52 protein-coding genes and 1 pseudogene (2 of these 53 only partly in view) are annotated in these 56090 nt (G+C 71.6%); 33 read left to right on the top strand and 20 right to left on the bottom strand.

All coding sequences use genetic code 11. From position 1 onward, the window contains the following. Window positions 1-726, bottom strand: the 5' portion of a protein-coding gene (locus ACIQ8J_RS02065) for an SDR family NAD(P)-dependent oxidoreductase (RefSeq protein ID WP_403263862.1). The gene continues 78 nt to the left of window position 1, outside the view; the window shows 726 of its 804 coding nt (coding positions 1-726); its start codon is at window positions 724-726; the stop codon falls past the left edge of the window. A 155-nt stretch (window positions 727-881) separates the two neighbouring features. On the opposite strand from ACIQ8J_RS02065, the gene ACIQ8J_RS02070 reads away from it, so the two are divergent. Further along, window positions 882-1514, top strand: coding sequence for a TetR/AcrR family transcriptional regulator (locus tag ACIQ8J_RS02070; protein WP_403263863.1), 633 nt, complete (start codon window positions 882-884; stop codon window positions 1512-1514). Between the two features lie 19 nt (window positions 1515-1533). Here ACIQ8J_RS02070 and ACIQ8J_RS02075 read toward each other — a convergent pair whose 3' ends face one another. Together ACIQ8J_RS02075 and ACIQ8J_RS02080 are read right to left on the bottom strand one after the other, a co-directional pair. Next, on the bottom strand, window positions 1534-2796 hold the full coding sequence (locus ACIQ8J_RS02075; protein ID WP_403263865.1) for an amidohydrolase: 1263 nt from the start codon (window positions 2794-2796) through the stop codon (window positions 1534-1536). Between the two features lie 46 nt (window positions 2797-2842). After that, complete coding sequence (locus ACIQ8J_RS02080) at window positions 2843-3370, bottom strand: GNAT family N-acetyltransferase (RefSeq protein WP_403263866.1); 528 nt, start codon at window positions 3368-3370, stop codon at window positions 2843-2845. A 36-nt stretch (window positions 3371-3406) separates the two neighbouring features. On the opposite strand from ACIQ8J_RS02080, the gene ACIQ8J_RS02085 reads away from it, so the two are divergent. After that, window positions 3407-4306, top strand: coding sequence for a TIGR01777 family oxidoreductase (locus ACIQ8J_RS02085; protein ID WP_403263868.1), 900 nt, complete (start codon window positions 3407-3409; stop codon window positions 4304-4306). Between the two features lie 503 nt (window positions 4307-4809). Beyond that, window positions 4810-6126 (top strand): NAD(P)/FAD-dependent oxidoreductase, encoded by a 1317-nt coding sequence (locus tag ACIQ8J_RS02090; protein ID WP_403263869.1) that lies wholly within the window; start codon window positions 4810-4812, stop codon window positions 6124-6126. A 13-nt stretch (window positions 6127-6139) separates the two neighbouring features. On the opposite strand, the gene ACIQ8J_RS02095 is transcribed toward ACIQ8J_RS02090, so the two are convergent. Beyond that, window positions 6140-7588 carry a regulator gene (locus ACIQ8J_RS02095; protein WP_403263871.1) on the bottom strand — a complete coding sequence of 483 codons (1449 nt, stop codon included), beginning with the start codon at window positions 7586-7588 and terminating at the stop codon, window positions 6140-6142. Window positions 7589-7818: 230 nt separating this feature from the next. Here ACIQ8J_RS02095 and lipB point away from each other — a divergent pair, with 230 nt between their 5' ends. The 4 genes from lipB to ACIQ8J_RS02115 all read left to right on the top strand — a co-directional run bounded on the left by lipB (window position 7819) and on the right by ACIQ8J_RS02115 (window position 10913). Beyond that, complete coding sequence (gene lipB / locus ACIQ8J_RS02100; protein WP_403263873.1) at window positions 7819-8616, top strand: lipoyl(octanoyl) transferase LipB; 798 nt, start codon at window positions 7819-7821, stop codon at window positions 8614-8616. Window positions 8617-8748: 132 nt separating this feature from the next. Continuing rightward, a complete protein-coding gene (gene lipA, locus ACIQ8J_RS02105; RefSeq protein ID WP_399049968.1) occupies window positions 8749-9702 on the top strand; it encodes a lipoyl synthase in 954 nt (317 codons plus the stop codon). A 271-nt stretch (window positions 9703-9973) separates the two neighbouring features. Continuing rightward, window positions 9974-10186 (top strand): hypothetical protein, encoded by a 213-nt coding sequence (locus ACIQ8J_RS02110; protein WP_403263875.1) that lies wholly within the window; start codon window positions 9974-9976, stop codon window positions 10184-10186. A gap of 19 nt (window positions 10187-10205) precedes the next feature. Beyond that, window positions 10206-10913: a DUF4191 domain-containing protein gene (locus tag ACIQ8J_RS02115; RefSeq protein WP_403263877.1), complete on the top strand. Its 708-nt coding sequence runs from the start codon at window positions 10206-10208 to the stop codon at window positions 10911-10913. Window positions 10914-10997: 84 nt separating this feature from the next. Here ACIQ8J_RS02115 and ACIQ8J_RS02120 read toward each other — a convergent pair whose 3' ends face one another. Beyond that, complete coding sequence (locus ACIQ8J_RS02120) at window positions 10998-11465, bottom strand: RDD family protein (protein WP_403263878.1); 468 nt, start codon at window positions 11463-11465, stop codon at window positions 10998-11000. 210 nt (window positions 11466-11675) lie between these two features. Between ACIQ8J_RS02120 and glnA the strand changes: the two genes are divergently transcribed. Together glnA and ACIQ8J_RS02130 are read left to right on the top strand one after the other, a co-directional pair. Beyond that, entirely contained in the window at window positions 11676-13085 is a 1410-nt protein-coding gene (gene glnA / locus ACIQ8J_RS02125; RefSeq protein WP_403263879.1) for a type I glutamate--ammonia ligase, read from the top strand. A gap of 157 nt (window positions 13086-13242) precedes the next feature. Further along, window positions 13243-15138 carry an ABC transporter ATP-binding protein gene (locus tag ACIQ8J_RS02130; RefSeq protein ID WP_403263880.1) on the top strand — a complete coding sequence of 632 codons (1896 nt, stop codon included), beginning with the start codon at window positions 13243-13245 and terminating at the stop codon, window positions 15136-15138. 10 nt (window positions 15139-15148) lie between these two features. Here the strand turns inward: ACIQ8J_RS02130 and ACIQ8J_RS02135 are convergent, their stop codons facing one another. Continuing rightward, entirely contained in the window at window positions 15149-16261 is a 1113-nt protein-coding gene (locus tag ACIQ8J_RS02135; protein WP_403265169.1) for a HoxN/HupN/NixA family nickel/cobalt transporter, read from the bottom strand. 474 nt (window positions 16262-16735) lie between these two features. Here ACIQ8J_RS02135 and ACIQ8J_RS02140 point away from each other — a divergent pair, with 474 nt between their 5' ends. Continuing rightward, complete coding sequence (locus ACIQ8J_RS02140; protein ID WP_403263882.1) at window positions 16736-17107, top strand: ArsR/SmtB family transcription factor; 372 nt, start codon at window positions 16736-16738, stop codon at window positions 17105-17107. An 84-nt stretch (window positions 17108-17191) separates the two neighbouring features. Here the strand turns inward: ACIQ8J_RS02140 and ACIQ8J_RS02145 are convergent, their stop codons facing one another. Next, on the bottom strand, window positions 17192-17473 hold the full coding sequence (locus tag ACIQ8J_RS02145; protein ID WP_403263884.1) for a hypothetical protein: 282 nt from the start codon (window positions 17471-17473) through the stop codon (window positions 17192-17194). 117 nt (window positions 17474-17590) lie between these two features. Here ACIQ8J_RS02145 and ACIQ8J_RS02150 point away from each other — a divergent pair, with 117 nt between their 5' ends. Continuing rightward, entirely contained in the window at window positions 17591-17950 is a 360-nt protein-coding gene (locus ACIQ8J_RS02150; protein ID WP_403263886.1) for an arsenate reductase family protein, read from the top strand. A 145-nt stretch (window positions 17951-18095) separates the two neighbouring features. On the opposite strand, the gene ACIQ8J_RS02155 is transcribed toward ACIQ8J_RS02150, so the two are convergent. Then, window positions 18096-19001, bottom strand: a complete 906-nt coding sequence (locus ACIQ8J_RS02155) for a Gfo/Idh/MocA family protein (protein ID WP_403263887.1) — start codon at window positions 18999-19001, stop codon at window positions 18096-18098. Window positions 19002-19224: 223 nt separating this feature from the next. Here ACIQ8J_RS02155 and glnII point away from each other — a divergent pair, with 223 nt between their 5' ends. Beyond that, on the top strand, window positions 19225-20244 hold the full coding sequence (glnII, locus tag ACIQ8J_RS02160; protein WP_403263888.1) for a glutamine synthetase: 1020 nt from the start codon (window positions 19225-19227) through the stop codon (window positions 20242-20244). 387 nt (window positions 20245-20631) lie between these two features. After that, on the top strand, window positions 20632-21210 hold the full coding sequence (locus ACIQ8J_RS02165) for a winged helix-turn-helix domain-containing protein (RefSeq protein ID WP_403263890.1): 579 nt from the start codon (window positions 20632-20634) through the stop codon (window positions 21208-21210). On the opposite strand, the gene ACIQ8J_RS02170 is transcribed toward ACIQ8J_RS02165, so the two are convergent. Beyond that, on the bottom strand, window positions 21192-21341 hold the full coding sequence (locus ACIQ8J_RS02170; RefSeq protein WP_403263892.1) for a hypothetical protein: 150 nt from the start codon (window positions 21339-21341) through the stop codon (window positions 21192-21194). The genes ACIQ8J_RS02165 and ACIQ8J_RS02170 overlap by 19 nt on opposite strands. Window positions 21342-21418: 77 nt before the next feature. After that, the gene (locus ACIQ8J_RS02175; protein ID WP_403265172.1) at window positions 21419-22633 is read right to left on the bottom strand and encodes an RNA-guided endonuclease InsQ/TnpB family protein; all 1215 of its coding nucleotides are present in this window, start codon (window positions 22631-22633) and stop codon (window positions 21419-21421) included. Between the two features lie 50 nt (window positions 22634-22683). On the opposite strand from ACIQ8J_RS02175, the gene tnpA reads away from it, so the two are divergent. The 5 genes from tnpA (at window position 22684) to ACIQ8J_RS02200 (ending at window position 28133) form a co-directional block, all read left to right on the top strand. Then, window positions 22684-23112 carry an IS200/IS605 family transposase gene (gene tnpA / locus ACIQ8J_RS02180; protein ID WP_403263894.1) on the top strand — a complete coding sequence of 143 codons (429 nt, stop codon included), beginning with the start codon at window positions 22684-22686 and terminating at the stop codon, window positions 23110-23112. Between the two features lie 342 nt (window positions 23113-23454). Further along, window positions 23455-24720 carry a sensor histidine kinase gene (locus ACIQ8J_RS02185; protein WP_403263896.1) on the top strand — a complete coding sequence of 422 codons (1266 nt, stop codon included), beginning with the start codon at window positions 23455-23457 and terminating at the stop codon, window positions 24718-24720. After that, window positions 24705-25352, top strand: a complete 648-nt coding sequence (locus ACIQ8J_RS02190; RefSeq protein ID WP_403263898.1) for a LuxR C-terminal-related transcriptional regulator — start codon at window positions 24705-24707, stop codon at window positions 25350-25352. The genes ACIQ8J_RS02185 and ACIQ8J_RS02190 overlap by 16 nt, the downstream gene beginning before the upstream one ends. Before the next feature lie 53 nt (window positions 25353-25405). Further along, window positions 25406-26542: a methyltransferase gene (locus tag ACIQ8J_RS02195; protein WP_403263900.1), complete on the top strand. Its 1137-nt coding sequence runs from the start codon at window positions 25406-25408 to the stop codon at window positions 26540-26542. Between the two features lie 97 nt (window positions 26543-26639). Continuing rightward, a complete protein-coding gene (locus ACIQ8J_RS02200) occupies window positions 26640-28133 on the top strand; it encodes a DUF1996 domain-containing protein (protein ID WP_403263901.1) in 1494 nt (497 codons plus the stop codon). 84 nt (window positions 28134-28217) lie between these two features. Here ACIQ8J_RS02200 and ACIQ8J_RS02205 read toward each other — a convergent pair whose 3' ends face one another. Next, window positions 28218-28625, bottom strand: a complete 408-nt coding sequence (locus tag ACIQ8J_RS02205; protein ID WP_403263903.1) for a hypothetical protein — start codon at window positions 28623-28625, stop codon at window positions 28218-28220. Window positions 28626-28723: 98 nt separating this feature from the next. Between ACIQ8J_RS02205 and ACIQ8J_RS02210 the strand changes: the two genes are divergently transcribed. The 6 genes from ACIQ8J_RS02210 to ACIQ8J_RS02235 all read left to right on the top strand — a co-directional run bounded on the left by ACIQ8J_RS02210 (window position 28724) and on the right by ACIQ8J_RS02235 (window position 34939). Beyond that, on the top strand, window positions 28724-29305 hold the full coding sequence (locus tag ACIQ8J_RS02210; protein WP_403263905.1) for a rhomboid-like protein: 582 nt from the start codon (window positions 28724-28726) through the stop codon (window positions 29303-29305). A 29-nt stretch (window positions 29306-29334) separates the two neighbouring features. Further along, window positions 29335-30129 (top strand): tyrosine-protein phosphatase, encoded by a 795-nt coding sequence (locus tag ACIQ8J_RS02215; protein WP_403263907.1) that lies wholly within the window; start codon window positions 29335-29337, stop codon window positions 30127-30129. A 74-nt stretch (window positions 30130-30203) separates the two neighbouring features. Further along, window positions 30204-32147: a hypothetical protein gene (locus tag ACIQ8J_RS02220; protein WP_403263909.1), complete on the top strand. Its 1944-nt coding sequence runs from the start codon at window positions 30204-30206 to the stop codon at window positions 32145-32147. A gap of 78 nt (window positions 32148-32225) precedes the next feature. Then, complete coding sequence (locus ACIQ8J_RS02225) at window positions 32226-33113, top strand: metal-dependent hydrolase (protein ID WP_403263911.1); 888 nt, start codon at window positions 32226-32228, stop codon at window positions 33111-33113. A gap of 1 nt (window position 33114) precedes the next feature. After that, a complete protein-coding gene (locus ACIQ8J_RS02230; RefSeq protein WP_403263912.1) occupies window positions 33115-34182 on the top strand; it encodes a PDR/VanB family oxidoreductase in 1068 nt (355 codons plus the stop codon). Window positions 34183-34225: 43 nt separating this feature from the next. After that, a complete protein-coding gene (locus ACIQ8J_RS02235) occupies window positions 34226-34939 on the top strand; it encodes a TetR/AcrR family transcriptional regulator (RefSeq protein WP_403263914.1) in 714 nt (237 codons plus the stop codon). 52 nt (window positions 34940-34991) lie between these two features. Here the strand turns inward: ACIQ8J_RS02235 and ACIQ8J_RS02240 are convergent, their stop codons facing one another. The 3 genes and pseudogenes from ACIQ8J_RS02240 to cynR all read right to left on the bottom strand — a co-directional run bounded on the left by ACIQ8J_RS02240 (window position 34992) and on the right by cynR (window position 38398). Beyond that, window positions 34992-37046, bottom strand: coding sequence for an ATP-binding protein (locus ACIQ8J_RS02240; RefSeq protein ID WP_403263916.1), 2055 nt, complete (start codon window positions 37044-37046; stop codon window positions 34992-34994). Window positions 37047-37115: 69 nt separating this feature from the next. Further along, window positions 37116-37430 (bottom strand): annotated as a pseudogene (locus ACIQ8J_RS02245) (alpha-1,6-glucosidase domain-containing protein); the annotation flags it as partial. A gap of 71 nt (window positions 37431-37501) precedes the next feature. After that, window positions 37502-38398: a transcriptional regulator CynR gene (gene cynR / locus ACIQ8J_RS02250; RefSeq protein ID WP_403263918.1), complete on the bottom strand. Its 897-nt coding sequence runs from the start codon at window positions 38396-38398 to the stop codon at window positions 37502-37504. 138 nt (window positions 38399-38536) lie between these two features. Here cynR and ACIQ8J_RS02255 point away from each other — a divergent pair, with 138 nt between their 5' ends. The 5 genes from ACIQ8J_RS02255 (at window position 38537) to ACIQ8J_RS02275 (ending at window position 41820) form a co-directional block, all read left to right on the top strand. Continuing rightward, window positions 38537-39124 carry a carbonic anhydrase gene (locus ACIQ8J_RS02255; RefSeq protein ID WP_403263920.1) on the top strand — a complete coding sequence of 196 codons (588 nt, stop codon included), beginning with the start codon at window positions 38537-38539 and terminating at the stop codon, window positions 39122-39124. 35 nt (window positions 39125-39159) lie between these two features. Then, window positions 39160-39630, top strand: coding sequence for a cyanase (gene cynS, locus ACIQ8J_RS02260; RefSeq protein WP_403263922.1), 471 nt, complete (start codon window positions 39160-39162; stop codon window positions 39628-39630). Between the two features lie 329 nt (window positions 39631-39959). Further along, complete coding sequence (locus ACIQ8J_RS02265) at window positions 39960-41174, top strand: helix-turn-helix domain-containing protein (protein ID WP_403263924.1); 1215 nt, start codon at window positions 39960-39962, stop codon at window positions 41172-41174. A 91-nt stretch (window positions 41175-41265) separates the two neighbouring features. After that, window positions 41266-41472: a hypothetical protein gene (locus ACIQ8J_RS02270; protein WP_403263926.1), complete on the top strand. Its 207-nt coding sequence runs from the start codon at window positions 41266-41268 to the stop codon at window positions 41470-41472. 138 nt (window positions 41473-41610) lie between these two features. Then, entirely contained in the window at window positions 41611-41820 is a 210-nt protein-coding gene (locus ACIQ8J_RS02275; RefSeq protein ID WP_403263928.1) for a DUF397 domain-containing protein, read from the top strand. A gap of 292 nt (window positions 41821-42112) precedes the next feature. Here the strand turns inward: ACIQ8J_RS02275 and ACIQ8J_RS02280 are convergent, their stop codons facing one another. The 5 genes from ACIQ8J_RS02280 to ACIQ8J_RS02300 form a co-directional block, all read right to left on the bottom strand. Continuing rightward, window positions 42113-43162, bottom strand: coding sequence for a LacI family DNA-binding transcriptional regulator (locus ACIQ8J_RS02280; protein ID WP_403263930.1), 1050 nt, complete (start codon window positions 43160-43162; stop codon window positions 42113-42115). Next, window positions 43147-44790, bottom strand: a complete 1644-nt coding sequence (locus tag ACIQ8J_RS02285; protein WP_403263932.1) for a glycoside hydrolase family 13 protein — start codon at window positions 44788-44790, stop codon at window positions 43147-43149. Before ACIQ8J_RS02285 ends, ACIQ8J_RS02280 begins: the two co-directional genes overlap by 16 nt. A 76-nt stretch (window positions 44791-44866) precedes the next feature. Continuing rightward, window positions 44867-45718, bottom strand: coding sequence for a sugar ABC transporter permease (locus ACIQ8J_RS02290; RefSeq protein ID WP_403263934.1), 852 nt, complete (start codon window positions 45716-45718; stop codon window positions 44867-44869). A 7-nt stretch (window positions 45719-45725) separates the two neighbouring features. After that, the gene (locus ACIQ8J_RS02295; protein WP_403263936.1) at window positions 45726-46718 is read right to left on the bottom strand and encodes a carbohydrate ABC transporter permease; all 993 of its coding nucleotides are present in this window, start codon (window positions 46716-46718) and stop codon (window positions 45726-45728) included. 76 nt (window positions 46719-46794) lie between these two features. Then, window positions 46795-48066, bottom strand: coding sequence for an extracellular solute-binding protein (locus tag ACIQ8J_RS02300; RefSeq protein ID WP_403263938.1), 1272 nt, complete (start codon window positions 48064-48066; stop codon window positions 46795-46797). Window positions 48067-48370: 304 nt separating this feature from the next. Between ACIQ8J_RS02300 and ACIQ8J_RS02305 the strand changes: the two genes are divergently transcribed. From ACIQ8J_RS02305 to ACIQ8J_RS02315, 3 genes are all read left to right on the top strand, one after another. Further along, the gene (locus ACIQ8J_RS02305; RefSeq protein ID WP_403263940.1) at window positions 48371-49975 is read left to right on the top strand and encodes a glycoside hydrolase family 13 protein; all 1605 of its coding nucleotides are present in this window, start codon (window positions 48371-48373) and stop codon (window positions 49973-49975) included. A gap of 25 nt (window positions 49976-50000) precedes the next feature. Continuing rightward, complete coding sequence (locus tag ACIQ8J_RS02310) at window positions 50001-51029, top strand: LacI family DNA-binding transcriptional regulator (RefSeq protein ID WP_403263942.1); 1029 nt, start codon at window positions 50001-50003, stop codon at window positions 51027-51029. Window positions 51030-51133: 104 nt separating this feature from the next. Then, on the top strand, window positions 51134-52045 hold the full coding sequence (locus tag ACIQ8J_RS02315) for a phosphatase PAP2 family protein (RefSeq protein WP_403263944.1): 912 nt from the start codon (window positions 51134-51136) through the stop codon (window positions 52043-52045). A 61-nt stretch (window positions 52046-52106) separates the two neighbouring features. Here ACIQ8J_RS02315 and ACIQ8J_RS02320 read toward each other — a convergent pair whose 3' ends face one another. Continuing rightward, window positions 52107-55109: a bifunctional [glutamine synthetase] adenylyltransferase/[glutamine synthetase]-adenylyl-L-tyrosine phosphorylase gene (locus ACIQ8J_RS02320; RefSeq protein ID WP_403263946.1), complete on the bottom strand. Its 3003-nt coding sequence runs from the start codon at window positions 55107-55109 to the stop codon at window positions 52107-52109. A 339-nt stretch (window positions 55110-55448) separates the two neighbouring features. On the opposite strand from ACIQ8J_RS02320, the gene ACIQ8J_RS02325 reads away from it, so the two are divergent. Then, on the top strand, window positions 55449-56090 hold the start of the coding sequence (locus ACIQ8J_RS02325; RefSeq protein WP_403263948.1) for a PIG-L family deacetylase. The gene runs 1458 nt beyond the window's last position; the window shows 642 of its 2100 coding nt (coding positions 1-642); it begins with the start codon at window positions 55449-55451; its stop codon lies off the right edge, out of view.

Consider the following 56090-nt stretch of genomic DNA (forward strand, 5'->3'; position numbering starts at 1 on the left):
CACCGACGCCACCGTCTCCGGACCCGCGAAGCCCTGGCCGATGGCCGGGGCCAGCTTCTTGAAGAGCGACATGTCGGCGTCCGCGGGCAGGCCGGGGCCGATGCTCGACCGGGAGGCGCCGCTGCCGTCGGTCATGCCGGAGGAGATCGAGCCGGGCTGCACGGCGGTGAAGCGGATGCCCTGCTTGGCGTACTCGGCGGCGAGCGCGTGCGTCATCGACTGGATGCCGCCCTTGCTGGCCGCGTACGCCGCCATGTACGGGTGGGCGAACGCCGCCGAGGTCGAGCTGAAGTTGACGACGGCCGCGCCGTCGCCTTCGAGCAGCGCCGGGATCGCCTCGCGGATCATCAGGAAGGTGCCGGTCAGATTGACCGCGACGATCTTGTTGAAGTCGGCCAGGCTCGTCTCGTGGGTGTGCGAGGAGCGCAGGATGCCGGCCGCGTTGACCAGCACGTCCAGGCCGCCGAGCGCGGAGACGGCGGCGCCGACGCCCGCGCGTACCGAGTCCTCGTCCGCTATGTCGACCACGAGGGTGGTGAGGCGGTCGGCGGCGGCCCCGGCCTGCTGCGCGGTGTCCTTCAGGCCCGCCTCGCTCACGTCCGCGGCGACGACCCGGCCGCCCTCGGCGAGCAGGCGCAGCACGGTGGCCTGCCCGATGCCCGAGCCGCCGCCGGTGATCAGTGCCCGGCGGCCTTCGTAGCGGTCGGGGACGGTGTTCGCGCTCATCGCGTTCCAGCTTTCCTTGATGCCGGGACGGATCCCGGGGTGCCCGAATGGGTGGCACAGGGGGCCACAGCGACAACCACCGTACGCCCAAGTGGCACGTTTTGCCATGCTGTCAGTCCGTGCAGGCATGGAGGTCGCGGGCGTACGCTTGCGAGGTGACCCAGCCCGCGACCCCGCCCTCTCTGACCGAGCGCCGCAAAGCGGCGACCCAGCTCGACATCGCCCGCGCCGCCGCCGCGCTCTTCGCCGAGCACGGGCCCGACGGCACCACCGCCGAGGCGATCGCCCGGCACGCCGGGGTCGCGCTGCGCACCTTCTACCGCTATTTCCGCTCCAAGCAGGACGCGGTGGGCCCGCTGCTCTCGGGCGGCGCCGAACGCTGGCGGGCGCTGCTCGAAGCCGCCGAACCGGGCGCGCTGCCCAAGACCCTGGAAACCGCCGTCACCCAGGCGCTCTCGGTGCCCGACGCGCACGCCGCCGAGCAGTTCAGGTGGACCCGGGGTTTGTTGCGCGCGGCGGAGCACGACCCGGCGCTGCGCGCGGTCTGGTACCGGGTGAACCAGGACTCCGAGGAGCGCCTGCTGCCGGTGCTCACCCGCCTGGCCGGGCCGGGCGCCGACCCCCTGGAGGTACGCCTCGCGGCGGCCGCGGCCACCGACGCGATCCGGGTCGCGCTGGAGGCGTGGGCCGGCACCGACGCGCCCGCCTCGGGTCCGGGCTCCCCCGCCGAACTCGCCGTGCGCTGTCTGCGCGAACTCACCGGCGGCATGCGCCTGTTGACCCGCTGACGCGGCCGGCCGTGCGCGCCTACGCGTCGAGCCAGGCCAGCGCCGCCGTGGTCAGGGCCGTGACCCCGGTGGTCAGGGTGGGTTCGATCAGCGGGGCGAAGAACGGCGAGTGGTTGGACGGGATGTCCCGGTCGTGGGTGCCCGCGGCGAACGCGGCGCCGAACTCCTCGGCGTCCACTCCCCCGAACAGCCAGTAGCAGACCGGGACTTGGGCCTCCGTCCCGAACAGGCCGACGTCCTCGCTGCCGGTCACCGGCCCCGGGTCGAGCACCTTGTCGGCACCGAGCACGGCCCCGACGGCGGCCATCGTCCGCGCCACCGCGTCCGCGTCGTTGACGAGTACCGGGAAGGAGTCGATCTCGGTGATGTCGGGCTCGCTGTCGGCCCCCGCGACGACCGCCTCGCCGCGCACGATCCGCTCGACGGCGCCGAGCACCTTGGCCCGCACATCGTCCTTGTACGTACGGATGTTGAGCTTCAGCTCGGCCTCGTCCGGGATGATGTTGTCCTTGGTCCCCGCGTTCAGCGCGCCGACGGTGACCACGGCCGTCTCACCTGCCGGGACCTCGCGCGAGACGACCGTCTGGAGCCGCAGCACGGTCGACGCGGCCATCACCACCGGGTCGACGGAGGCCTCGGGCCGCGAACCGTGCGCGCCCTTCCCGTACATGACGACCTTGAGCGCGTCGGTGGCGGCGAAGGCGGGGCCCGCGTGCGCGCCGACCATCCCGGCGGGGAAGGGGGCCACGTGCTGGCCGAGCACGACGTCCGGGGTGCCGAACCGCTCGTAGAGCCCGTCGTCGACCATGGCCCGCGCGCCCTGCCCGAGCTCCTCGGCCGGCTGGAACACGCCGAGGATCGTGCCGCTCCACAGCGAGCGGGCGTCGGCGAGCAGCTTGAGGGCGCCCAGGAGGCAGGTGACGTGCATGTCGTGCCCGCAGGCGTGCATGACCCCCTCGACGGTCGAGGCGTAGTCGAGCCCGGTCCGCTCGCGCACCGGCAGCGCGTCGAAGTCGGCACGCAGCAGCACGGTGGGTCCGGGCCCGTTGGCGAGGACGGCGACGACGCCGGTACGCCCGACCCCGCAGGTCACCTCGTACCCGAACTCCCTTGCCCTGCGGGCGACTTCGGCGGCCGTGCGGTGCTCGGCGAAGGAGAGCTCGGGGTGCGCGTGCAGATCGCGGTAGAGCCCGGCGAGATCGTCGCGGATGGCGTCGAGCCCCCGCAGGGCGGTCGTCGCGGCCTCCGCGGCCGCCTTGGCCTGTGCCGTGCAGTCGGGCACGCTGCCCACCTTTCGGGAGTGTCGGGGCAGTGTTCCTGACCAGCCGTCAGTCGGCGAGAAGCGACCGGCCCATCAGGACGTCGTCGACGTACGTGCCGTCCAGGAGGAACTCACCGGGCAGTACGCCCTCGACGGCGAAGCCCTCCGCTTCGTACAGCGCCCGCGCCGGGGCGTTGTGGCCGAGGACGCGCAGGGTGATGCGGGTCGCGCCCTGGCGGCGGCAGGCCTCGTACGCGCCGCGCAGCAGCGCCCGCCCGACGCCCCGGCCGCGCGCGGACTCGGCGACTTCGAGCCCCTGGATCTGCCGGACGTGCCGGTTGCAGGCGAGCGGAGTTGGCGGGACGAGCCGTATGAACCCGGCGACCGCTCCGTCCACCTCGGCCACGAGGAAGTCCGCGGGCAGGTGCCGGTCGTCGAAGAAGGGCTCGTACGGCGGCACCGGGCGCGGCGCGACGGCGTGCAGCGGGGACCAGACCTCGCGGGTGAGCACACCGAGCGCGTCGCCGTCGCCGGACAGGGCGGTCCGTATGAGAAGTGCGGGCGCGGTACTCGGCTGGGCGTACGACTCGGGCATGGGCTCACTGTGCCATGCGGGGCGCGGGGCGCAAGGATGGTTTTCATGAAGATCGCGGTGACGGGCTCGACAGGACTGATCGGTACGGAGCTGGTGCGCTCGCTGCGGGCGGACGGGCACGAGGTGGTACGTCTCGTACGGCGCCGGCCGGCCGCGCCGGACGAGATCGAATGGGATCCGGTACGCCAGTACGTGGACACGGCGGGTCTGGCCGGCTGCGAGGCGGTGGTGCATCTGGCCGGGGCCGGCGTGGCCGATCACCGCTGGACCCCGGCGTACAAGAAGGAGCTGCGGGACAGCAGGGTGCTGGGCACGGCCGCCATCGCCGAGGCGGTGGCCTCGCTCGGCACCCCGCCGCGGGTGCTGGTGTCGGGCTCGGCGATCGGCTACTACGGCGACACCGGTGACCGCGCGGTGGACGAATCGGCGCCGCCGGGCGACGGCTTCCTCGCCTCGCTGTGCGTGGAGTGGGAGCGGGCGGCGGCACCGGCGGCCGAGGCGGGCATCCGCACGGCGTTCGCGCGCACGGGTCTGGTGGTGGCCCGCCAGGGCGGGGCCTGGGCAAGACTGTTCCCGCTGTTCCGGGCGGGCCTGGGAGGCCGGCTCGGCAGCGGCGCCCAGTACTGGTCGTACATCGCCCTGCACGACGAGGTGGCCGCGCTGCGGTTCATGATCGACACGGAGTCGGTCTCGGGCCCGGTCAACCTCACCGCCCCCGAGCCGGTGACCAACCGCGAGGTGACGGCGGCGATGTCCCGGGCCCTGCACCGCCCGGCCCTCCTCCCCGTCCCGGCCCCCGCGATCCGGCTGGCCCTCGGCGAGTTCGCGCAGGACGTCCTGTCCAGCCAACGCGTTGTGCCCGGCCGGCTGCTTGCGGCGGGGTTCAGGTTTGCGTTCCCGGGGGTGGACGAGGCGATTGGGGCGGCGGCGGATTAGCGGGGTTTCCCACCCGCCCGCCCGCAACTGGGGGGGGCGGGAAAGGGTGGGCTCGGCCAAATCCAGCGCTGGCTCGCGAATCCAGCGCTGGGGGGCAATAATCCAGCCCCTCATGGGGGTCCCCCTGGCCCTTAAGGCCTTGGGGGAGTTTGAGGAGCGGGGTTCGGGGCGGAGCCCCGAGGGGGTCTGGGGCGCAGCCCCGGGGCTCAACTCTTCCAACCCCGCGTAACGGGCGGGTGGGCGGGAAACCCCCGGGGCCTGGGGCGCAGCCCCGGGAGGGCCGGGGGGCTCCCCGAGCCCCCGTACGGGTGGGCGGGTGGGAAAACCCCCTCCTCCGCCCACCCCCGGAGGGCCACCGTGCGCCCGCATGCCCCCGCACCCACCCCCACGCGCGAGGGCCCGCCCCGCGGAACATCCCTACTCTCTCCTCGAACTGCGGCATTCCGTGGGCCAGTTGGGGGCATGAGGCCTCCACCTACCGCGCCTACCTCGGGGAGGGCCACGTGCTCAGCACCGCACATCATGCGGACGTACTCATCGTGGGGGCCGGGCTCGCGGGCCTGTCAGCGGCTCATCAGCTGACCGGCGCGGGAGTCACGGTCAGCGTTCTGGAAGCCGCCCCGACCGTGGGCGGCCGCATGTCGACCGGCTCCGTCGACGGCTTCCGGCTCGACCGGATCGGGCAGTTGCTGTCGACCTCGTACCCGGAGCTGACCCGTACACCCGGTCTGGAGGATCTGCCGCTGCGCCCGTTCTCGCCCGGCGTCCTCGTGCACAGCGAGGGCCGGCGCTACCGGGCGGGCGTGACCGGGAGCGCAAGGGGCGCACTGGCCGCCGCACGCGCCCGAGCGAGCGCCCCCCGGGGCACGGCCACCCCGCTCGGCGGCACCCTGGACCAGGCCCGGCTCGGCAAGGCGCTCGCCCGGCTGGCCGCGACCTCCGTCGAGCGGATCACCGCCCGGCCCGAACTCCCCATCGGACGGGCCCTGTTGAGCCGTGGCCTGCCCGCCCGCACCCTGGACGGCTTCGTCCGCCCGCTGCTCTCCGCGCTGCTCTGCGACCCGGACCTGACCACGTCGAGCCGCTGCGCAGACCTCGCCCTGCGCGGCTTCGCACGCGGCCGGCTGTGCGTTCCGGCGGGCGGCGCGGCCACCCTGCCGGAGCTCCTCGCGAACGCGCTGCCGCCCGGCACGGTGCGTACCGGCGTGAAAGTCACGTCCGTCGCCACCACCTCGGTCACCACCGCCGACCACGGCGTGCTCGGCTGCCGCTCCCTGCTCCTGGCCACCGACGCCCCGGCCGCCGCCGAGCTCCTGCCCGGCCTGCGGGTCCCCGCCTTCCACCCGCTCACCGTGCTGCACCACACCGCCCCCGGGCCCCCGCTGGCCGACCCCGCGCTGCTCCTGGACGCGGACCGCAGCGGTCCTGTGGCGTACAGCTCGGTGATGAGCGAGGTCGACCCGAGCCGTGCGCCGCGCGGCCGGGCCCTGATCACCTCGACCGTGCTCGGCACCCCGCCCGACGACGTGGAACACGCCGTACGCCGCCAACTGGCGCGCCTGTACGCCACGTCCACCGCCGACTGGGAGCTGCTCGCCGTGCACCACACCCCGCAGGCCGTGCCCGCGATGACCGCCCCGCACGATCTGCGCCGCCCGGTCCGCCTCCTCGCGGGCCTGTACGTGTGCGGCGACCACCGCGACACCGGCACCGTCCAGGGCGCCCTGTACTCGGGCCGCCGCGCCGCTCGGGCGATCCTCGCCGACCTGGGCGTCCAGTCCTGGCGCGCGGCCCCGGAGGTGATCCGCAAGGCGGCCTGAGCAGCGCGGCACATCAGCCCAACGCGGCCACCTTGTCCCGGTAGTTGCGCACCGCGGCCGCGTCCCGGTACGGCTCCAGGCGGCGCTCGAAGTCGCGTACGTACTCCACCGCGCGGGCCGACCGCATCTCGCTTGCCTGCTGGGCGGCCTCCGCGCCCAGCGCGCAGGCCTGGTCGAGTTCGCCGAGGCCGAGGCGGGCCGTGGCGAGCACGATCCGGCAGAACAGCCGGGAGCGGGCGTATCCGGGGGCGCGCAGTTGCAGCGAGCGCTCGGCGTGCTGGGCGGACGCGCGGTACTGCTGGAGGTCGCGGTGGGCATGGCCGAATTCGTCGGCCAGTTGCGCCTCGTCGAAGAAGCGGGCCCAGTGCGGCACGTCGTCGCCGGGCCGCGCGCTCTCCAGCGCCCGTTCGGCACGTACGAGCGAGGCGGTGCACGCCCGCACCTCGCCGAGCACCCCGTGCCCGCGCGCCTCCACCGCGTTGAGCAGCGACTGCACGACGGGCGGCGCCGCGGCCCCCACGCCCTGCTGGGCGACCCGGGCCAGCTGGACCGCCTCCCGCCCGTGCCCGAGGTAGACGGCCTGCCGGCTCATCGTGACCAGCACGTAGGAGCCGTAGGCCCGGTCGCCCGCCGCCTGGGACAGCCGCAGCGCCTGCACGAAGTACCGCTGCGCGAGCCCGTGGGCCGCGATGTCGTACGAGGTCCAGCCGGCCAGTCTGGTGAGGTCCGCGGCGGCCGCGAAGAGCCTGCGCCCCACGTTCTCGCCGTAGGTGCCGCGCAGCATCGGCTCGGCCTCGTGTTCCAGATAGCGGACCAGCGCCTGCCGGGCGTGCCCGCCGCCGTAGGCGTGGTCCAGGGTGCGGAACAGTTCGGCCACCGAGCGGAGCGCCGCGATGTCTCCGCTGGTCACGCGCTGGCCGGGACCGCGGTCGGTGGTCCGCTGGCGGGGTACGGACGGGCGGCCCTGGGCCGGGATGCGCGTCACGTTGCCCTGCGGGGTGGGGTCGCCGCGCCCCACCCGGTCGTCGGGCCGCCCGATCAGCCAGTCCCGGCTGGGGACGACCAGGCCCGCCGGGGTGAACGCGATCTTGCGCAGTTCGGCATGGCTGCCGGAGTCCTTGCGCCACAGGCCGCTCACGATGTCGACGGCCTCCTCCGGGGTCGCCGCGAACTCCAGCCCCGCGTACACCGGCGCACAGGCGTCGAGCCCGAGGTCCTGTGCGGAGAGCCGGCGTCCGAGCCGCCGGGTGAAGACCTCGGCGATCAGCGCGGGCGTGGTGCCGCGCGGCTGCTGGCCGCGCAGCCACCGGGTCACCGACGTCTTGTCGTAGCGCAGGTCCAGGCCGTGCTCAAGACCGAGCTGGTCAACGCGGCGGGCGAGCCCGGCATTGGAGAACCCGGCTTCTGCGATGAGTGCGGCGAGCTGGCGGTTGGGGGTGCGCTGCGAGGGTCGTTCCGTCATCAGCTCTGCGTTCTCCTGCCTTCCGGGCCGAGGTTGCAGCCCTCATGGAACGGCGAGAATTTAGCGGTCAATACAGCCGGTGCCGCCACCTTCGCCCCGCATTCATCCGATCGTGTGGTGACGTGCCGTTTCTGCCGGCTCCGGGGGCGTGCCGGGGCCGTCGAACAGGGTCGTACAGTGAGGGAGGGCGCGCACCGATTGCATCCGAGAAGACCGACAGGGGAGCTGGCGTGAACGAGCTGCGATTTGTCCGGCTGGGATTCGGCGAGGCCGCGGTCGACTACCAGGAGGCCTGGGACGAGCAGCGCCGGGTGCACGCGGCCCGGTTCGCCGACGAGGTCGCGGACACCTGCCTGCTGGTCGAGCACCCCCCGGTCTACACCGCGGGCCGGCGCACCGAGGACAGCGAGCGCCCCCTGGACGGCACCCCGGTCATCGACGTCGACCGCGGCGGCAAGATCACCTGGCACGGCCCCGGCCAGCTCGTCGGCTACCCGATCCAGAAGCTGCCCCGCCCGGTGGACGTGGTCGCGCACGTACGCCGTCTCGAAGAGGCCCTGATCCGCACCGCCGCCGACTTCGGCCTGGCGACCACCCGGGTCGAGGGCCGCAGCGGCGTGTGGGTGCTCGGCGACCCGGTGGAGCGGCGCCCGAAGCTCGGCGGCCTCTCCCTGGACTTCGACCCGCGGCTGACCGACGAGGAGTTCGACGCCCGCCTCAACGGCCCGGAGTACGCGCCCTCCAACGCCGGCCAGCGCCGCGAGGACCGCAAGCTGGCGGCGATCGGCATCCGCGTCGCCAAGGGCGTCACGATGCACGGCTTCTCGTTCAACGTGAACCCGGACAACACCTGGTTCGACCGGATCGTGCCGTGCGGGATCCGCGACGCGGGTGTGACGTCGCTCTCGTACGAACTGGGCCGCGAGGTGACCATCGAGGAGGTGCTGCCGGTGGCCGAGAAGCACCTGCGCGACGTCCTGGAGAGCGCGGTGCTCGCGCCGAGGGAGATCGAGCGGGCCTCGGCCTGAGCGGAGCCGCGAGGTCGCGGGAATGCTCTGCGCCCTCCTCCGGTTGCCCCTGGCGGGAGCCGCACCTCACCCCAGTAATTAACGGGCGTACCCTGGTGTTCGCCGAAGAATCGAAGTCATAGGGAGCCGGACGTGTCCGCAGTCGCACCCGACGGACGCAAGATGCTGCGCCTGGAGGTCCGGAACAGCCAGACCCCCATCGAGCGCAAGCCCGAGTGGATCAAGACCCGGGCGAAGATGGGTCCCGAGTACAACCAGCTGCAGAAGCTCGTGAAGAGCGAGGGGCTGCACACGGTCTGCCAGGAGGCGGGCTGCCCCAACATCTTCGAGTGCTGGGAGGACCGCGAGGCGACCTTCCTCATCGGCGGCGACCAGTGCACCCGGCGCTGCGACTTCTGCCAGATCGACACGGGCAAGCCCGAGGCGCTGGACCGTGACGAGCCCCGCCGCGTCGGCGAGTCGGTCGTCACGATGGACCTGAACTACGCGACCATCACCGGCGTCGCCCGCGACGACCTGGCGGACGGCGGTGCCTGGCTGTACGCGGAGACCGTGCGCCAGATCCACGCGCAGACCTCGCAGCGGGCCGAGGGCCGCACCAAGGTCGAGCTGCTGGCCCCCGACTTCAACGCGGTCCCCGAGCAGCTGGAAGAGGTCTTCTCCTCCCGCCCCGAGGTCTTCGCGCACAACGTCGAGACCGTGCCGCGGATCTTCAAGCGGATCCGCCCCGGCTTCCGTTACGAGCGCTCCCTCGACGTGATCACCAAGGCCCGCGACTACGGCCTGATCACCAAGTCGAACCTGATCCTCGGCATGGGCGAGACCCGCGAGGAGATCAGCGAGGCGCTCCAGCACCTGCACGACGCGGGCTGCGAGCTCATCACGATCACCCAGTACCTGCGCCCGTCCGTGCGCCACCACCCCGTCGAGCGCTGGGTGAAGCCGCAGGAGTTCGTGGAGCTGAAGGAGGAGGCCGACGAGATCGGCTTCTCCGGCGTGATGTCCGGGCCGCTGGTCCGCTCCTCCTACCGCGCGGGCCGGCTGTACCAGCAGGCGATGGAGGCCCGGAGCGCCGCCACCGCGTGAGGCGGACGGGTCCGGGCACTGCGTGAACCCGCTCACAAGCAGCTACTGATCAGTAATGGCCGATTCGACGCGGCCCGTACCTCCCCCGCAGGTCGGGGGGTGCGTACGGGCCGCGTCAACGTTTTCCCGGTCCGTATCAAGGTTTCATTGGCGTTTGACCACTCGGACACGCCCTGGTAACACCAATCAGTGACGCTGGCTTTACGCACCGCGCATGCCCCCACACCCAACGCCCGTTCCCGACTTCCCGTCCCAAGGGGGGACCACGACGATGCAGGTCGCAACGACACCGCAGACCGTGCGAGCCAACACTCTTCCGTCCGTCACCGGCGCCCTGCGCGCCATGGAGTCGCTGATCATGCGCTCCGGCCAGCGCACCGCCCGCCGCAACGCCTGGACCGCGGTCCTGGAGGACCGCCGCCGGGCCAGGGACCGGGTCGAGGCGCAGCACGTACTGGAGGCCGTGGCCACCCGCCCCTCCTAGGCCACGTAAACTTCCTGGTATGGCGAGGAAGGCAACCGCAGAGAGCGCTGCGAACGATGCGAATCCGGGGCGACTGAAGCAGATCGCCCTGACCTACAAGATGACCCGCAAGGCCGACACCAAGATCGGACTTGTCATCGCGGGCGTGGGAATCGTCACCTTCGGTGTCTTCCTCGCGATCGGTTTCTTGCTCGGGCACCCGATCTACCTGGGCATTCTGGGCCTCCTGGTGGCCCTGCTCGCGATGGCGATCGTCTTCGGACGGCGTGCGGAGCGGGCCGCCTTCGGGCAGATGGAGGGGCAGCCGGGTGCGGCGGCCGCGGTGCTCCAGAACATCGGACGGGGCTGGACCACCACCCCGGCCGTGGCGATGAACCGCAGCCAGGACGTCGTCCACCGCGCCGTCGGCCGGGCCGGCGTCGTGCTGGTGGCCGAGGGCAACCCGAACCGGGTGAAGTCCCTGCTGGCCGCCGAGAAGAAGAAGATGGCCCGCATCGTGGTGGACGTCCCCGTCCATGACGTGATCGTCGGCGACGGCGAGGGCCAGGTGCCGCTGAAGAAGGTACGCACCACCCTCCTGAAGCTGCCCCGCGTGCTGTCGGGACCGCAGGTGACCGCGGCCAACGACCGGCTGCGCGCCATGGGCGACCTGATGAGCAACATGCCGCTGCCGAAGGGTCCGATGCCCAAGGGCATGCGGATGCCGCGCGGCGGAAAGATGCGCTGACCCTCCTGCTCGTCCGCATACGAAGGCGGCCCGGACCACATCGGTCCGGGCCGCCTTCTGACATTCCCTCGCGGGCAGTCGGGTTCAGATCCTGACCTGGACCGCGCGGGCGAGGCGGTCGTGGAGGCCGCGGCCGTCGCGGTCCCAGATCAGCGCGGGGATCGCGAGGCACAGCAGCACGCTGCGGATGGCGACCCGGACGATGCCGAGCCGGCCGCCCTCCTCGGCGACGACCCGCAGGCCGAGCAGCCGCTTGCCCGGGGTGAACCCGACGGTCCCCACCGTCAGCACGCTCAGCGCGAGGAACACGATCAGGGCCCAGTTGTTGGCGGCCTGCGTGTTGCCGTGCGCGATCAGCTGGTACGCGATCAGGGCGCACAGGCCCCAGTCGATGAAGATGGCGCCGAAGCGCCGGCCGAGGGGGGCCACCGAGCCGGGGCCGTCCTTGGGCAGACCGAGCCGCTCGCCCCGGTAGCCGAAGTCGACGCCCATCTCCTCGGCGGCCGCGCGGGGCCCCGAGAGCCACGATCCGATTGCTTGCCTGTTGTCCACGGCTCCAACGGTACTGCGCCCGTTTTCGATCACTTCGGCCCGGGTCAATCTTGGCGCGGTCGTCACCAGCCCGGTTAACTTGGGCGAAACAAACGGGTCACGCTTGAGAAATCCCGCCTGCCTATGGTCGGGTCCAGCGTGTGCCACCGCACTGGCCGCACCATCGAGCTGCAACCCCGCCCCTCCCCGGGTGGGAGTAGGAGGAGTTGGATGTTCCAGAACGCCGACGACGCGAAGAAGTTCATCGCGGACAACGACGTGAAGTTCGTCGACGTCCGGTTCTGCGACCTGCCGGGCGTGATGCAGCACTTCACGATCCCCGCGAAGGCGTTCGACCCGACCGAGGAACTCGCCTTCGACGGCTCCTCGATCCGCGGCTTCCAGGCGATCCACGAGTCCGACATGGCGCTGCGCGCGGACCTGTCGACGGCGCGCATGGACCCGTTCCGCCGCGACAAGACGGTCAACATCAACTTCTTCATCCACGACCCGATCACGGGCGAGCAGTACAGCCGCGACCCGCGCAACATCGCCAAGAAGGCCGAGGCCTACCTCGCCTCCACCGGCATCGCGGACACCGCGTACTTCGGTCCCGAGGCCGAGTTCTACGTCTTCGACTCGGTACGTTTCGAGACCACCGCCAACCGCTCGATCTACGAGATCGACTCCGAGGCCGGCGCCTGGAACACCGGCGCGGAGGAGAACAACCGCGGCTACAAGGTCCGTTACAAGGGCGGCTACTTCCCGGCCCCGCCGGTCGACCACTTCGCCGACCTGCGGGCCGAGATCTCCCTGGAGCTGGAGAACTCCGGCCTCCAGGTCGAGCGCCAGCACCACGAGGTCGGCACGGCCGGCCAGGCCGAGATCAACTACAAGTTCAACACGCTGCTCGCCGCGGCCGACGACCTGATGCTCTTCAAGTACATCGTGAAGAACGTCGCCTGGCGCAACGGCAAGACCGCGACCTTCATGCCGAAGCCGATCTTCGGCGACAACGGCTCGGGCATGCACGTCCACCAGTCCCTGTGGGCCGGCGGCGAGCCGCTGTTCTACGACGAGCAGGGCTACGCGGGCCTCTCGGACACCGCCCGCTACTACATCGGCGGCATCCTCAAGCACGCCCCCTCGCTGCTCGCCTTCACCAACCCGACGGTGAACTCCTACCACCGTCTGGTCCCGGGCTTCGAGGCGCCGGTCAACATGGTCTACTCGCAGCGCAACCGCTCCGCCGCGATGCGCATCCCGATCACGGGCTCCAACCCGAAGGCCAAGCGCGTCGAGTTCCGCGCCCCGGACCCGTCGTCCAACCCGTACCTCGCCTTCTCCGCGCTCCTCCTCGCGGGCCTTGACGGCATCAAGAACAAGATCGAGCCGGCCGAGCCGATCGACAAGGACCTCTACGAGCTGGCCCCCGAGGAGCACGCCAACGTCCAGCAGGTCCCGACCTCGCTGCCGGCCGTCCTCGAAGCCCTGGAGGCGGACAACGAGTACCTCCAGGCCGGCGGTGTCTTCACCTCCGACCTGATCGAGACGTGGATCGACTACAAGCGCACGGCGGAGATCGCCCCGATCCAGCTCCGCCCGCACCCGCACGAGTTCGAGCTGTACTTCGACATCTAGGCCCCGCGGTTTCACCGCGCCCGAGCCCCGCTGCCCTTCCGGGCGGCGGGGCTCGCCGCTTTTTCCGCTCCCCCCTATCGGGTGGATCACCGTACAGGCCGGGGCAGTTGGTCGCCGCGTGCGGGAAAGTGGGCGGATTCCGAGTGGAGGGGGCGGCATGGCGGAGGATGTGGGCGAGCGGCCGGCCGATGAGGAACTGCGGTACCGGTCGGGCTCGTTGGAGGCGCTGGAGCGCCGTCCCGTGACCACCCGGGGCATGGCCAGGCGGCTGCCCCAGCTCGTGCGCCGGGCGCTGGCGCTGGCCTGGCGGGTGGACCGGCGGGCCGTCCTGCTGCTGCTCTGCTGTCAGGCGATGTCGGGGTTCTTCGAGGCGTTCGGGCTGCTCGCCACGACGCGTACGATCACCGCGCTGATCGCGAGCGGCGACATCACCGAGCGGGTGCGCGAGGCACTGCCCTCGATCGCGGTGCTCGCGGGGGCGGCCGGGCTGCGGGCGCTGCTCGGGATCGTGGTGGTCAACATCTCCGGCCGGCTCTCGCCGCGGATCTCCCGCGAGGCCGAGATGCAGATGCTGGCGGCCGCCGTACAGGCCGAGCTGTCGGCGTACGACCAGCCGGGGTTCAACGACAAACGGGAGGCGGCCGACCGGGGCGCGGAGGTCGCGCAGCAGCTGCTGACCGACTCGCAGGACCTGATGGCGTGCGTGGCCTCGCTGGTCGCGGCGGCCGGGGTGGTGACCGTACTGCATCCCGCGCTGCTCCCCCTGCTGTTGCTGGCCGCGCTGCCGCAGGGCATCGCCGGGGTCAAGGCCGCGCGGGTGCACTACGAGGCGTCGCGGGCGATGAGCGCGCAGCGGCGGACGCTGAGTCTGCTGCGGTGGTTCGTGATCGACAAGGACACCGCCGACCAGTTGCGGTCCTGCACGATGGCCCAGTTCCTGCTCGACCGGTACCGGGCGATCGGGCAGCGGGTGGACGCCGCGACCGACAAGGCCGTGCACCAGGGCGCCCGTTACTCGCTGCTCGGCGCGCTCGCGGGCGGCGTCGCGGCCGGGGTGGTGTGGGGCGCGCTGGCCTGGCTGCTCGCGTCGGGGCGGATGTCGGTGGCGTCGGCGGGCACCGCGGTGTTCGCGCTGCGCACGGTCGCCTCCTCGCTGCGCGGTGTGGTCGGGTACGGCACGCGGCTGTTCCGGACCGGGCTCTATCTCGACGACTGGGCGGAGTTCATCGAGGAGGCCGGCGGGCACCGGATGGAGCGCGGCCCGCTGGCGCCGCCCGCGCCGGACGTCGTACGGGCCGAGTCGCTGACGTTCCGCTACCCGGGCGGCGACCGGCCCGCCCTGGAGAAGGTGACCGTGGAGGTGCGCAAGGGCGAGGTGCTCGCGCTCGTCGGCGAGAACGGCTCGGGCAAGACCACGCTCAGCAAGCTGCTCACCGGGCTCTATCTGCCCACGGAAGGGTCGGTGACCTGGGACGGGGTCGCGGTCGAGCGGTGCGATCCGCTCGCCCTGTGGCGGCAGACCGCCGTCGTGCCGCAGGACTTCGCGCACTGGCCGATGTCCGCGCGCGACAACATCACGCTGGGGCAGCCGCACGGGGGTGACGAGGCGGTACGCCGTGCCGCCGCCCACTCCGGCGCCGCCGAGGTGGTCGACGGGCTGCGGAGCGGGCTCGACACGCTGCTCGCGCGGGAGTGGTTCGGGGGTGTGGAGCTGTCCGGCGGGCAGTGGCAGCGGATCGCGATCGCGCGGGCCTTCCACCGGCCGGCCGGACTGCTCGTGATGGACGAGCCGACGAGCGCGCTCGACGCCCGTGCCGAGCACCGCATCTTCACCGGGCTGCGGCGGATCGCCCGGGACCGGGCGGTGGTCCTGGTGACCCACCGCCTGGCGAACGTCGCGGTGGCCGACCGCATCGTCGTACTCGACCGGGGGCGGATCATCCAGGAGGGCACGTTCGCCGAACTCGTCGCCGCGGACGGGCTGTTCAAGGAGTTGTGGCAGCTCCAGAACGACCGGGGCGTGCCGGGCCAGCGCAGGGGCGGGGGCGGGTGAGGGGGCGCGCTCAGGCGTCCGCGGTCCGCCCCGCCCACTTCTGCTCCACCTTCGCAAGCCGCCAGTACGCCAGTGCCGCCGCCCACACCACCACGAACAGGCCGACGATCACGAAGCCCACGTTGCCCAGGTCCAGGGTCGCGATCCAGCCGCTGACCGGGTCGTGCAGGCCGAGCTTCTCGTGCAGGACGCCGACCAGTTCGATGGTGCCGATGACGAAGGCCACGGCGATGGACAGGCCGGTGATGGTGAGGTTGTAGTAGACCTTGCGGACCGGGTTCGAGAACGCCCACTGGTAGGCGAAGTTCATGAACGTGCCGTCGAGCGTGTCGAACAGGCTCATCCCGGCGGCGAAGAGCAGCGGCAGGCAGAGGATCGCGTACCAGGGCAGTCCGGCGGCGGCGCCCGTGCCGGCCATCACCATCAGGGTGACCTCGGTCGCGGTGTCGAAGCCGAGGCCGAAGAGGAAGCCCAGCGGGAACATCTGGCCGGGCCGGGAGATGGACTTGGTGAAGCGTCCCAGGATGCGGTTCATGAACCCCCGCGAGTCCAGGTGGGCTTCGAGCTCCTTCTCGTCGTACGCGCCCTCGCGCATCGCGCGGAACACCTTCAGGATGCCGAACAGCGCCACCAGGTTGAGCGCGGCGATCAGGTAGAGGAAGGAGCCGGACACGGTGGTGCCGACGACGCCGAGCGCCTGGTGGGTGCGGGAGTTCTCGTTCATGATGGTGCCCGCGAGCTGCGCGCCGCCGGCCACCATGGCCGTCAGGACCACCACCACGCTGGAGTGGCCGAGCGCGAACCAGAAGCCGACGGAGACCGGCCGCTTGCCGTCGGCCATCAGCTTGCGCGTGGTGTTGTCGATGGCGGCGATGTGGTCGGCGTCGAAGGCGTGCCGCATGCCGAGGGTGTACGCGGTGATGCCGAGGCCGACGCCGAAGGTCTTGGTGCCGACCTCGTAGTGGCCGGGGGCCACCAGCAGGAACAGGACGCCGAAGGCGACGACATGGAGCGCGGCTATGACCGCCAGCAGGATGCCGGTGCGGACGGTGTCCTCGCGGCGCCAGTGGAAGGACGGCGGGACGGTGCTCGCCTCGGGGGACGTGCGGATGGGCAGGGTCATGCGGGTCACGCTCCAGCACCTCGTGGATCACTTCGTGAGATGCCGCGGCCGGTCTCCTGGCTGACGGGCGAGTGCGCCCGTCCCGGCCTTCCCAGCCAGGTGGATGCTGGCCAGTGGCGCCCGAGGAGACGGAAGCTCCCCTCGGGGGTGTGCGGTGGGTCAGGGCCGGGGTCGCGACGCCTGGCACGGCGCCTCGCCGCGTTGCCGAACCGTCCCCATAGCTCCGCTATGAAGACGCTCCGGCGCCTTGCGATGCACCGCACCAGCCGCCGCGACCTGTCCGACCCTGACCCACCGCACACCCCCAGGGGACCCGATCACAGTGGCGAGGGCCGCTCCGGTTTCGCACCGGTCTTCCCGAACACCACGGCCGGACCACCCTAGACGCACGGGAGTTGCCTGCGCAGCTGCACACCTGTGCAGGTATCGAAGATCACATGCGGAAGTCCGGCCCGCCCCTGCGAAGATGCGGGCATGCATCTCGTCCCCGCCGAGCGCGCCGGCCACCGCACCATCGACGGCCACCGCGTCTGCGACGCCATCGCGGCGATCGGCGACCCCGGTCGCGTACGGGCCTGGGCGGAGCGGTTCTCGCTGCTCGCCGACCCGAACCGGCTCGCGCTGCTGCTCGCCCTGCACCGGGCCGGGCCGCTCGCCGTCTCCGATCTGGCGGTGGCGACCGGCATGCGCGACCCGGCCGTCTCGCAGGCCCTGCGGCTGCTGCGGGCCGCCGGAGCGGTCGCCGGCGAGAAGGAGGGGCGCGTGGTGCGCTACCGGGTGGTGGACGAGGCGACCGCGCGCCTCCTCGACGCGTACGCGGCCGATCCGTCGGCAGCGGGAAGTTAGCGCGCGGCCCGTACGGACGGCTGCTCGGCCACAAGCGGCAGGGCCGTGCCCTCGGCTGCCCGAAGGCACGGCCCCCTTCCTCGGTCAGCGTCCGTCGCGGATCAGCGCGCGCACCATCCGGCAGGTCGTGTCCGACGGCGGATGCACTCCGACGAGCGCGGCGGTGGTGCGTATCTTCCGGTTGGAGGCCTGCTCCGGCCGGTACACCCCCGTGTCGAGCAGGGCGATGGCCAGGCGCATGGCCTTCAGACGCCGGTTGTGGGTCTCGTACCACATCCGCGGCCGCCCGGCGGGCAGCGGCACCTTGCGAAGGGGCTGAAGGGACAGCTGTTTCGGGGCGTGCGACGCGAGTACGGCAGCGGTCATGGGCATCCTCCTGGGCGGTCGGGAACCCTCACTTACTCCCTCGATTTTACTGCCGGGCACTGACAATCGACGCTGGCCAGACGGGCTTTGGGGGCGCACCGCGAGTAGCCTGGCGGCATGGAGATCTGGATCAACCCGGCCTGTTCGAAGTGCCGCAGCGCGGTGACTCTGCTGGATGCGGAGGGCGCCGAGTACACGGTGCGCCGCTATCTCGAAGACGTGCCGTCGAAGGAGGAGATCCGGGCCGTGCTCGGCCGGCTCGGCCTCGAACCGTGGGACATCACGCGCACCCAGGAGCCCGCCGCCAGGGAGCTCGGCCTGAAGGACTGGCCGCGCGACGAGGGTGCGCGCGAGCGCTGGGTGGCGGCGCTCGCCGAGCACCCGAAGCTGATCCAGCGCCCGATCATCACGACGGACGACGGCTCCGCGGTGGTGGCCCGCACCGACGACGCGGTACGGGACGCCCTGGCCCGCTAGGGGGTGTCCGGCGGATCTTGTCTGGGACGCGGGGGGCTGGCACGCACATCGCGGGCGACCAGATCCGCCGGACACCCCCTAGGCGCCGGACCCGGCGCGCACTGGTCAACTTCCGTCATCCGTACGGAAGTTGAGCGGGCCGGCGTCAGGCCCGGCCGAGCTGTTCCTCCGCCTGGGCCAGCAGTTCGGTCACCCGGGCCCCGTACCGGGCGTCGCACGGGTGCGGCACCCCGGTGCGGGCCGCGTCGAGCAGGGCGTCGACCGCCGCGCCGAACGCGTCGAGCGCGCCGCTCCACCCGGGCATCACCGCGGCCCCGGCCTCCCCCAGCACCACGACCTCGACGCCCGACGCCGCCGGCGGCGCGGTGAAGCTCAGGCCCGCGGTGCTGGAGGCGCCCGAGGCGTGGCGCAGTATCAGATGGGCGGTGTCGCCCGGTCCCGCCACGGCCGTCAGCCCGGTCACCTCGCCGAGCACCCCGGTGAGCACGGCCAGCGCGTGCGGGCCGACGTCCCACAGGGCGCCCTTCTCGCCGCGCCAGGGCGAGGCGGCGTACGGGCCGCGGTCGGCGCCCGGTGTGAACAGCGAGCCGTACCACTGGGCGCGGCCGGTGAACCAGCCGTCCACGGCTGCCTGTTGGGCCACCCACGCGGCGGTCTCCGTCGCGAAGCGCAGGGTGAAGAAGACGACCGAGGCCACCTGGGCGCGCTCGGCCGCGTCGGCCACCGCGCGGGCGCTCTCGACGCCGGTCGCCACCGGCTTGTCGAGCAGCAGATGGCAGCCGGCCGCGGCGGCCCGCACCGCGAGCGGCGCCTGCACGTCCGGGGGCAGCGCGAAGGCGACCGCGTCGCAGTCGGCGAACAGCGCGTCCGCGGTCTCGTACACCGTCACCCCGTGCTCCCCCGCGAGCGCGGCCGCCGCTTCGGGCCGGCGGCCCCACACGCCCGCGAAGTCGACGCCGGGGTGCGCGGCGAGCGCCGGGGCGTGGGTGGCGACGGCCCAGGGGCCGGTGCCGAGAAGGCCGATGCGGGTCCTGCTGCCGGTCTGGTTCATGGTCACCAGTCTGCCCGGCGGCTCCGCGCCCCGGCCGGGCGAGGGGCGGAATGTGACGGTTGCGGAGGTCGCGGCCGAACGCCGCCCGGGGCGCTTCGGTAACACCGGGTTCACATACGGGCAACGGACGGGAAATCCCGGGATGTGAGGCTGCCGCCACAGACACAGCGCCGCAGCGTGGCAGCGCGCAGGCACCCGCAGCTCCCCGCAAAGGATGGCTTCCGTGACGTTCAAGGCCGAGTACATCTGGATCGACGGCACCGAGCCGACCGCCAAGCTCCGCTCCAAGACCAGGATCCTGGCCGACGGAGCCGAGCTGCCCGTGTGGGGCTTCGACGGTTCCAGCACCAACCAGGCCGAGGGCCACGCCTCGGACCGCGTCCTGAAGCCGGTCGCCTCCTACCCGGACCCGATCCGCGGCGGCAGCAACGTCCTCGTCCTGTGCGAGGTCCTGAACATCGACGGCACCCCGCACGAGTCCAACACGCGCGCGCTGCTGCGTCCGGTCGCCGAGCAGTTCGCGGCGCAGGAGCCGATCTTCGGCATCGAGCAGGAGTACACCTTCTTCGACGGCACCCGCCCGCTCGGCTTCCCCGTCGGCGGCTTCCCGGCCGCGCAGGGCGGTTACTACTGCGGTGTCGGCGCGGACGAGATCTTCGGCCGCGAGATCGTCGAGAAGCACCTCGACCACTGCCTCGCCGCGGGTCTCGGCATCTCCGGCATCAACGCCGAAGTGATGCCCGGCCAGTGGGAGTTCCAGGTCGGCCCGCTGGCCCCGCTGGAGGTCGCCGACCAGCTGTGGATCGCGCGCTGGCTGCTCTACCGCACCGCCGAGGAGTTCAACGTCTCGGCGACCCTGGACCCCAAGCCGGTCAAGGGCGACTGGAACGGCGCGGGCGCGCACACCAACTTCTCCACCAAGGCGATGCGCGAGGGCTACGACGCGATCATCACCGCGTGCGAGGCGCTCGGCGAGGGCTCCAAGCCGATGGACCACGTCAAGAACTACGGCGCCGGCATCGACGACCGCCTGACCGGTCTGCACGAGACGGCCCCGTGGGACCAGTACAAGTACGGCGTCTCGGACCGCGGCGCCTCGGTCCGCATCCCGTGGCAGGTCGAGGTGGACCGGAAGGGCTACATCGAGGACCGCCGCCCGAACGCCAACGTCGACCCGTACGTGGTGACCCGCCTCATTGTCGACACCTGCTGCACCGGCCTGGAGAAGGCCGGCCAGGTCTGAGCCGTCCACTCTCCCCGGAGGGCGTCCGCCGCTGCCGCGGTGGGCGCCCTCCGGGCGTCGCCGCCCACCTGCCTGCGGCCCCCGCCCGGAGGGGCTGATTCCGGTCACGCTGCGCCAAGGATCCGTATCAGTCCGTGGGAGGGGCTGCTGTGCGGCGCGGATCGTCTGGTTGAATGGGGGCATGTCCAGCACCCGGAACCCCGCGACAGGTCGTAGCGACCTTGAGCCGTTCTGGCCGTCCCGTCAGGACCACGACTTCGACCGGGTGTGTTGCCGCGCGATGAACGCGCCGGCCCTCTAACGCCTCGATCCACTCCAGGCCTTCGGCCAGCGCGCACGACGTACGTCTCCTGCCGACGACTCTCCGCGCGAAAGAGCTGACCCCTCATGCCGAACACCCGTACCTTCTCGACCTCCACCGCGACCGCCGACGCCCACACTCCGCTGCCCCTGGGCCGGCACCGACTGCGGGCCGTGGACCGCGACGAGGTGGCCCGGCCGGTGACCCCTCAGGTCATCGACTTCCTTCCGCCGGGCGCCACTTGGCTGCCCGCCCCGCAGCACACCCTGCCCGCGCTGCCGGGCCAGCCGCCGATGGTCGGCTATCTGGTGCTGGTCCCGGCCGACCAGCAGCCGCTGCTCGCCGCGGCCCCCGAGCCGCCCGCCGCCGGGCCGGTGGGCGGGGACGCCCTCGTACGGATCGACTCCGTACGCCGGACCGCCGAGGTGGACGGCGAGCAACTCGACCTCACCTACCTGGAGTTCGAGCTGCTCGCCCATCTGGTGGCGCATCCGCACCGGGTGCACACCCGCGACCAGCTGGTGACCACGGTGTGGGGCTACGGGCACGTCGGCGACGGCCGCACCGTGGACGTCCATGTGGCCCGGCTGCGCCGCAAGCTGGGCGCGGAGCACCGCGGGGCCATTCAGACCGTGCGCCGGGTGGGCTACAAGTACGCGCCCTGATCGGCCTGTTGGGGGCGGGGCGCCGCGCGGTGCCCCGCCGTCCGGCGCCCGGCGCCCCAGTTGCGGTCGCCGAGCAGCGCCATCACCGAGGGCAGCAGCACCATCCGTACGACGGTCGCGTCCAGGAGCACGGCGACCGCGAGGCCGACGCCCTCTCTGCTGCATGTCCTGCGTGACTCCTCCCCCTCGCATACGAGGGGGCTTCTCGCTATGCCGGTTGGGCTTTGCGACGGACCAGCCCGGCCCGTAGAACGTTCAGGGCGCCCACCGTGTCGGCGTGTGCCAGGTGGCCGCACGAAACGCAGTGGAACCTCTCCTGTGTGGGCCGGTTCTCCTTGGCGGTGTGCCCGCATTCGGGGCACCGCCGGGAGGTGTTGCAGGGGTCCACGGCGATCACTTCCCGCCCGGCGCTCTCAGCCTTTGCGTTCAGGATCGCGAGGAACACCCCCCATCCGGCATCGGCTATCGAGCGGTTCAGTCCGGCCTTGGCGGCGGCCCCGTTGGGCAGGAAGGTGCCCGGCTGCTCTGGGTCGGGTTTCGGTGCGGGGGCCTTGCTCATGTTGCGGATCTTGAGGTCTTCGTGCGCGATGAAGTCGTGTTCACGCACGAGGGCGAGGGCGGTCTTGTGTGCGTGGTCGAGCCGCTGACGGCGAACCTTCCCGTGCAGCTTCGCAACGTTCTCCACGGCGCGCTGGTGGTTCTTGGTTCGGTCCTTTGCCTTGCGGCGCGGGAACTGGGCCAGGGCCTGCTGTGCGGCTTCGAGCTTCGCAGCGGCGGTACGGCCGTGGCGCGGGCTGGGCACGAATCCGCCATTGGAGTCGGCGAGGAAGTTCGCGATGCCTAGGTCGATACCGATCACGGACCCGGTCGCAGGGAGCGGTTCGGGCTGGTCCTGCTCCGCAGTCAGCACGACGAACCACTTACGGCCCTCGCGCTTGACGCTGACGGTCTTGACCTTGCCGACCACAGCCCGGTGCTGGTTGACCTTGACGTGCCCCACGCCCTGGAACCGGACGCGGGTGACCGGGTCGTGCGGCGTGCTGTCCCACCGGCAGCCGTCCCCGTCCTTCGGGAAGTCGACCGTGTCGAACCAGCTCACCCCACGGAAGCGCGGATACCCGGGGGTGTCGCCGGACTGGACCCGGCGGAAGAACGCGGCGAACGCCTTGTCGAGACGGCGTAACGTGGCCTGCTGCGAGGAGAAGGACCAACGCCCCTGACGCTCCGGGTCGAACGCCCGGATGTCCCTGAGCTGCCTGGACTGCTGCCCGTACTTGACACTCGTCTTCGACACGTGACGGTAGGCGTCGCGGCGTTCCTGCAACGCCCCGTTGTAGAGCGAGCAGTGATCCCGCAACATCTCGGACAGCGCGACCGCCTGGCCAACGGTAGGCCGCATGAGGAACTTGTACGCACGGATCATCACGGCCCACCACCTGCGGTCGTTTCCCTTGACCATACTAGCCTTGGCGTATGTCACCACGCTGGACACCAGATCCCGACATACGCCGGGGAAACCGTGTCATCCACAACCTGCACGCCCACTTGGTGTTCGTCACCAAGTACCGGCGCGAGGTCTTCAACGACGAGATGCTGACGCGGTGCGAGGCGATCATGCGGGACGTGTGCGAGACCTTCGGGGCTGAGCTGCGGGAGTTCAACGGCGAAGGAGATCACGTCCACCTTCTCGTGCACTACCCGCCGAAGGTCGCCCTGTCCAAGCTGGTCAACAGCCTCAAGGGCGTCAGCTCCCGCTACCTGCGAGCGGAGTACACCGGCCGGATGAACCGGATCAGCGTGGGCTCAGTGCTCTGGACACCCTCATACTTCGCAGGGTCCTGCGGCGGAGCGCCGCTGAGCATCGTCAAGGACTACATCGAGAACCAGAAGCGGCCAGTCTGACCGTCACCCCGCAGGCGCAGACAACTCCGGCGCTCCACGCCTCCGGGCCAAGGATCGCATTCCCGCCCGGCCTGAAGGGCCGGGACTCCCTGCGAAGATCAAGGGATGGTGTCCCCCCAGAGTTCGGCCGTGGATGTCCGGCCGTGGATTCGTCGCGTTCGACGCTAGGGAGTTCCGCGCCGGCGCCCCAGCCGTCGAAGCCCCCTGCCGACGGGGCAAAATGCGAGGTCAGGGGGTGTCGCCAGGTACACCCCGGGGTGGGGGCGGAGCCCAGTGACCGCGGGCGGCCGCCCCGGCCACACTTAAGGCCGGCCCCACCGGCACGAGGGAGACGGGGAAACGATGATGGCGACCAAGGCGCGGGACGCGCTTGTGGCGGGTGTGCGGGGCTTCGCACTGATGCACATCGCGATGGTGGGGTCGATCCTGCTGTTCACGCTGACCGTCGTCTCGATCGGCCTCATTCCCGTCGGGCTCGGGGTGTTCACCACCCCGCTGCTCATCGAGCGGGTGCGGGTCCACGCCGACTACCGGCGCGAACTGGCCGCCCGCTGGTGCGACATGCCGATCCCCTCGGCGTACCGGCCGGTGCCGAGGCGCCCGGGTCCGGCCGGCTGGGTCGAGCGGTGCACCGCTTTGCTGCGGGACCCGGCGACCTGGCACGACCTACGCTGGATGTTCGTCGACATGAACGCCGGGTTCGTCACCGCGCTCCTGCCGCCGACGCTGCTCCTGTACGTCGTGTACGGCTGGGTCCTCGCGCTCGGCGTGTGGAAGCCGATCGCCGACGCGGGCGGCGACTGGTTCCTGTTCATCCACATCGTCAGCGAGCAGGCCGCGTACCAGGCCGCGGCGCTCGGCACCGCGCTGTTCGTGCTGGGCATGTTCGTCAACCCGGCCCTGCTGCGCGGCCACTTCCAGCTCACCCGGTCCCTGCTCACCCCGTCCCGCGAGGCCCAGCTGGAGCAGCGCGTGGACCGGCTGACCGAGACCCGGCACGACGCCCTGGACACCTCGGCGGCCGAACTGCGCCGCATCGAGCGGGACTTGCACGACGGGGCGCAGGCCCGCCTGGTCGCCATGGGCATGAACCTGGGCACCATCGAGGCGCTGGTGGAGAAGGACCCGGCGAAGGCGAAGCAGCTGCTCGCGATGGCCCGCGAGTCGTCGGCCGAGGCGCTGACCGAACTGCGCGACCTGGTGCGCGGAATCCACCCGCCGGTGCTCGCCGAGCGCGGACTCGCCGACGCCATACGGGCGTTGGCGCTGCGCCTGCCGGTGCCGACCGAGGTGTCGGTGGGGCTCCCGGAGCGGGCCCGCGCCGAGGCCCCGGTGGAGTCGGCGGCGTACTTCGCGGTCAGCGAGGTCCTCACCAACGCGGTCAAGCACGCCTCGGCGGACAGCATTTGGGTCGACCTGACGCACGAGGGGGGCGCGCTGCGCATCTCGGTCGGCGACAACGGCAAGGGCGGTGCCAGGGCCGGAGCGGGCACCGGGCTGAGCGGCGTCGAACGCCGACTCGGTACATTCGACGGCATCCTGGCCGTCAGCAGTCCCGCGGGCGGTCCCACTCTGGTGACCATGGAGATCCCTTGCGAGTTGTCCTAGCCGAGGACCTGTTCCTGCTCAGAGACGGTCTGGTCAGGCTGCTTGAGGCGTACGACTTCGAGATCCTCGCCGCCGTGGAGAGCGGACCGGAGCTGAGCCGGGCCTTCGCCGAGCTGGAGCCGGACGTCGCGATCGTCGACGTCCGGCTGCCGCCGTCGCACACCGACGAGGGCCTGCAGTGCGCGCTCGCCGCCCGCCGCGCCCGGCCCGGCCTGCCGGTCCTGGTCCTGTCCCAGCACGTGGAGCAGCTGTATGCGCGCGAGCTCCTCGCGGACGGCACCGGCGGCGTCGGCTACCTCCTCAAGGACCGGGTGTTCGACGCGGAGCAGTTCATCGACGCGGTACGCAGGGTGGCGGCGGGCGGCACCGCTATGGACCCGCAGGTCATCCAGCAGCTCCTGTCGCGCCGGGCGCAGGACAAGCCGCTCGGCGGGCTCACCCCGCGCGAGCTGGAGGTGATGGAGCTGATGGCGCAGGGCCGCTCGAACGCGGCGATCGCCGAGCGCCTGGTGGTCACCGAGCGGGCCATCGCCAAGCACACCTCCAACATCTTCGTGAAGCTGGACCTGCCGGTCTCGGACGACGACAACCGGCGGGTGCTCGCGGTGCTCGCCTATCTCGACCGCGGCTGACCCAGCGGGGCTCCGCGGCCGTTTCGGGTTAGCCTGGCGGAACAATGAACCGGATGCTCACGCCCTGGGGCGAGTACGACCTGACCCGATTCCCCGAAGATTCCCGCGACCCGCTGCGGGCCTGGGACGCCGCCGACGACTATCTGCTGCGGCACATCGAGAACCTGGACCTCTCGGGGAGCGTGGTCGTCATCGGCGACCGCTGGGGTGCGCTCGCGACGGCGCTGGCCGGGCACGGCCCCGTACAGATCAGTGATTCGTTCCTGGCCCAGGAGGCGACCCGGGCCAATCTGGCGCGGGCCGGTGCCGCGCCGGATGCGGTACGTCTGCTGTCGACCCGGGACGAGGTGCCGGAGCGGGTCGACGTGCTGCTCGTGCGGGTGCCCAAGAGCCTCGGTCTGCTGGAGGACCAGCTGCACCGGATCGCTCCGGCGGTGCACGCGGGCACGGTCGTCGTCGGCACCGGCATGGTCAAGGAGATCCACACCTCGACGCTGAACCTGTTCGAGCGGATCCTCGGCCCGACGAAGACCTCCCTCGCCGAGAAGAAGGCCCGGCTGATCCTCACCAGCCCGGACCCGGAGCTGGTGCGGCCCGCGAACCCGTGGCCGCTGACGTACTCCCTGGAGCTGGGCATCGGACCGGCCTCCGGTCTCGCCACGACCAACCACGCCGGGGTGTTCTGCGCCGACCGCCTCGACATCGGCACCCGCTTCCTGCTCCAGCACCTGCCCGAGCGGACCGGACCGGAGCACGTGGTGGACCTGGGCTGTGGAAACGGCATCGTGGGTACGGCGGCGGTGCTCGCCAATCCCGAGGCGCGCGTCACCTTCGCGGACGAGTCGCATCCGGCGATGGCGTCGGCCGAGGCCACGTTCCGGATGTGCGCGGGGCCCTCCCGGCAGGCCGGCTTCCACCTCGGCGACGGTCTTGCGGAGTTTCCGCCCGGCACGGCGGATCTGGTCCTGAACAATCCGCCGTTCCACACCCACCAGACGACCACGGACCGCACCTCCTCGCGCATGTTCCTGGACGCCCGCACGGCGCTGCGCGAGGGCGGCGAACTGTGGGTGGTCGGCAATCGCCACCTCGGCTACCACGAGAAGCTGCGCCGCATGTTCGGCAACTGCGAACTGATGGCCTCGGACCCGAAGTTCGTGGTGCTGCGCGCGGTGAAGCAGGCGCGTTAGAGCCTGCTTCTGCCCAACTCCCGTGAATCTCCTGAGCCGTTGAACGCCCCACCCTTCCCATCCGTATGGAACGGCGCGCTTCAAGCGAAGGAGTTCCATGGGACGCTCAGCACGCTCTCCACGAAAACGGACGACCCTCCCCCACCGGATGATGCTCGCCGCCGCCGCACTCATTCTGGGCGGGGGCGGGCTCGCCGCGGTCAATGTCTACGCCTCCGCCAGCGAAGGAGACGGGGGGCGGCCGGGACCGGCCATGCAGGGCATGGGGCAGATGCGGACGTTGTCGACCATCGACTGCCCCGATGTGGGCAATTCCCTGTCCACCGTGCCCGATGCCGCGAAATCCCGGGTCGACCGCCAGCTCGCCGCCCTTGATACGCAGATCACCGACGCGTATACGAAGTTCGCGGACAACAAGGACCGGATCCAGCGTGATCCCGCTCTCGCGGACACGATGGTGCTTTCCCCGCTGAAACAGCGGCGGACCGATTCCATCGGGCAGATCGCGGACGCCTCCGGTCAGCCGGACCTCAAGAACAAGGGGCTCGCCGCCTGCACGATGCGGGCCGCCGACGCCGGCTCCGGCAACCAGGACGCGGGCGGCGACACCGGCCAGGGCGGCGGGTCCGACCAGCAGAACGCCGGTCGGAACGGCGGACAGAGCAGCGGTCAGAACGCCGGAGCCGCCGGCCAGAACGCCGCTTCCGGACCGGTGCGCGCCGACTTCGTCGACATCCGCTCGGTGCGGCCGAACGTCAGCGCCCCCGCCCCCGGGCGCGGCGCCTCCACCGGCACCTTCACCAGCGACTGCGGCCGCAACCAGAACGGCAAACGCAATCCCGACAATGTCATCGTCGCGCCGGGTGTGAGCAATGGCGCCCACCATATGCACGATTACGTCGGCAATCAGGCGACCGATGCCTTTTCCAGCGACAACGATCTGGCCAACGGCGGCACCAGCTGCCGCAATCAGGGCGACAAGTCCACCTATTACTGGCCCGTCGTGCGGATCCTCAACAACGGGAACGACACGGACGTGAATGCGGACGGCGGCGGCAAGGACAAGAACGTCGGGAAGATCCAGACCCCGGCCCAGGTGACCATCGCGCTGGCCGGAAGTCCGGTGAGCAAGGTCACCGCGATGCCCCGGTTCCTGCGGATCATCACCGGCGACGCCAAGGCGTTCACCAACGGCAATGCGAACGCCAATGCCTCCTGGAGCTGCACCGGATTCGAGAACCGCCAGCTCAAGGACAAGTACCCGCTCTGCCCCCAGGGCAGCCAGGTGGTCCGCACCTTCACATTCCAGAGCTGCTGGGACGGAAAGAACACCGACAGCGCCAATCACCGCACCCATGTGGCCTTCGCCGACAAAAGGGGTGCCTGTCCCGCCGGATTCCAGGCGATTCCGCAGCTCGTGCAGCGCATCGTCTACAGCCTTCCGGCCAAGGCCGGCGCCTTCGCCGTGGACTCGTTCCCCGAGCAGCTCCACAAGCCCGTCACCGATCACGGTGACTTCATCAATGTCTTCAGCGATCAGCTGATGGGGAAGGCGGTGAACTGCATCAATACGGGGCGCTCCTGCGCCTGATCCCGCGCGTCGAGCGCGCGGGGGCGCCGGCCCCGATCCGCCGGACGCCCCCGGGAGGCAACTGCCGCTGCGCGGCCGACTCGGTCAGTGGTGTCCGGAATGCACGGTCCCGGTCTCGACACTGCCGCCGAGCCGGCCGTGCAGTGCCGTGACCACCGGCTGCTCGCCGACCGCCACCCACTTGCGGCCGACCAGATACACGCCGCCGTAGTCCTCCGCCTCGTTGATCCACTCCCGCTGGCCGCGGTCGGTCGCGAAGGTGGCGAGCACATAACGGCCGTCCTTCGTCGTGCAGTTGGCCTGGCGCAGCTCGGCCGAGTCGGTCGAGACGACGGGCTTGCACGCGGCCTTCGCGGCCAGCTGCTCAAGCGTTCCGCTCGCGGTCGCGGGGGTGTGCGGGGACGAGGTGCCGCAGCCGCTCGCGAGGGCCACGGCGACCACGCCGCCGAGCGCCACCCGGACCACCCTGATCACTCGCGCATCGTTTCGCATCACCCCATCCTGCCCCCAACTCCCTTGTATATATAGCGACTTGGCGATTTTCGCGGGTCGGCCGAGCGAGCGGATCACCGATGACCGATCATGGACCCATGCGTGTCCCCACCCTCGCGCCGGCGTACGTCGGCGGCGTACAGCTCATCGCGTACGCGACCCGGCGCCTTCTCGGCGACCGGGCCCGCGAGGACCTGCTGCGCTCGTGCTCCACCCATGTCGACAACCTGTCCGCCGGCCGGTACTCGACGCTGGCCACCAGCGCGCTGCTCGTCGAGTCGCCGATGGAGCTGCCCTACGCGCTGCTCCTGCTCGCCGTGCTCGGCTACGCGGAGTACGCGTACGGGGCCTGGTGGGCGGCCGGGGTGTTCCTGTTCGGCCATGTCGGCGCGACGCTCCTGGTGTACGGCGGGCTGCGCGCGGGGCGGGCCTCGGCCGCGACCCGCTCCGCCCTGGACGTCGGCAGCAGCTACGGCTGCTACGCGGTCCTCGGCGCGCTGACCTCGGCCCTGCCGCGCGGCCCGCTGCGCGGCGGCGCCCGGCTCGCACTGCTCGCCCTCGCCGCCCGGCCCCTGCTGCGGCCCGGCCGCACCTTCACGGACGCGGGACATTTCGCGGCTCTGGGGCTCGGCCTCGGGGTGTCGGCGGCCGTGGACTACCGTTCGGTAGGAAACCGGTAGATTTCACCCCGCTCAGGAGCCGCCCGACCATGATCGCGATTCCCGCCACCACCGTCGCCAACCTGCGCGACCTCGGCTCCACCCCGCTCTCCGGCGGCCGCACGGTCCGGCCGGGACTGGTCTTCCGCGCGGGTCAGCTCGACCGCATGGATCCGGCCGCCGATCCGGCGGTGGCCGCTCTCGGGCTGCGTACGATCGTCGACTTCCGCACCGACGCCGAGCGCGCCGACCATCCGGACCGGGTGCCCGCCGGGGCCCGCCTGGTCGTCGCCGACGCGCTGGCCGACAAGATCTCGGCGTCCGGGGCGCCCGCCGCCGCCCAGCTCAAGCACATCCTGGCCGACCCGATCGTCGCGGAGGAGCACCTCGGCGGCGGCAAGGCGCAGGCCCTGTTCGCCGACACCTACCGCTCGCTCGTCTCCTCCGGCTCGGCCCGCTCCGCCTACCGCGCGCTCCTGACCGAGCTGGCCGCCGAGGACGCGGGTCCGCTGCTCTTCCACTGCACGGCGGGCAAGGACCGCACCGGCTGGGCGGCGACGGTGGTCCTGACGCTGCTCGGCGCGGACGAGGCGACCGTCGAGCACGAGTACCTGTCGGTCAACCCGGCGGTCCGCCAGGCCTTCGGCCCGCTCATCGAGGGCTTCGTCGCGCAGGGCGGCGACCCGGAGATCGCGCTCGCCATCATCGGCGTCGTACCGGAGTACCTCGCGGCGGCGCTCGGCGAGGTCGAGACGCGGTACGGGTCGATGGACAAGTACGTGCGCGAGGGCCTCGGGGTGCCGGACGAGGCGGTGGCCCGCCTGCGCGCCCGTCTGGTCGCCTGATCCCGGACGGCCGCCAACTGGCTTGCAACGTCGGCGAGTTGAGCACCGGGTGACCATCTCAACATTCGCTCGTTTTGCTGAACGTGGCCCCAGAGCAGGACATCCTCAACCCACCCGCCCCCTCCGTCGGCGTCGAGCAGGCCGAGGCCGCGCTCGTCGAGCACTATCCGCGGCTGGTGCGGCTCGCCTACCTCGTACTGCCGCCCTCCCTCGGGCGCAACCGCCGGGTGCTGACCGCGCACGCGATCGTGCAGCGCTCGCTGCCGCGCGGCCGCGGCGGCTCCGGCGCCGAAGCCGACGAGGGGCTGATCCCCGGCGCGCGGCGGGCCCGCAGCGCCGGCGATCCGGGGTACGTGTACGTGCGGCGGCGGGTGCTGCGCCAGGCCCTCGATGCCGGGCTCCCGCTGCGGCGCAAGGCCTGGCCCAAGCGGGCGCAGCTGCCGCCGCTGCTGCCGCAGGTCCGGGGGCTGCGGCTGTTCCCGCGCTCGGGCGGCGCCGATGAACTCGCCCTGGACCAGCGCCTTTCCGCGCTGTCCGGAGCGGCCCGCGCGGCCTACGTCCTGCGCGGTCTTGAGCGGCTCGGCGACGACGAGGTGTGCGCGGAGCTGAACGCCGCCGGGGTCACCGGGGCGCGGCAGGCGCTGGAGGAGGCCGACGGCGTCGAGACCCAGTCGGGGCTGCTCGAATCCGCCGAGTTCGACCCCTGCTCGCTCCAGGCGCGGCCCACCGATCTGATGCGCCGCCGCCAGCACACCCGGGCCGCGCTCGCCGCCGTCGCCGCGCTGGTGGTGTGCGGGGCGCTGCTCGGTCTGCCGGACGGCGGCTGGGGACCCGACGGCGCGGCCGCGCCCCCGTACGCGCAGAACCCCGCCGCCGAGGCGGCACTCGACCCCGGCCATCTGCTGCGGGTCGAGCCCACGGCCTGGTCGCGTTCGGTGCGTACGGACTTCTCCGTCTGGCCGGCCCGGGGTGATCTCACCGGCGACTCGGCGCTGCTGCGGCGGGCGCTCGCCGTGTGGGCGCGGCCGGGCGAGTCCGTGCAGGTGGCGGCGACGCCGGGCACGCCGTCGGGTCCGCCCATGGGCGCGCCCCAGCTCCTGTTCGCGGGCGAGGTCGACCGGGCCAGGGTGGTGCTCCTGTACGACGGGCTGCGGGTCGCCCGCTACGCCGAGCCGCGCGACGGCACCTCGGGCGCCGCGCTCGACTTCGCGCGGGTCGACGCCGCCGACGCCGCCTCCGCGAGCGCGCTCGTGGTCGGCCGGACCGACGGCAACGTCCGCTACCTCACCGCCCCCTGGGTCCACGAGGCCTCGGTACGCGATCTGCTCACCCCGGACGCCGCCGCCCGGCCGCTGCACCGGGACGGGAACGGGGTGACCGATCCCGTCGTCTCGCCTTTGCAGGCCCGCACCTGCACGTCCTGGCAGGCGCTGGAGTTCCACGACGACAGCGGGGTGCGGCTCTTCAGCGATCTGGGCGAGCTCGCCCCGGCCCGGCTGACCTGGGGGCCGCCCGCCGACGCCCGCGATGTCGGCGACCGCTCGGCGCGCGAGGGCTGGGCTCGTACCGCCTGTCTGCTGCCCACCGTCCACTCGCACGGCGTACGCACGGTCAACGACTGGCAGTTCGCCAGGCAGTCGCTGCCCGAGAGCAACGGCACCGCCGACTGGATCTGCACCCGGGCCGAGACCTGGCGGGGCGCGGGCAGCCGGGTGTTCGCCCAGTTCCAGGCCCCGACGGCGAAGCCTGCTCCGGGCGCGATCGCGGCCCGTGCCGAGAACTCCCCGGCCTGCGGGCTGCGCGAGGCGCGGGTGCTCGCCGGGGTACTGTGGAAGTCGCGCGGCGGAAACTGGTTCGTGCTCGCGGCGGGCAGCGAGCAGGTGTCCTCGGTGACCCTGTCCGGCGGGGTCACCGGCAGCGAGCACGGCAACCTGCTGGCCGTACGGGCCAAGGAGGGGGCGCGGGCCGAGCTCAACGGGCGGCTCGCGGACGGGAGTCCGATCACCGCCCTGCACTGAGAGCCCGCGTCCGGGCTCCGGCCAACAATCCGGCGCACACCCCTGTCGCTGCGGCGTACCCATCAGTACATTGACGCCATGTCTAATACGCCGCAGCCCGCTCCGGTGGCCTCGGAGCACATCGAGCTCAAGGCCCGGAACGTCTCCTTCGAGTGGGAGAAGACCCCGCTCCACTGGATACCCGGCGACCCGTTCACCGGCCACACCATCAATGTGCTGCATCTGCTGCTGCCGGCCGGTGAGCGCTGGTTCGTGCACGTGTACAAGCAGGTCCTGCCGTACATCACCGACGACCGGCTGCGCGAGGACGTCATCGGCTTCATCGGGCAGGAGGCCGTGCACTCCGCCGCGCACGACGACGTACTGCCCCATCTGAAGAAGCTCGGCCTGGACCCGACGCCGTACACCGCGCAGGTCGACTGGCTCTTCGAGAAGCTGCTCGGGGACCGGACGCTGCCGCCGGGCCGGGCGCGCCGGTGGTGGCTGATGGAGCGGGTCGCCACGATCGCGGCGATCGAGCACTACACGGCGTTCCTCGGCAACTGGATCCTCAACGCCGAGACCCTCGACCGGCGCGGCGCCGACCCGATGATGCTGGACCTGCTGCGCTGGCACGGCGCCGAGGAGGTCGAACACCGGGCGGTGGCCTTCGAGCTGTTCATGCACGTCGACGGCGGCTACCGGCGCCGGGCCCGCACCTGGGCGACCGCGTTCACCGCGCTCGCCTTCCTCTGGCAGCGCGGGGCCCGCTTCTTCATGGCGAACGATCCGACGCTGGCGGACGGGAAGGCGAGCTTCGGGGAGTTCTACCGGGCGGGGCGGAAGGGGCTGCTGCCGTCCACCCCCGCCATGCTCAAGTCGATCCCGCGCTATCTGAGCCGCGGCTACCACCCCTCGCAGGAGGGCAGCACGGCCCAGGCCGTCGCCTATCTCGCCTCCTCCCCCGGCGCCAACGGAGGCCGCTGACATGCCCCGTGCCACCACCGTCGCCCTGGTCGCCGGGTCCGCGCTGCTCGCGCGGCGCGCGCTGCGCCGCCGCATCGCCACCTCGCCGCTGTGGCCGATGCCCGCCCTGGAGGACCCCATATCGGGGCGCGGCACGCGGCGTTCCACAGTGACGCGGAAGCTGACCGTGACCGGGCGGACCGAGCCCGCCGAGGGCGTCGTACAGCTGCGTCTTGAGGCCCTGGACGGGGCCGGGCTGCCCTCCTGGGAGCCCGGCGCCCACCTCGATCTGGTCCTGCCCTCGGGCCTCGTACGGCAGTACTCGCTGTGCGGCGATCCGGCCGACCGCTCCTCGTACACCGTGGCCACGCGGCTCATCGCGGACGGCCGGGGCGGCTCGCGCGAGGTGCACGAGCAGCTCCGGGAGGCGGTCGAGCTGTCGGTGCGCGGACCGCGCAACCGCTTCCCGCTGGTGCCGAGCGCGTCGTACGTCTTCGTCGCGGGCGGCATCGGGATCACACCAATTCTCCCCATGCTGAAGGCAGTTGAGGCGTCCGGCGGTGACTGGCGACTGCTGTACGGCGGGCGGTCGCGGGCCACGATGCCCTTCCTGGACGAGATCGAGAAGCTGGGCCCGGGGAAGGTCGTGATCGCTCCCGAGGACGAGTGCGGGCTGCCGGACCTCGCCGCCTTCCTCGCCGACTCCCCCGCGGACGCCGCCGTCTACTGCTGCGGCCCGGAGCCGCTCATGGACGCGGTCACCGAGGCGCTCCGTCCCGGCCGCACCCCGCATCTGGAGCGGTTCGCGCCGGGCGCGGCCGCGGCGGGCACCGGCTTCGAGGTCGAGCTGCGCCGATCGGGCCGCACGGTGGCCGTACCGGCGGACAAGTCGCTGCTCACCGCCCTGCGCGAGGAGCTCCCCAACGTCTCGTACTCCTGCGAGCAGGGCTTCTGCGGGACCTGCCAACAGCGCGTCCTGGCGGGCGAGATCGACCACCGCGACGACCTGCTCACGGATGCGGAGCGCGACGACTCGATGCTGATCTGTGTATCGAGGTGCCTGGGGCCGAAGCTGGTGCTCGACCTTTAGAGCGGGTGGCCGCGCAGACAGGCCGTATAGGTACTCTGTTCGCATGACGACCGGGGTACGGCGCAGGATGGGCGTCGACGAGCGCAGGCAGCAGTTGATCGGGGTCGCCCTCGAACTGTTCAGCCACCGCTCGCCCGACGATGTGTCCATCGATGAAATAGCGGCGGCCGCCGGGATTTCGCGGCCGCTGGTCTATCACTACTTCCCCGGCAAGCAGAGCCTGTACGAGGCCGCGCTGCGCCGGGCCGCGGACGAGCTCGCGGGCCGCTTCATGGAGCCGCACGAGGGGCCGCTCGGCGCCCGGCTGCTGCGGGTGATGGGGCGGTTCTTCGACTTCGTGGACGATCACGGCCCCGGTTTCTCCGCCCTGATGCGGGGCGGCCCGGCGGTCGGCTCCTCCACCGCGAACGCCATGATCGACGAGGTGCGCAACGCCGCCTACCTCCAGATCCTGGCCCACCTGAACGTCCAACAGCCGCCCGCGCGCCTTGAGTTGGTCGTCCGGTCATGGGTGTCGCTCGCCGAGTCGACGGCGCTGATCTGGCTGGACGGGCGGCGGATCCCGCGCGGCGAGCTGGAGTTGCAGCTGGTGCACGACTTCGCGGCGCTGGCCGCGGTGAGCGCCGCGTACGACCGGGAGATGGCGGCGATCCTGCTGCGGATGCTCGCGGAGGAGCCCGCCGACGGTCCGTTCGGCGACCTGGTGTCCCGGCTGACCGCCCTGCTGCCCGCGGTGCCCGCGCCCCGCGTGGGCTGAGGGCGACGGGGGCCGATGCGCCTCGGCCGCCACCCGGGAGGCACTCCATTGGTCAACTCCGGCCCGGCGGACCGCCCTTGAGGGCGAGTCCGAGCCCTTCGTCCAGGCCCGTGGTCACGCCCCGCTCGAAGGCCGACTCGTACGCTCCGTCGCCGACCGCCGCGCGCGCCCGGAGCTCGCACTCCTCGCGGACGGCGGTGAGTTCGGGCGCGCCCATCTGCGCCTTGCCGACCGTGCGCCAGCACTCCTGGCCGACGCCGAGCAGCAGCGCGCCGCCCTCGCCGTCGCCCTGGGCCGCGACCGCGCAGGCCAGCAGGTCGAGGCCGATCGCGATGCCGAAGCTGTCGTGCAGGAGGCGTTTGCCGGCGAGCATGGCACGGGCGTGTGCGGCGGCCTCGGCGGGCCGGTCCAGGGCGAGTGCGCTGGCGGCCAGCATGTAGTCGGCGTACGCCCGCATCCAGCGCTCGCCCCGCGCCGCGCACTCGTCGCGCAGGCGGACGGCCTCGGTGGCCGCCTCGGTGTAGCGGGCCAGGCTGTTGAGGGCGTAGATCCGGGCGAGCACGCACAGCACGCGGCCCGCCGAGAAGCCGGTGTCCTGGGCGAGGGCGGGGCCGAGGATGTCCAGGGCCCGCTTGGGGTCGCCGGGCATCAGGACACTGGCGCCGTACAGATAGGCGGCGCGAAGGCGCTGCTCGGGGTCGGCCGCGGCGTGGGCGCACTGCTCGCCGAGCCGGTAGGAGGTGGCGAAGTCGCCCTGAAGGAGGGCGGTCATGCCGAGCGCCCACACGGCGGTGGCGCGGTACGGCCCCGGCGCGGGGCAGCCCTTCAGGGCGCGCTCCAGGTAGTCGCGGCCCTCGCGCAGCCGTCCGCAGCAGAACCAGACGAACCAGAGCGAGCCCGCCATGTCGAGCGCGGCCTCGGGGTCGGTGGTGAGGAGGTGTTCGAGGGCGGTGCGCAGATCGGCGTGCTCGGCCTCCAGCCGTACGTACCAGTCGAGTTGACCGGGGCCGAGCCAGGCCGCGTCGGCCTCGTGGGCGGTGCGGAAGAAGCGGCGGGCGTGCCGGTCGGCCACCTCGGGCGCCTCGCCGAGTTCGCGCAGCCAGCGCAGCCCGTACTCGCGGATGGTGTCCAGCATGCGGTGGCTCATGCGGCCGGACGCGTCGAGCCGGGTGCGGACGACCGACTTGTCGATGAGCCCGGCGAGGACCTGTTCGACGCGGGCCGCGGGAAGGGGGCCGCCCGCGCCGATGTCCTGGGCCGAGGCGAGGTCGAAGCCGCCCGCGAACACGGCGAGTCTGGCCCACAGGAGCCGCTCCAGGGGCTCGCACAGTTCGTGGCTCCAGCCGATGGCGGTGCACATGGTCTGGTGGCGGGGCAGGGCCGCGACCCCGGTGTCGGCGAGCACGTCGAAGCGGGAGCCGAGCCGGGCGGCGAGCTGCTCGACGGTCCACAGTCTGAGCCGGGCGCCCGCGAGTTCAAGGGCGAGCGGGATGCCGTCGAGGCGGTGGCAGACGTCGGCGGCCGCGGCGGCGCGGGCCGGGTCCTCGAAGTCGAGGTGCGGCACGGCCTCGGTGGCGCGCTCCTTGAAGAGGGTCAGCGCCTCGCCCGCGACGGGCAGCGGCTCCAGCGGGAAGACGTGTTCCTGCGGCCGGCCCAGCGGTTGCCGGCTGGTGGCGAGGACGGTGAGTCCCGGTGAGGTCTGGAGCAGTTCACCGATGAGGTGGCCGCAGGCGCTGATGAGGTGTTCGCAGGTGTCGAGCACCAGGAGGGGGCGCTTGTCGACGAGCCAGCCGCAGAGCGCTTCGCAGGTGGTGCGCAGGCTCTGGTCGGTGAGGCCGAAGACGTCGGCGACGGTGGCGGCGAGTAAATTCCGGTCCCTGAGCGGCGACAGCTCCACCCACCAGACCCCGTCGGGGTGACGGCCCTCGATCCGCCGGGCGGCCCGCAGGGCGAGCCGGGACTTTCCGACCCCGCCGGGCCCCGTGACGGTGACGAGACGGTGCCGGTCGAGGAGGCTGTCCAGGCCGGCCAGCTCGGCCGACCGCCCGATGAAACTCGTGCTCTCCGCAGGAAGGTTCCCCACCACGGGCACAGTCTGGACCACCATGCGGAACACGACGGAACCCGGGGCGGGGAACAACCGAATTAACTCGTCCAATGATCAGGATTGATCGGTTCAGTGCCGCTTGAAGACCGCAACAGTACGAGCCGGGATTGTGAAGCTCCCCGTTCCCTGGTCGTAGGTGGCCGCTCTCACCACCGGGTCGGCACCGGACGCCTGGCGGGGGTGCGGTGCGTACGGTGTGCCCGCGAGGGCGGGCACCCGGTGGGTCCGGGTCTGCGGGGTCGCGTTGAAGACGACGACCAGTCCCCCGAGCCGCATGGTGATCACCCCGGGGGTCTCGTCGGGTCCGGACAGCGGGAACGAGAGGGCCGACTGGACCTCGGCGCAGCCCGGGGTGAGCGACGGATTCGTCAACAGGGGCTTGGCGTTTTGAACAGAATCCGGCACGTGATCTTGGCCCACCCCTGCAAGAAGTCGCGGCCGCGGCCCTGTCCCGCTCAGGCCGGGGCGTAGCCGCGGTCGCGGACGAGCTCGCGGGTGAGCCGGGTGAACTCCCGTGCCGCCGCGCTCCGGTACGCGCTCTCGCGGCGCAGCAGGGCGACCGTGCGGGCGGGCAGGGGCGGTTCCAGCTCGACGGGCGCGAGGTGGGGGTGGTCGTGCGTGATGGCGTCGGGCAGGACGGTGGCGAGCGGGGTGCGCCGGACGATCTCGGTCAGCGCCTGGATGGAGTTGGCCTCGACCGCGATGCGCGGGGTGACGCGGTGCCGCCCGAGGTAGTCGTCGATGTGCCCGCGCGTGGCGAAGTCACCGCTGAGCAGCGCGAGTTGAAGATCGGCCAGTTCGCGCACGGGCAGCGTTCCCGTGACCGCGCCCGAGGCGCCGACGACGAGGCCGAGGGTCTCGGTGAACAGGGCGGTGGCCTCGATGCCGGGCAGGTGCGGGCCGTGGAAGGCGATGCCGAGGTCGAGCTCGTCGGCGAGCAGCGCCGCTTCGATGCGGTCCTGCGCCAACTCCCGTACGTCCAGGGTGATGTGGGGGTGGCGGGCGTGCAGCTCCGCGACGAGGGGGCCGACGAGGTACGCGGTGAAGGTCGGGGTCACCGCGAGGCGCAGGCTGCCGCGCGAGAGGTCGGCGACGTCCAGGACGGCACGCTCGGCGGCGGCCAGCTCCCGCAGGGCGCGCCGCGCGTAGTGCGCATAGGTCTCGCCCGCGTCCGTGAGCCGTACCGAACGTCCGGTGCGATCGAGGAGCTGGACACCCACGGTGCGCTCCAGCTGCTTGATCTGCTGGGAGAGCGTGGGCTGGGAGACGCGCAGCTCTTCGGCGGCGCGGGTGAAGTTGCCCTGCTCGGCGACGGCGAGCAGATAACGCAGATGACGCAGTTCCGGGGCCATGCGACCCACCATAGAAGCCGACCATAGATGAGACCAATAGCAGACATCGAAATTACGACTTGGACGCTATAGATCCAGCTCATGCATGGTGGATCTCGTCAGCCCCGCGGGGGCGGACAGCCACCGAAGGGACTGACCATGCACAACCTCACCGAGGGCCTGGCGCGTTTTAGGCGCGATGTCTTCCCGGCCAAGGCGGAGCTCTTCGCCCGCCTGGCCACGAACCACCGGCCGACGACGCTGTTCATCAGCTGCTCCGACGCCCGCGTGGTGCCGGAACTGATCACCGGCAGCGAGCCGGGCGAGCTGTTCGTCATCCGCACGGCCGGCAACCTCGTTCCCGCCTACGCACCCGGCATCGACGGCATCGCGGCCAGCATCGAGTACGCGGTCGCCGCCCTGGGCGTCACCGACATCGTCATCTGCGGCCACTCGGCCTGCGGCGCGATGACCGCCCTGGCCGAAGGCCACGACCTGGGCGCCCTGCCGACCACCGCCGACTGGCTGCGCCATGCGGACGCGGCGCGGGCCCGCACCACCACCGCGGGGGTCGACGCCCTCGTACGGGGCAACGTCCGTGCCCAGTTGACGAACCTGGTCACCCACCCGTCGGTGGCCCGCGCCCTGGCACAGGGCACGGTCACGCTGCATGGCTGGTGCTACGACATCGGCAGCGGCACCGTCGAGGAACTCGACATCGCGAACCGCTTCGCCCCGGCCGCCTGACCCCCTTCACCCTTCCCCCGAAAGGAATCCTTCCCATGATCCACGCCCAGTTCGACACCACCGCCCGCCAGACCCTCGCCACGACCGCCGTCGAGGCGAAGGTGCGCAAGGACCTGTCCTGGCAGCAGATCGCCGACGCGGCGGGCCTTTCGGTCGCCTTCGTCACCGCGGCCGTGCTCGGCCAGCACCCGCTGCCCAAGGCCTCGGCCGAGGCCGTCGCCGCGCTCCTGGGCCTGGACGACGACGCCGCGCTGCTCCTCCAGACCATCCCGAGCCGCGGTTCGATCCCGGGCGGCATCCCCACCGACCCGACGATCTACCGCTTCTACGAGATGCTCCAGGTGTACGGCACGACGCTGAAGGCGCTGGTGCACGAGCAGTTCGGGGACGGCATCATCAGCGCGATCAACTTCAAGCTGGACGTCAAGAAGGTCGCCGACCCCGAGGGCGGCGAGCGGGCCGTGATCACCCTGGACGGCAAGTACCTCCCGACGAAGCCGTTCTGACCCAAGCGGGCCGGAGTTCCCGGGGGCTCCGCCCCAGCAGGTCCGACATCCTCGGATTTGCTGGGCAGCGGGGCCTTCCCGCAGGTCAGAAGCTGGACGGCACCGACGTACTCCCGCTGACCACCTGAACCGGTGGCCCCGTCCACCGCACCCGCATCGACTTCCACCGCGGCCCCGCCCTGTTCGGCGGGAAGGCCGCCGCCCCACTGGCCAACGTCCTTGCCGGCCGAACCACACCACAGGGCCCGCGCTCATCCCCCCATTCGCGGGGCGACGGGTGTGGGGGCTTTCCGTGTTTCCTGCTGAGCTGCCGGGCGTAGCGTAGGGACATGGCCTCTGAGCACTTGGGCGACCGGTTGAGTCGTCTGCGTCGCCTCGCCGATCTGACTCAGGAAGGGTTGGCGGAGCGGTCTGGCGTCTCTGTGGATGTTGTGCGAAAGCTGGAACAGAAGCGCAAGCACAGTGCCCGACTGCCTACACTCCATGCTCTGTCAAAAGGGCTCGGGGTCGAGCTCACAAGCCTGTTGGGAGACCCCCCGGGTGTCCCCTCCAACGGCGAGGCAGACCCCCCGGCGTTGGTTGCTGTGCGCCGAGCGATCATGCCGCCGCTGTTTGCTCCGCCACCGGAGCCGACCGGAGCCGAGCGGCTCTCCCTGCCACTCCTGCGTGCAGAGTTGACCGAGGGGTGGACGCTTTACCACGATGCCGAGTTCGGCCGTCTCATGGCGGTGCTACCAGGAATCATCGCTGACGCCCGCCTCGCCGCCGCTGTGGGCACTCCGGAACAGCGGGCCGCCGGGCAGGGCGCGTTGAGCAAGGCACTGCAACTCGGCGGACACCTGTCCGTCCGTCTGGGCAAGTCGGATCTTGCGCTGTCGGCTCTGGAACGAGCCATAGAAGCAGCGGGGCAGTCGGCGGACCCATTGCTGCCCGCCATGGTGTCGAACTCTGTCGCATGGGCCTACCAACGGCAGAACCGGCTGGACGACGCGCAGCACCTCGCCGTGTACGCGGCAGACGGAGTCGAGAAGGGACGCATCCACACTGCCGAAGGAGTCCGCGTCTGGGGCGGTCTCCTCATGTCGGCTGCCACCAGCTACGCGAGGAACGACGACTACGACACCGCCGACACGATGATGAAGACAGCGGAGAGGGCAGCAGACCGCCTCGCCACGCTCCCGCCCCCGGTGGACAGCAAGTTGGTGTCCGTCTTCAGTCGGTCGTCGGTCCGCATTGAACGTGTCCGCCTCGCCGTCCAGCACGAACGGCCCGAAGAGGCCTTGGCCTTGGCCAAGGGAATGCGGCTCAGCAAGGACACCCCACCGTCGTGGCGCACGTGGCTCCTGCTGGACGTGGCCCGCGCACACACGGACGTCGGGGATGCTGCGGGTGCCGTTCGCGCACTCGAATCGCTGCGGCGGGTGGCTCCGGCATGGATGCGGCACCACACGCTCGCCGTGGCCATCGTCAGCGATCTGTGGGAGTCGTCAGCCCGGCCGCCGGGCCTGCGCAAGCTCGCCGATTTTCTGGGTGTCGCCAATTAGCCTGCTGAGACTAGGACGTTGCGTCCCTGGGGAACGTCGCTGCCCGGCGGAATGATCGCCACACGACGTAAGAAGGGGACGGCGAGACGACATGAGCAGCAGGCGATTCGCAGTGGACACAGGCACGGATGCCGTCGGCGAGATCGTGGCCGAGTACGAGGGGTCGGTGTTCCTCCGTCCGCCCGGTGGCGGTATCGAATGGAGTTCGCCGCCGGACCGGGTACGGCCCTGCACCGAGGCGGAGTTGCGGAGTGCGCAGGTGCTCTCGACACGCGTCGTCGCCTTCCCGTGGGCGTAACCAAGCGCCCTCCACCAGCCCGCCTGTACGCCGGCTACTCACGCGTACGGCTGCCCGAATGAAGTGGACCGGTCAGAGGCGGGATCGTACGACGGCGCGGGGACCGCATCCCCGCACGCAAGGCGAAGGGATGGGCCCATGACCGAAGTTCCCGGGTTCGAGTTCCGCACGTCCAGCACGTGCACGTATGAGAACAACAACCCTCGCTGCATCGAGGTGGCAACGAATGTCCCCGGCAAGGTGGCCGTTCGTAACTCTGTGACCGGTCGCGCCGTCGAGTTCACGGCGGTTGAGTGGTCCGACTTCCTGGCGGGTGCCAAGCTGGGGGAGTTCGACCTCTCGGCGTAGGAGCTTGCCCGTGATCCAGTGCCCGCGCTGCGGTGGTAGCGCAGAACCAGACCCGGAGCACTCCGGCGTGATCCGCTGCCTGTCGTGCTGGGAGGCCTGGACACTGCCGGCCGAGCGGCATTGCCCGGGTATCGGCCGAGGAACCTTCACCTCGGCTCTGCGGATGCTGGAGGAGTACCGGGACCTGAACCACTGAGTCCCACTACCAGCCCTGCCCGTCTGCGCTCCCCCTGGCAGGCGGGCGGGGCTTCCGCGTGTGCGCCGGAGGGGCTGGATCGTTGCCCGCCGGCGCTCAGCCCCGCACCCCCGCCGTGGACCCCCGTACCACCAGTTCCGGCTGGAAGACGAACTCCGTCTGCTGGACCGGGGTGCCGGATATCTCCTCCAGGAGGGCCGACACCGCCGCCGTCGCCATCGCCTGGACCGGCTGGCGGACCGTGGTCAGGGGCGGGTCGGTGAAGGCGATGAGCTGGGAGTCGTCGAAGCCCACCACCGACACGTCGCCCGGCACGTCCAGGCCGCGCTCGCGGACCGCGCGCACCACGCCGAGCGCCATCATGTCGCTGCCGCAGACGATCCCCGTGCAGCCCGCATCGAGCAGCGCGCCGGCGGCCACCTGGCCGCCCTCCACGCTGAACAGGGTGGGCCGGATGTACGCCGCGGCCTCCTCCTCGCGCAGCCCCATCCGCTCCCCCAGCGCCGCCGTGAACCCCTCGGCCTTGCGGCGGGAGGGGACGTACCGCAGCGGTCCGACCGCGAGCCCGACGCGGGTGTGCCCGAGGTCGGCCAGGTGCCCCACCGCCATCCGCACGGCCGCGTGGTCGTCCGGCGAGACGAAGGGCGCGCGGATGGCCTCGTTGTAGCCGTTGACCAGGACGTACGGGATGCCCCGTTCGGCGAGCGCCAGGTAGCGGGCCGGGTCGGTGGAGGCGTCCGCGTGCAGTCCGGACAGGAAGACGATGCCGTTGACGCCCCGCTCCTCCAACTGCTCGACCAGCTCGTCCTCCGTTGCCCCGCCCGGCAGTTGGGTGCACAGGACCGGCGTGAAGCCGTGGCCCGCCAGGACCTGCTCCACCGCCTGCGCGAACGCGGGGAAGATCGGGTTGGTCAGCTCCGGGGTGACCAGGCCGATCAGCCCCGCGCTGCGCCGGCGCAGCCGCGCCGGGCGTTCCCAGCCCAGCACGTCCAGCGCCGCGAGCACGCGCTGCCGGGTGGGGTCGGCGACGCCGGGTTTCCCGTTGAGCACGCGGCTCACGGTGGCCTCGCTGACGGCGGCCTGGGCCGCGATGTCGGCGAGGCGCGGCCCGGCGGGCCGACCGGGACGGCTCACACCTCCCACCACACGGCCGTGTCGGAGGGAAGGCCGAACTCCCCTTCTTTCAGGGTCACTTGGGCGCTCGACAGGATGATGCGGCCCGGCAGTGGCAGCCGTACCGCCGCGTCCGTCAGGTTCACCGTGCACACGAAGCCCTCGCGGGCGAAGGCGAGCACGCCCTCCGGTGCGTCCAGCCAGCGCACGTCGTCGCCGGCGCCGAGGCCCGGGTGGGCGCGGCGGGCGGCGATGGCCCGCCGGTACAGCTCAAGGGTCGAGTCCGGGTCGCCGGTCTGCGCCTCGACGCTCAGCGCGCCCCAGGAGTCCGGCTGCGGAAGCCAGCTGCCGCCGCTGCCGAAGCCGTACGAGGTGCCCTCGACGGTCCACGGGATCGGGACGCGGCAGCCGTCGCGGAAGCCGTCCTGCCCGGCGGCGCGGAAGAACGAGGGGTCCTGGCGGACCTCGTCGGGCAGATCGGTGACATCGGGCAGGCCCAGCTCCTCGCCCTGGTACACATACGCCGATCCCGGCAGCGCGAGCATCAGCAGGGTGGCCGCCCGCGCCCGGCGCAGGCCGAGTTCCCGGTCGCCCGGGGTGCGCAACTGGGTGCCCAGGCCCTGCGGGTTGGCGAACCGGGTGGCGTGCCGGGTGACGTCGTGGTTGGACAGGACCCAGGTGGCGGGGGCGCCGACCGGGCGCATCGCGGCGAGCGAGACGTCGATGACCTCGCGCAGCGCCGCCGCTTCCCAAGGGGCGCCCAGGTACTGGAAGTTGAAGGCCTGGTGCAGTTCGTCGGGGCGTACGTAGTGCGCGGTCCGCTCGACCGTGGGCGTCCACGCCTCGGCGACGGCGATGCGCTCACCGTCGTACTCGTCCAGGATGGTCCGCCAGGACCGGTAGATCGCGTGCACGCCCTCCTGGTCGAAGAACGGCATGACGTCATTGCCGAGCAGCTTGAGCTGGTCGGCGCCGCCGATGTCGGGCAGGCCGGGTGCCTTGACGAGTCCGTGGGCCACGTCGATACGGAATCCGTCGACGCCCATGTCCAGCCAGAACCGCAGGATGGAGCGGAACTCGTCGGCGACCGCCGGGTGCTCCCAGTTGAGGTCGGGCTGCTCGGGGGCGAAGAGGTGGAGGTACCACTCGCCGTCCGCCGTGCGCGTCCAGGCGGGGCCGCCGAAGATGGACTCCCAGTCGTTGGGCGGGAGTTGGCCGCTGTCGCCCTTGCCGGGGCGGAAGTGGTAGCGGGCCCGCAGCGGGGAGCCGGGCCCCTCGGCGAGGGCGCGCTTGAACCACTCGTGCTGGTCGGAGGAGTGGTTCGGTACGAGGTCAACGATGATGCGCAGGCCCAGTGCGTGGGCGTCGCGGATCAGCGCGTCGGCATCGAGCAGGGTGCCGAACATCGGGTCGATGGCCCGGTAGTCGGCGACGTCGTAACCGGCGTCGGCCTGCGGGGAGGCGTAGAAGGGCGAGAGCCAGACGGCGTCGACCCCGAGGTCGCGCAGATGCGGCAGCCGGCTGCGCACGCCTTCGAGGTCGCCCATTCCGTCGCCGTTCCCGTCGGCGAAGCTGCGCGGGTAGACCTGGTAGATCACGGCGTCCCGCCACCACTGGGTGCCGGTGGTCCGGGGGCGAGGGGCAGCGATGTGCTGGGTCATGTCGTCCTTAACGGGGTCTGGGGGCGTCGGCCCCCGAGAAACCTGGTGCTGTCGGGGGCCGGGGCGGGGCCCCGGCTCATCCCTTGGTGGCGCCCGCGGTCATGCCGGTGACCAGGTGCTTCTGCACCAGGTAGAACACGGCGGAGACCGGGATCGCGATGAGTACGGCGGTGGCGGCCATGTAGTTCCACTGGGCGTCGTGCTGGCTGACGAAGCTCGCGAGGCCCACGGCGAGGGTGTACTTGCCGTCGTCCAGCATGAAGGTGGAGGCGAACGCCACCTCGCCCCACGCGGTGAGGCAGGTGTAGAAGGCGGCCACCGCGAGGCCCGGCCTCGCGAGCGGCAGGATCAGCCGGAAGAAGGTGCCGAAGGGGGTGAGCCCGTCGACCCGGCCCGCCTCGTCGATCTCGATGGGGATGGAGTCGAAGTACCCCTTGAGCATCCAGGCGCAGTACGGCACCGCGGTGGAGCAGTACACCAGGATGAGGCCGCCGTAGGTGTCGATGAGGCCGAGGTCGCCGAGGATCTGGTACATCGGCACGATCAGCACGGCGATCGGGAACATCTGGGTGACGAGCAGCACCCACATCAGCTTCCGGTAGCCGGGGAAGCGCATCCGCGAGACCGCGTAGCCGGTGGTGGCGGCGAACATCACGCCGATGACGCAGGTCGCGAACGCGATCAGGGCGGTGTTGCCGAGCCAGGTGAAGAAGTGGGTGTGCTCGGTGACGAACGCGTAGTTGGAGAAGGAGAGTTTGGACCAGATGCGGCCCGGGTGCAGATAGTCGTCCTTGTCCGGACCGAGGGAGACGAAGAGCAGCCAGCCGACCGGGAAGAGCGCCACGAGGCCGGCAAGGCTCAGTGCCACGTGCGACAGGACGGCGGTGCGGCGCCGGCCCTGGTCCCGGGAGACGGCCTTGGTGGTCATGGGGGCATCAGACCTGTTCATTGCGGGCCAGCCAGCGTCGGTAGAAGGAGGTGAAGACGATCAGGATGGAGAGCAGCAGCACACCGTAGGTGGCGGACTGGGCGAAGTCGCGGGGCTGCTGGCCGAAGCCGAGCCGGTAGGCCCAGGTGACGAGGATCTGGGCGTCGGGGGCGCCGCCGTTGCCGAACAGCAGGAAGATGATCACGAACTGGTTGAACGTCCAGATGATGCCGAGCAGCACGACGGTGGCGCTGACCGGGCGCAGCCCCGGCAGGGTGACGTGCCGGAAGCGCTGCCAGGCGCTCGCGCCGTCCATCTCGGCGGCCTCGTACAGATCGGCGGAGATCGACTGGAGTCCGCCGAGCAGCGACACCATCATGAACGGCACGCCGACCCAGGTGTTGACGACGATCGCGGCGAGCTGCTGGAAGTGCGGCTGCTCCAGCCACTGCGGCTGCGGCAGGTGGAACGCGCCGAGTACGGAGTTCACGATGCCGGAGTCGCTGAGCATCAGGCGCCAGGAGAAGACGGTGACGAAGCTGGGCACCGCCCAGGGCAGGATCAGCATCATCCGGTAGAAGGTGCGGCCGCGCAGCTTCTGGTTGAGCAGCAGGGCGAGCGCGAGCCCGATGACGTAGTGCAGGGTCACACAGGCGGCGGTCCACACGATGGTCCACAGGAAGTGCGACCAGAACCGCTCCCAGGCGGTCGGCCCCCACAGGATGTCCGCGTAGTTGCGCAGCCCGACGAAGTCGTAGGTGGCGTCGATGTGGTTGACGCCGATGGTGCGGGCCGAGTTGAGGCTGTTGGCGTCGGTGAGCGTGTAGTAGATGCCCTGGGCGAGCGGATAGAGCACCAGGACGCCGAGCACCACGACGATCGGCGCGATCATCGCGTACGCGTACCAGTGCTTCTGCCAGGACCGCCTGAGGCGTTCCAGCGGCCCTGGGCGCTCCTTGGACGCGCTCTTGGGGGCCGCGCCATCGACGGCAACGGTCATCTCGACACCTTTTCCGGGAAGTTCGACGGGCGCGCGGCCGGGCCGTCCTCGGCGGAGAACGGCCCGGCGGCGGGGCTCACTTGGTGAAGTCGGGGACCAGCTTGGCCATGTCCTGCGAGAGGTTCTTCGCCCCGTCGGCCACGCTCTCGCCGTTGGCGATCTTCGGCAGCTCGGTGTCCATCGGGGTCCACAGCGAGCTGTACTCGGGCAGCTCGGGGCGCGGCTGGGCGGCGCTGAGGACGCCCTGGTAGCCGGCGATGCCCGGGTCGGCCTTGACCTGCGCGGTGAAGGCGTCCTCGCGGGTGGGCAGCGTGGAGTTCTTGAGCGCGATGGTCTCCTGGCTCTTGGCCGAGGTCATGAAGCCCACGAACTTCAGCGCGGCGGCCGCGTGCGCCTTGTCGGAGCCCGCGTACACGGACAGGTTGTGGCCGCCGGTCGGGGCGCCCGCCTTGCCGGTGGAGCCGGCCGGGACGGCGGCGATGCCCAGGTTGGCCTTGTCCTTGAACGCGGAGCCCTTGTAGAAGTTGGTGATCTCCCACGGGCCCTGGACGATCGCGGCGACCTTGCCGTTCACGAAGGCGTCCTGGATGTGCGCGTACGCGTCGGCGGTGACGTCCGCCTTGTGCAGACCCGGACCGTCGAACAGACCCTTCCAGGTCTCAAGTCCCTTGATGGCGGGGGCACTTGCGATGGTGACCTTCTTGCCGGCGGTGTCCACGGTGTCGGTGCCCTCGCCGTACAGGAACGGCTGCGCGTAGTACCCGGCGGTGGAGCCCCAGTAGCCGTCGACGCCGGCCTTCTCCTTGACCAGCGCGGCGTCCGCCTTCAGCTCGTCCCAGGTGGCGGGGGCCTTGGCGATGCCGGCCTTGGCGAAGAGGGACTTGTTGTAGACGAGGGCGAGGGTGTCGGTGACCAGCGGGGCTCCGTAGGTCTTGCCCTGGTACTGGGCCTGCTTGATCAGGTTGGGCCGGAACCGGTCCTGGTCGGCGAGGGCCTCGGTGCCGTCGAGCGGCAGGAAGTAGCCCTTCTTCGCGAAGGCGGGGGTCCAGCCGACCTCGGCGCGCAGCACGTCCGGGGCGCCCTTGGCACCGGCGGCGGTGTCGAACTTGTTCTGCGCCTGGTCGAAGGGGACGTTGACGTACTTCACCTTGATCGTCGGGTTCGCCTTCTCGAACTCCGTGACCAGCGCCTGGTACGTGGGGGCCTCGTTGGTGGCGTTCGAGGTGTCCCACCAGGTGATGGTGACGGGGCCGTCCGCCTTGCCGCCGCCGCTGTCGCTGCCACCGCAGGCCGTCGCCGCGAGCGCCAGGGCCGCCGTGAGCGCGGTGGCCGCTATGCCACGTCGCATGTGAACTCCTTCACTGGGTGCCGTTCCATCACGGCGCCGGATCGCCAGGAACGTAACAAGGATGAAAGGAGTCCGAAAGAGCTTGCGAAGAATTTCTGCAAGGCCAGGGGATCGTTACATCAGCGTGTCCGCACGGTTGCCGTTGTGCGCCTTGTCAAAGCCGGTACGCCTGGTCCATGGGCACCCGCCACGCCCCTGCAAGACTTCCGCAAGTCCTTGCAAGCCTGTTACTTTCGGAAGCCATCGGCGTTGATCCCGTAGGCGCGCGATCGCAGGGGTTGCAGGCTTTCGAGAGGGACCACACATGACGCAGGAGCTGACGACGACCGCTCTCCCGCAGGGGCACACCGGCCCGCGGACCGGCTGGTGGCGCGACGCCGTGATCTACCAGGTGTACGTGCGCTCCTTCGCGGACGGCGACGGCGACGGCATCGGCGACCTGCCCGGCATCCGGGCCCGGCTGCCCCATCTGAAGGACCTGGGCGCGGACGCGGTCTGGCTCACCCCCTTCTACGCCTCCCCGCAGGCCGACGGCGGCTACGACGTGGCCGACTACCGGACGGTGGACCCGCTCTTCGGCTCCCTGTCCGACGCGGACGACCTGGTGCGCGAGGCCCACCGGCTCGGACTGCGGGTCATCGTCGACATCGTCCCCAACCACACCTCCGACCAGCACGCCTGGTTCCGGTCCGCGCTGGCCAGCGGCCCCGAGCGCGCGCGCTACCACTTCCGCCCCGGCAAGGGCGACAGCGGCCAACTCCCGCCCAACGACTGGGAGTCGGTGTTCGGCGGCCCCGCCTGGACCAGGACCGCCGACGGCGACTGGTACCTGCACCTGTTCGCCCCCGAGCAGCCCGACCTCGACTGGGACCACCCCGAGGTGCGCGCCGAGTTCGAGTCGGTGCTCCGCTTCTGGCTGGACCTCGGCGTCGACGGGTTCCGCGTCGACGTCGCGCACGGCATGGTCAAGGCGGCGGGACTGCCCGACATCGGCGCGCGCGAACAGGCCAAGCTGATCGGCAGCCAGGTGCTCCCCTTCTTCGACCAGGACGGCGTGCACGAGATCCACCGCGCCTGGCGCCGCCTGCTCGACTCCTACCCGGGCGAGCGCATCGCCGTCGCCGAGGCCTGGGCCCCCTCCTCCGAGCGGCTCGCCCTGTACGTACGCCCCGACGAACTCCACCAGGCCTTCAACTTCCAGTTCCTGACGTGCCCTTGGGACGCCGAGGAGATGCGCGCCACCGTCGACGCCTCGCTCGAAGCGGCCGGCGCGGTCGGCGCCCCCACCACCTGGGTGCTCTCCAACCACGACGTCGTACGCCATGTGACCCGCTACGGCGGCGGCGAGCAGGGCCTGCGCCGGGCCCGCGCCGCCACCCTGTTCATGCTGGCGCTTCCCGGCTCCGCCTACCTCTACCAGGGGGAGGAGCTCGGCCTGCCCGAGGTCACCGAACTGCCCGACGAGGTGCGCCAGGACCCGGCCTTCCACCGCGCCGCCGGTCAGGACGGCTTCCGCGACGGCTGCCGGGTCCCGATCCCGTGGACCGGCGAGGGACCTTCGTACGGATTCGGCAGCGGTTCGTCCTGGCTGCCGCAGCCCGACTCCTGGCGCGGGCTTTCGGTCGCCTCCCAGTCGGGCGACCCGCACTCCACCCTTGAGCTCTACCGCTCGGCGCTCACCCTGCGCCGTGAACTGCCGGGCCTCGGCGACGGCACGATGACCTGGCTCCCGGCACCGGACGGAGTGCTCGCCTTCACCCGCCCCGGCTTCGTCTGCACCCTCAACACCCTGGACCGCGAGGTCCAACTCCCGCTCCCGGGAAAGCCGTTGCTCACCACCGCCGATGTCCGGTTCGACGACACGAGCGCCCTGCTCCCGGCCGAATCCGCGGTCTGGTGGGCAATCTGACGTGCGACCGGTACAGTCCCATCCCGTGACCGCACGGCTTGCCGACATCGCAGCCCAGGCGGGGGTCAGCGAAGCCACAGTCAGCCGCGTGCTCAACGGCAAGCCCGGTGTGGCCGCCGGCACCCGCGAATCCGTGCTCGCCGCACTCGACGTGCTCGGCTATGAACGGCCCGTACGGCTGCGCCGCCGCAGCGCGGGGCTCGTCGGCCTGATAACTCCGGAACTGGAGAACCCGATCTTCCCCGCCCTCGCGCAGGTCATCGGCCAGTCGCTGACCCGGCAGGGATACACCCCGGTGCTCGCCACCCAGACACCCGGCGGGTCCACCGAGGACGAGCTCACCGAGATGCTGGTGGACCGGGGCGTCTCCGGCATCATCTTCGTCTCCGGACTGCACGCCGACACCACCGCCGACATGGAGCGCTACGAGCAGTTGCGCGCCCAGGGCGTCCCCTATGTCCTGGTGGACGGTTTCTCGCCGAAGGTGCAGGCGCCCTTCATCTCCCCCGACGACCGGGCCGCGATGCGGCTCGCGGTCACCCACCTCGCGGCGCTCGGCCACACCAGGATCGGCCTGGCGGTCGGCCCCAAGCGGTTCGTGCCGGTGCTGCGCAAGATCGAGGGCTTCACGGCCGCCATGCAGGACCGCCTGGGCCTGACGGCCACCGAGGCGGAAGACCTGATCCAGCACTCGCTGTACACCCTGGAGGGCGGCCAGGCCGCCGCCGCCGCGCTGATCGCGCAGGGCTGCACCGCGGTGGTGTGCGCCAGCGACATGATGGCGCTCGGCGCGATCAGGGCCGCGCGCCAGACGGGTCTGGACGTACCGCGTGATGTCTCTGTGGTGGGCTTCGACGACTCTCCGCTGATAGCGTTCACCGACCCGCCGCTGACCACCATCCGCAAGCCGGTGACCGCGATGGGTCAGGCGGCGGTCCGCGCCCTGCTCGAAGAGATCGGCGGCACCCCCGCCCCGCACAGCGAGTTCGTGTTCATGCCCGAGTTGGTCGTACGCGGTTCGACTTCCGGCGCGAAACCCCGAAGCCGACCCTGACGTACCCGGCGGAAGACCTCGTCCCCAGGGAGTAGCAGGTGCGGAGCGAACCCGACCGGAGGATGATCGGCCTGGGGTATGTGCATCTGGCAGACTCTCTCCCTATGGGTGAAATGACCGTGAAGACTCTGGAAGGCCGGACGGCCGCTCCACCGAACGAACCGTCGGCCTCACCCACCACCACCGAACCGGTACGAACGGGACTTTCGGCCCGGTTGAGAGGGCTGCGCCTGCCGCGCCGCCCTCGCGTCTGGTTCGAAGTGCTGCTGATCGCGGTGAGTTACTGGGTGTACTCGCTGATCCGCAACGCGGTGCCCGAGCAGAAGGCGCAGGCACTCAAGAACGCCGACTGGATCTGGAGCACCGAGCACCACCTCGGCATCGCGGTGGAGCGGTCCATCAACCATGCCGTGGATTCGGTGACATGGCTCATCATCGGCATGAACTACTACTACGCGACACTGCACTTCATCGTCACCATCGGTGTCCTGGTGTGGCTGTTCCGTAGTCATCCCGGCCGCTACGCGGCCTCCCGGCTCGCCCTTTTCGCGACGACGGGCGTGGCCCTGGTCGGCTACTACTTCTTCCCGCTGGCGCCGCCCCGGCTGATGAACGGCGGCCACTTCATCGACACGGTGCTCGTGCACCACACCTGGGGTTCGATGGCCTCGGGCGACCTGAAGAACATGTCGAACCAGTACGCGGCGATGCCGTCCATGCACATCGGCTGGTCGACCTGGTGCGGCCTGACGATCTTCGCCCTCGCGTCCGCGCCCTGGGCGAGGATCCTGGGTCTGCTGTACCCGATGGCTACGCTGGTGGTGATCGTCTCCACGGCGAACCACTTCTGGCTGGACGCGGTGGGCGGCCTGCTCTGCCTGACCTTCGGCTTCCTGGTCACCCGCGTCTGGTACGGCAGCCTCCCGCACCGGCTGCCGCGGCTGGTGCGCCCGAAGCGGCCGGGCCCCGCCTTCAAGCGCCGCTCGGCGAAAGAATCCAGCCCGTCCGGCGTTTGAGGGCTGGGGGTCTGGGGGGCTGCGGGTCCGGGGGCGAAGCCCCCGGCGACCCCGCCGCACGCTACAGGTGCGCCCCGTAGAACAGCTCTTCCACCACCGCCCGCGCACGCCGCGTAAGGCGCCGGTAGTCCTCCAGCATGTCCCCGACATGCCCCGGCTCGTACCCCAGGTAACGCCCCACCGCGGCCAGCTCCCGCCCGTCGGAGGGGAAGGTGTCGCCGGCCCGCCCGCGCACCAGCATGACCCCGTTGCGCACCCGCGTCGCGAGCACCCACGCCTCGTCCAGTATCGAGGCCTCCTCGGTGTCGATCAGCCCGGCCGCGTGCGCGGCGGCCAGGGCCCCTCTGGTCCTGGTGGTGCGCAGGCCGGGGATCTCCCAGCCGTGCTGCATCTGCATCAGCTGGACCGTCCACTCGACGTCGGACAGACCGCCGCGGCCGAGCTTGGTGTGCAGCGTGGGGTCGGCGCCGCGCGGCATCCGCTCGGACTCCATCCGGGCCTTGAGGCGGCGGATCTCGCGCACCGCGTCGTCACCGAGGCCCTCCACCGGATACCGCAGCGGGTCGATCAGCTCGGTGAAGCGGACCCCGAGGTCCCGGTCGCCCGCCATCACCTCGGCGCGCAGCAGCGCCTGGCTCTCCCAGACCAGCGACCAGCGCCGGTAGTACGCCTCGTACGACTTCAGCGTGCGCACCAGCGGGCCGGACTTGCCTTCCGGGCGCAGATCCGCGTCGATGAGCAACGGCGGGTCGGTGGTGGGGAGTTGGAGGAGTCTGCGCATCTCGGCGACCACCCTGGCCGCGGCCTGCGAGGCCTCCTGTTCGCCGACGCCCTCGCGGGGCTCGTGCACGAACAGGACGTCCGCGTCGGAGCCGTAGCCGAGCTCGTGGCCGCCGAAGCGGCCCATGCCGATGACGGCGAACCGGGTGGGCAGGGTGTCGCCCCACTCGGCCCGCACGGCGGCCCGCAGGGCGCCCGCGATGGTGGCCGCGTTCAGGTCGGTGACCGCGTTGCCGACCCGGTCGACGAGCGCGCCCGGGTCCTCCTCGGCGGGTCTGTCCTCGGTGCCGTACGAGCCGATGAGGTCGCCCGCCGCGGTGCGGAACAGTTCGCGGCGGCGCACTCCGCGGGCGGCCGCGACCGCGCCCTCGGCGGTCTCCGCGCGGCCGACCGCGGCCAGTATTTCCTGCTCCAGGTGGTCCCGGCCGCGCGGGGCGAGGCCGCCCTGGTCGCCGAGGATGGCCACCGCCTCGGGGGCCCGGAGCAGCAGGTCGGGGGCGAGCCGGCCGGCCGAGAGGACCCGGGCCAGGTTCTCGGCTGCGGCGCCCTCGTCGCGGAGCAGCCGCAGGTACCAGGGGGTCTTGCCGAGCGCGTCGGAGACCTTGCGGAAGCCGAGCAGTCCGGCGTCGGGGTCGGCGGAGTCCGCGAACCAGCCCAACAGGACGGGCAGCAGGGTGCGTTGGATGGCGGCCTTGCGGCTCACGCCGGAGGACAGCGCCTCCAGGTGGCGCAGGGCCGCGGCCGGGTCGGCGTAGCCGAGCGCTTCGAGGCGGTGTCCGGCGGCGCGGGCGCTGAGCCGGATCTCGCCGGGCGCGAGCTGCGCGACGGCGTCCAGGAGCGGCCGGTAGAAGAGCTTCTCGTGCAGGCGCCGCACCGCGGACGCGTGCCGCTTCCACTCCCTGTTGAGGCTGGCGACGGGCTCGGTGCGCAGCCCGAGCGAGCGCCCGAGCCGGCGCAGATCCGCCTCGTCCTCGGGGACGAGGTGGGTGCGGCGCAGCCGGTAGAGCTGGATGCGGTGCTCCATGGCGCGCAGGAAGCGGTACGCCTCGTCGAGCTGGGCGGCGTCCGCCCGGCCCACGTAGCCGCCCGCGGCGAGGGCGGCGAGCGCGTCCAGGGTGGTGCCGCTGTGCAGCGTCGCATCGCTGCGCCCGTGCACCAACTGCAGGAGCTGGACGGCGAATTCGACGTCGCGCAGCCCGCCGGGGCCGAGCTTCAGTTCGCGTTCGACCTGGGCGGCGGGGATGTTGTCGACCACCCTGCGCCGCATCTTCTGCACATCGCCGACGAAGTTGTCCCGGTCGGCCGCCATCCACACCAGCGGTGAGACGGCGTCGACGTACTCCTGGCCCAGCTCCGGATCGCCGGCCACCGGCCGTGCCTTGAGCAGTGCCTGGAACTCCCAGGTCTTGGCCCACCGCTGGTAGTACGCGAGATGGCTGGACAGCGTGCGCACCAGCGGCCCGTTGCGGCCCTCCGGGCGGAGGTTGGCGTCGACCGGCCAGATCACGCCCTCGACGGTGGTCTCCGAGCAGATCCGCATGAGGTGCGAGGCGAGCCGGGTCGCGGCCTGGAGGGCCTTGCCCTCGTCGGCCCCTTCGATGGGCTCGGCCACGAAGATGACGTCGACGTCGGAGACGTAGTTGAGCTCGTGCCCTCCGCACTTGCCCATCGCGATCACCGCGAGCCGGCACTGGGCGGCGTCGGCGGGCGCTGCGGTGCGGGCGATGGCGAGCGCGGCGCGCAGCGTGGCGGTCGCGAGGTCGGCCAGTTCGGCGGCGGCCTGCGCCACGTCGGTCGTGCCGCACACGTCGCGGGCGGCTATGGCGAGCAGGCAGCGCCGGTAGGCGACGCGCAGCGTCACGGGGTCGACGGCCTCGGCGAGACCCCGCTCGAACTCGGCGACCCCGGGGTGCAGGTCGGCCGCCTCATAGGTGACCAGGGCATGCCAGTCCCGGGGGTGGCGGGCCAGGTGGTCGCCGAGCGCCTCGGAGGCGCCGAGCACCCCGAGCAGCCGGTCCCGCAGCGGCTTCGCCGCGACCAGCGTGTCCAGGAGCGCCTGCCGCTCGTCGGCGTCCTGGGCCTGGGCCGCCTCCACGACACGGACGAGCCCGAGGAGGGCCAGATCGGGGTCGGCGGTGGCACCGAGCGCGTCCAGGAGGACCGGATCGGACCGTACGGCCGACAGTTCGGGGGTCTCCAGGAGGCGCTCGGCGGCCGAGGGATCGGTGAAGCCATGTCGCAGCAGTCGCGTGAACGTACTGCTCCTGCGCCCCGGCACCGTCATCTGGCCGCCTCCCACGTCGCACGCCCGCACACCCGGCCCGGGTCCGGCGGAACCCGGCCGCCCGGTCGGGCCCCGGCCTCCGAGCCTAGCCGCAGTGGGCGCCCCGGGGCCCGGCGAGGTGCTTCCCGGGCGGCCGCACAGGACGGCCCGCACTCCCCGGGGTGATCAAGGCCACATCATTCGCCACGAGTCCAAATGAACCCGATTCTTGACCCTTTCATCTTCCCAGCCGATCAGGTTCTGACCAGTCCTGATCGAGCACTCAGGACCGGACTCGGCCAGGACGTGCTCCGCACCCTGACCGGCCGCCGAGGCCGCCCGTACCGAAAGACCGCATCCATGAAGTCCAGGCTGCCGCTGCGCTCCGCGCTGCTCTCCCGCCGTGGCGCCGTCGCCGGCTCCGCGCTCGCCGCCGTGCTCCTCACGGGCGGGGTCTTCGCGGAACTCGCGATGTCGGACAGCGAGGGTCCGGACACCCCGCACGCCGGCGCCTCGGGCACGCCGGCGGCCATGACCTCGGGAGCGGTGCGGCCCGCGGACGGCTCCGTGATGCAGATCATGGCCCATCCGGACGACGACCTCTTCTTCATGAACCCGGACACCGGCCAGTCGCTGCGCTCGGGCCGCCCCATCACGTCGGTGTACGTCACGGCGGGCGAGTCGGACGGCGTGAACTCCCCGCCGCCGAAGAAGCCGGGCGGCCCGAAGCCGAAGGCCGACCGGGCGAAGTACTCCGAGGCCCGCCAGAACGGCATACGCGGGGCCTACGCGCAGATGGCGACCGGCGACCGGGCGAGCGCGTGGACGCGGGTCTCCATACCCACCGCCGGCGGTGGCACCGCCGAGCTCGACACGCTCGACGCCCACCCCGAGATCCACCTGGTGTGGGTGCAGCTGCGCGAGGCCGAGTCGATCCTCGGCAACCAGCCGCACAGCCTGCGCGGCCTGTGGAACGGCCAGGTCGCCACGCTCACCTCGCAG

The organism is Streptomyces sp. NPDC094147 (assembly GCF_044764265.1).
GTDB lineage: Bacteria > Actinomycetota > Actinomycetes > Streptomycetales > Streptomycetaceae > Streptomyces.

Bases quoted from the DNA above. Each gene is read 5' to 3' on its own strand.
- ACIQ8J_RS02080 (WP_403263866.1), bottom strand. From the start codon at position 3,370: ATGCCCGAGTCGTACGCCCAGCCGAGTACCGCGCCCGCACTTCTCATA.
- ACIQ8J_RS02085 (WP_403263868.1), top strand. From the start codon at position 3,407: ATGGTTTTCATGAAGATCGCGGTGACGGGCTCGACAGGACTGATCGGT.
- ACIQ8J_RS02095 (WP_403263871.1), bottom strand. From the start codon at position 7,588: ATGACGGAACGACCCTCGCAGCGCACCCCCAACCGCCAGCTCGCCGCA.
- ACIQ8J_RS02110 (WP_403263875.1), top strand. From the start codon at position 9,974: ATGCAGGTCGCAACGACACCGCAGACCGTGCGAGCCAACACTCTTCCG.
- ACIQ8J_RS02115 (WP_403263877.1), top strand. From the start codon at position 10,206: ATGGCGAGGAAGGCAACCGCAGAGAGCGCTGCGAACGATGCGAATCCG.
- glnA (WP_403263879.1), top strand. From the start codon at position 11,676: ATGTTCCAGAACGCCGACGACGCGAAGAAGTTCATCGCGGACAACGAC.
- ACIQ8J_RS02130 (WP_403263880.1), top strand. From the start codon at position 13,243: ATGGCGGAGGATGTGGGCGAGCGGCCGGCCGATGAGGAACTGCGGTAC.
- ACIQ8J_RS02135 (WP_403265169.1), bottom strand. From the start codon at position 16,261: ATGACCCTGCCCATCCGCACGTCCCCCGAGGCGAGCACCGTCCCGCCG.
- ACIQ8J_RS02140 (WP_403263882.1), top strand. From the start codon at position 16,736: ATGCATCTCGTCCCCGCCGAGCGCGCCGGCCACCGCACCATCGACGGC.
- ACIQ8J_RS02145 (WP_403263884.1), bottom strand. From the start codon at position 17,473: ATGACCGCTGCCGTACTCGCGTCGCACGCCCCGAAACAGCTGTCCCTT.
- ACIQ8J_RS02150 (WP_403263886.1), top strand. From the start codon at position 17,591: ATGGAGATCTGGATCAACCCGGCCTGTTCGAAGTGCCGCAGCGCGGTG.
- ACIQ8J_RS02155 (WP_403263887.1), bottom strand. From the start codon at position 19,001: ATGAACCAGACCGGCAGCAGGACCCGCATCGGCCTTCTCGGCACCGGC.
- ACIQ8J_RS02165 (WP_403263890.1), top strand. From the start codon at position 20,632: ATGCCGAACACCCGTACCTTCTCGACCTCCACCGCGACCGCCGACGCC.
- ACIQ8J_RS02175 (WP_403265172.1), bottom strand. From the start codon at position 22,633: ATGATCCGTGCGTACAAGTTCCTCATGCGGCCTACCGTTGGCCAGGCG.
- tnpA (WP_403263894.1), top strand. From the start codon at position 22,684: ATGTCACCACGCTGGACACCAGATCCCGACATACGCCGGGGAAACCGT.
- ACIQ8J_RS02185 (WP_403263896.1), top strand. From the start codon at position 23,455: ATGATGGCGACCAAGGCGCGGGACGCGCTTGTGGCGGGTGTGCGGGGC.
- ACIQ8J_RS02195 (WP_403263900.1), top strand. From the start codon at position 25,406: ATGCTCACGCCCTGGGGCGAGTACGACCTGACCCGATTCCCCGAAGAT.
- ACIQ8J_RS02200 (WP_403263901.1), top strand. From the start codon at position 26,640: ATGGGACGCTCAGCACGCTCTCCACGAAAACGGACGACCCTCCCCCAC.
- ACIQ8J_RS02205 (WP_403263903.1), bottom strand. From the start codon at position 28,625: ATGCGAAACGATGCGCGAGTGATCAGGGTGGTCCGGGTGGCGCTCGGC.
- ACIQ8J_RS02210 (WP_403263905.1), top strand. From the start codon at position 28,724: ATGCGTGTCCCCACCCTCGCGCCGGCGTACGTCGGCGGCGTACAGCTC.
- ACIQ8J_RS02215 (WP_403263907.1), top strand. From the start codon at position 29,335: ATGATCGCGATTCCCGCCACCACCGTCGCCAACCTGCGCGACCTCGGC.
- ACIQ8J_RS02225 (WP_403263911.1), top strand. From the start codon at position 32,226: ATGTCTAATACGCCGCAGCCCGCTCCGGTGGCCTCGGAGCACATCGAG.
- ACIQ8J_RS02230 (WP_403263912.1), top strand. From the start codon at position 33,115: ATGCCCCGTGCCACCACCGTCGCCCTGGTCGCCGGGTCCGCGCTGCTC.
- ACIQ8J_RS02235 (WP_403263914.1), top strand. From the start codon at position 34,226: ATGACGACCGGGGTACGGCGCAGGATGGGCGTCGACGAGCGCAGGCAG.
- ACIQ8J_RS02240 (WP_403263916.1), bottom strand. From the start codon at position 37,046: ATGGTGGTCCAGACTGTGCCCGTGGTGGGGAACCTTCCTGCGGAGAGC.
- cynR (WP_403263918.1), bottom strand. From the start codon at position 38,398: ATGGCCCCGGAACTGCGTCATCTGCGTTATCTGCTCGCCGTCGCCGAG.
- ACIQ8J_RS02255 (WP_403263920.1), top strand. From the start codon at position 38,537: ATGCACAACCTCACCGAGGGCCTGGCGCGTTTTAGGCGCGATGTCTTC.
- cynS (WP_403263922.1), top strand. From the start codon at position 39,160: ATGATCCACGCCCAGTTCGACACCACCGCCCGCCAGACCCTCGCCACG.
- ACIQ8J_RS02265 (WP_403263924.1), top strand. From the start codon at position 39,960: ATGGCCTCTGAGCACTTGGGCGACCGGTTGAGTCGTCTGCGTCGCCTC.
- ACIQ8J_RS02270 (WP_403263926.1), top strand. From the start codon at position 41,266: ATGAGCAGCAGGCGATTCGCAGTGGACACAGGCACGGATGCCGTCGGC.
- ACIQ8J_RS02275 (WP_403263928.1), top strand. From the start codon at position 41,611: ATGACCGAAGTTCCCGGGTTCGAGTTCCGCACGTCCAGCACGTGCACG.
- ACIQ8J_RS02285 (WP_403263932.1), bottom strand. From the start codon at position 44,790: ATGACCCAGCACATCGCTGCCCCTCGCCCCCGGACCACCGGCACCCAG.
- ACIQ8J_RS02290 (WP_403263934.1), bottom strand. From the start codon at position 45,718: ATGACCACCAAGGCCGTCTCCCGGGACCAGGGCCGGCGCCGCACCGCC.
- ACIQ8J_RS02295 (WP_403263936.1), bottom strand. From the start codon at position 46,718: ATGACCGTTGCCGTCGATGGCGCGGCCCCCAAGAGCGCGTCCAAGGAG.
- ACIQ8J_RS02300 (WP_403263938.1), bottom strand. From the start codon at position 48,066: ATGCGACGTGGCATAGCGGCCACCGCGCTCACGGCGGCCCTGGCGCTC.
- ACIQ8J_RS02305 (WP_403263940.1), top strand. From the start codon at position 48,371: ATGACGCAGGAGCTGACGACGACCGCTCTCCCGCAGGGGCACACCGGC.
- ACIQ8J_RS02315 (WP_403263944.1), top strand. From the start codon at position 51,134: ATGGGTGAAATGACCGTGAAGACTCTGGAAGGCCGGACGGCCGCTCCA.
- ACIQ8J_RS02320 (WP_403263946.1), bottom strand. From the start codon at position 55,109: ATGACGGTGCCGGGGCGCAGGAGCAGTACGTTCACGCGACTGCTGCGA.